The sequence below is a fragment of the Paenibacillus sp. HW567 genome (assembly GCF_000374185.1).
Taxonomy (GTDB): Bacteria; Bacillota; Bacilli; order Paenibacillales; family Paenibacillaceae; genus Paenibacillus_AQ.
The window spans coordinates 67951-125621 of record NZ_KB910518.1 but is presented as its reverse complement, the minus strand read 5'-3'; the positions used below and the strand labels follow the sequence as shown (position 1 = coordinate 125621).

The window sequence follows — 57671 nt, the reverse complement described above, 5'->3', positions numbered from 1 at the left end:
GGCCCGATGTCCGTCAACTGTAATGAATTTTGTCGGGACCGGGCGTACCCCGGAACGCTGATCCCATACTACTGCCGTTGATGCCCCCCCGGCATCCGAAGGTAAGTAAATGACTCTCTCCACATAATGCTTGAAGCTCGAAATCTCTTTTTTCCCGCCATTACTTGTTACCAGGACATTGAAATGTACCGGATCTGCCACTAGCTGAAAATTATTTGTACGCGCTGCTTCCTGCAAGCCCGCTTCCAGGCTGCCACGCTCAATTACGATCTGGACCTCCATATCATTCGTCCAAGCAGACGCCTGGTCTGTAATCTCAGCCAGCGGCAAGCGATATTGTCCATGCTGAGTTTTCAAAGTAATGTCAGCCGCCTTCCCTGCCAGGAGCGGAACGGCATTACCGGGGAGTCTTAGCATCAGTTTATCTGCCGCATCTTCAATTGAAATCGAGAGATTGGCTTCAGCAGAATTGGACAACGAATCGAGAAATTGGCGCAAATTATCCATATTCAGCAAAACGTCGATCGTTTTCGCTCCATTTGCATCCGTTTGAAGTGTCGCCAGCCCCGTTACTTTCTTATCATTAATCCACACTACCGGGGCAATACCCGGAGACGGCTGACTCGAAATGCTTGGAGTAACTGAAGGACTGCTTGGAACAGGAGCAGAACTTGAAGTTGGACTTGGTGTTGAACTCGGAACGGGACTCGGAGTTGGGCTTGGAGCAGAGCTGGCCGCTGACCGGATCACGTTGAGCGTATATGTTTTATTGGAGCCGTCTTGCGCTTTGACACGGGCCTCGAATGTATTCTGACCTGTTGCAAGCTCATACTCCTTGGTTGGCGAATTACTGTCTACCGGGAATCCGTTGACATAGACGGCAGAGTACACATCTGCGGGGGTCAGCAGCATTTTCAGCCCATGCACCGAGTTGCTGACTTCCAGCGAACTGATTATTTTTCCCGGATCAAAATCAAACTTCACCGTCCCGCCGAGTCCGATTAGCTGCCAGCCCATCAGGATCGCATTGCTGCTCAAAGGAACGATGTTCTGGACATCAATCAGGCTGACATTCGCGTTGCCCGCTGTATCTGCCACATAGACCGAATAAACTCCATTCTCCTGTACGGTGAAATGATCCTTAATTTCGGTACCCTGTGTATCAAAATAAGCTATCGAACGGCTTCCCGCCGCCCACTTCACCGAAGCTATGCTGTTGAATTCACCGTACGCAGATGCTGTGACCGTAATATTCACACTGCCAAAGGTCGGAGCGGCCGGATCAGCCTGCAGTCCGATAACAGGCGGCTGGTCATACGTAAAAGTAATACTCACAGTCTGATCCAGTGTTATGCCGCTCGCTTCTTCTTCGGCAGAATAAGTCACTTTCTCAGCCGCTGTATTGCTGACCGTAAATGTGGCAAGCCCCTCCGCATTGGTCCATCCATAAACCACTTTGGACACAGAGCTTCCATAAACGGTCTCCGTGACAGAACTTCCGTCTTGGGCATGTAGCTGCACCCGTTTACCAGCAAGCGGATGATCGTATGCGTCTTTCAGCTTCACATAAATGGTGGCTTGGCTGTTGCCATCACCCCGCACGACCAGATCGCTTGCCGTCATTGTCGAGTGGGATGAACTCACTTCACCTGGTAAAAGCTGAACCATTACCACCCCGGCCAGCGCACTGCCGTTGACAGTAGCACTGATCTTCGCTGTCCCTACCGTTACCGGCGCTGTCAGCGTTGCCGTATAGGTTCCGTTATGGTTGTCCATTACAGCGCTAACCGTACCCAGTGTCGATGTAATCAGCACCACCGCCCCTCCGGTGGTCAGGGCATTGCCCTGCGCATCCTTCAGCTTCACAGTGATTGCCGTCTGACTCGTTCCATCGGCTGTCAGCGAAAAGTCATCCGCTGCGATTGTGCCATTCTCCGCTGACGGCGCTCCGGCCACGAACTGCACCGTGGCCTTGGAGGTCAGTTCAGTGCCACCTACACTGGCACTGACTGTCGCGGTCCCTACCGTTACCGGCGCTGTCAGCGCCGCCGTGTAGGTTCCGTTGTGGTTGTCCGTTACGGTGCTAACCGCACCTAACGTCGAGGTGATTGCCACCGTCGCTCCTCCGGTGGTAATCAAGTTCCCCTGTGCATCCTTCAGCCGCACAGTGACTGCCGTCTGACTCGTTCCGTCAGCCGTCAAAGAGCTATCCCCCACTGCTAGCGTGCTGCTCGCAATGGACGGCGCTCCGGCCACGAACTGCACCGTGGCCATGCTTGTTAGCGCAGTGCCGCCGACTGTGGCAACGACCGTCGCACTCCCTGCCGTTGTCGGCGCCGTCAGCGTCGTCGTATAGGTCCCGTTATTATTATCGGCTATAGAGCTAAGCGTTCCCGAAGTTGTTGTGATCGTCACCGCCGCTCCTCCGGTGGTCAAAGCATTGCCCTGCGCATCCTTCAGCTTCACAGTGACTGTCGTCTGACTCGTTCCGTCAGCCGTCAAAGAGCTGCTGCCCGCGGTTACCGTGCTGCTCGCACTGGACGGCGCTCCGGCCACGAACTGCACCGTGGCCGTGCCTGGCAGCGAAGTGCCGCCGACTGTGGCACTGACTGTCGCATTCCCTACCGTTGTCGGCGCCGTCAGCGTCGCCGTGTAGGTCCCGTTGTTCTTGTCCGTTACGGCACTGACCGTACCTGACGTTGATGTAATCGCCACCGTCGCTCCACCGGTGGTCAAAGCATTGCCGTACGCATCCTTCAGCCGTACGGTTACTGCCGTCTGACTCGTTCCGTCAGCCGTCAGCAAACTGCTGCCCACGGTTACCGTGCTGTTCGCACTGGACGGCGCTCCGGCCACGAACCGCACCGTGGCCGTCCCACCCACCACAGTGCCGCCTAATGCGGCACTTATCGTTGCGGTCCCCGCCGTTGTCGGCGCTGTCAGAGTAGCTGTGTAGGTCCCGTCATGATTATCCGTAACTGAACTAACTGTACCTGACGTTGTCCCGATCACCACCGTTTCCCCTCCGGTGGTCACAGCACTGCCCTGCGCATCCTTCAGCTTCACCGTCACTGTCGTCTGACTCGCTCCGTCCGCTACAAGACTGGATGCGCTGCTTGATATCCCGCTTAATGCCGGGGAAGTGGAATAATCGGCAATCATATACGTCCTGAAAGAAAAGTCATAATTGGACGCCGGAGAGTATCCTCTTGTGTATTGGTCACCTCCGATCATATACCATCCGAAGCCAGGCGAGCCTCCGAATTCCGTTGAAACGACCATTCTATACATCGTGTCCTTCTGCAGATAAGGAGATGCTCCCGAGAAATCAACCGATGTCCAGCCTAAGCTGTAAGAAGCCAATTGCGCTTCAGCAAGCAAGGTCGAAAGGTCGCCTTCCTTATAAATTTTCACCTTCATGGCTCCCGGTGATCCGTAGCTCCCCGCAATGTTCAGATCAATCCTGGTAAGCTCTCCGGCAATCTCCGGAGTAAAGGTCTGATATTTTGGATAATCAGCATTAACCCATGAATTTCCAGACCCATTTGCCTGCTGTTGATCCACTACCTCTGGACCTGCCGCAGACACAACTCCTTCAGAAGCCGGACCTAAAGCAATTATGAATATAAGAAGCATAGCAATCCAGCGCTTGTACCGTTTTATAGCTTGCATTAAATATCCTCCATTCCTGACTTCCCAAGCAATCGAAAGAACGCTTATGTAAGTTGCAGCTTTATCTACCAAATCGGAATTGGGGTACCGATATATGATTTAACTCACGAAAAAAGTGCCTCCCCCAACAATCACCGCCGCAACGAAAAAAATACCAAAATACCATTTTGTAAATTTAAAATTTAATCCGGGTCCGTCCCACCAAATCTTCACATAGATAAGTACTCCAATAATAAGAGTAGTAATAAAAGCATAGAAAGCATTCATCATATTTCTTCACCCAGACCTCCCCAATTGCTTAATTCAGCCTAATTAGTCATGCTCCTAGAATAAAACCATTACTTAAAATTCTCTATACCTAAAAAGAAGTATCTTCTATTACAATAGAATGTAATCGCTAGTCAGCCCAACATCAGAGGTGTCCGAAAATGAGAGATGACCAACCATTTGACAGTGTTACCGGTAATACAAAACTTCAGCAGCGTGACTCTGTATCGCCAGGGCATCCTGCGGGTATGACACTTAGGGAATTTATGAATGCACAAACCTGCATGAACCCGGAGGCGCGTCTCGCACTCGCCAGGTCCATCGTGGCTTGTACCCTGCAGCTTCATCAGCAACAGACCCTTCATCTCGATTTACGGCCGGAGAGAATCGGTGTTCGTTCCAATGGACAAGAGGCCTATTTAATAGATTCAGGTTATGCGGTGCAGCGTTCGGATGACGGTTACGTCCGTCCGGCTGGCTACAGGATATCTGACACAGGCTTGCCTTATTGTTCACCCGAGAATACAGGCAGAATGCTGCGGACGGTGGATGAGCGCAGCGATCTGTATTCTTTAGGTGTTATTTTCTATGAAATTTGGGCCGGACATTTGCCTTTTCTGGCCGAGGGTCCGCTCGAATGGGTGTACATGCATCTGACACAAGTCCCTCCTCCGCTAACCGATGATTATAGGCATCTGCCTGATGGTCTGGAAGCTGTCATCATGAGACTGCTCGACAAAAATCCGGATAACCGCTATCAGAATGCCGGCTTTTTATTGGCAGATTTAGACAAAATCGGACGTTCTCAAGATACCTTTGTTAAAGAACCGGGGGTTCATGGCAGAGAGTATGAAATGTCTATGCTGAGCCAGGCCTTTTATTCCGCTTGCTTCGGGTCAACAGAAATGGTCTACATATCAGGCGAAGCCGGCATCGGTAAAACAAGCCTCATCGACGAGGTTTTTCGCAAGCAGCGGCATGCCCGCAATTTTTTCTATATCACCGGAAAATTCGAGCAAATCTCCAAAGAAAGCCCTTATCATCCGATCATTCAAGCCTTTCGCGGATTAATGCGGCATTTGCTGGGTGAACGCAAGGAGCAGTCGGAGCTGTGGAGAATTAAGCTGCAGGAGACACTTGGGGCGGGCGCCAACGTAATTACTGCGATTATTCCCGAAGCGGAGCTGATCCTTGGCGCCACACCGGCTGCAGAGGAGCTTCCGGCCAATGAATCGAAGAAACGGTTCATCTATGTTTTCCGCAAATTTGTTCAAGCGCTGGCTTCCAAAGAACATCCCCTCGTCCTGTTTATTGATGACCTGCAATGGGCGGATGCTTCGTCGCTGCAATTAATTGATGCGCTGCTATGCGACCCGGAATGCCAGTATCTGCTGTTTGTCTGCACCTATCGCCATAACGATATCGACCTTAGCAGGCTGCCGGGGTACGAGCCGGACGGAAGCGTTACCGACCAAGCCGTGATCCGCCATATTGATCTGTCACCGCTGAGCCTTGAGCAAATGAACCCTATTGTGATGGAGACGCTGAATAGCGGGGCGGATGCTGCACTGTCCTTAACCGAGCTGCTGTATCATCAATCAGGCGGCAACCCCTTTCATTTCAAGCAAATATTGCTGCACCTGCAGGACGACGGCATTCTGCAATACAACCACGGGAATCAAAGCTGGCAATGGAATTTGGGGCAGATCATTGGTCAGGAGCCCAGCTATCCCATCAATGATCTGATGGAGCACAGATTTCAGCGTCTCTCGGGTGCTGCGCAGGAGCTGCTCCAAATTGCCGCTTGTGTGGGCAGCACCTTCCACCCGCATTTGATTGCCTGCGTTGCCAATCGTAAGATCGAAGAGGCCATTACTGAATGGGCCGCGATTGAAGCCGAAGGAATGATTTTGCCATATGAAACAGATAAATTCCGTTTTGCCCACGATCATATCCAGAAGCTGATTTACAGTCAGATGGATGATGAAGCCAAACAGGCCCTTCATATCCGAATAGGCCGAAGCTTGCAGGATGACGGGTACGAAGAGACTTCATTTGATGTCGTCAACCATTTGAATAGAGGCTCACGCCAAATAACCAAAGCAGCGGAGAACCTTGAGCTTGTACAATTAAACCTTGCTGCGGGAAACCGCGCCAAGGCGGCTTCCGCCTACGATGTTGCGCTGGGATATTTCCGAAAAGGGGTAGAGCTTCTGCCGGCAGAGGCTTGGAGCAACGACTTCGAGCTCATCTTCGGGCTGCATGCGGAGCAAGCGGAATGTGAATATTTATGCGGAAATTTCAAGGATTCTGACAGGCAAATCAATTTCCTGCTTGAGCATGCGCGCAATACGGCTGAGCGCAGCAGGGTGCAAATGATCCGGATCATGCAATACATTAATCAGGGCAAATATTTGGAAGGCACTGCACTTGGTCTTGAGAGTCTGCGGGAGCACCAAATAATCATTTCACCCCATCCGGGCAGATTCATACTGTTAATTGAAGCGATGCGAATTGAGGCGCTGCTGGGCAACCGGTATGACAAGCTCGCTAATTTGGAGGAAATGTCCGACAAAGACCGGATTGCCGCAATGAATCTCATTCTGGCGATTATTCCTTCCACCTTCTTCACGGACAAAAAGATCTTTTTCCTGCTGATCTGCAGAGCCATTCAATTATCCCTTAAATATGGAAATAGCCCTGTTTCCGCAGCCGTTTATTCCGCTTATGGCATGCTTCTGGGGAGTGCCTGGGGCAAATTTGATAAAGGTTATGCCATTGGCAAGGTTGGAATGGAGCTTTCCGAGCGGTATAACATCACTTCTGTTAAAAGTAAAAGCTATACCATGTTCGGCGGAGTACTCTGCCAGTTTGCCGGAGATGCCCGCGAAGGGGACATTTATTTGGATAAGGCGCTCCGCTTCGGTCTGGAATCGGGGGACTATGTGTTTGCCAGCTATGCCATTGGTGCGCATATTAATTCGCTCTACACCCGGGCGCCATTAAGTGAGCTTGCAAGAACGATAGCCGAATATATGGTGATCCTTGATACCACAAATGACGAGTTCGTGAAGCAGAACTTCTACCTGTATCAACAATTCATTCTTGCCCTTCAGGGCGGGACGGCAGCGCCGGACTCCTTCAACAGCGCGGGCTTTGACGAAGAGGAATTTCTGAGCCGGATTCAGATGGAGGAGACTTCAGCCACCACCTTTTTTCAATACAATACTTATAAGGCTCAGCTTAGCTATTTGCTCGGCAATCATGACAAAGCCATCCGCTGGGCACGGCAAGCGGAGTCTTACGAAGACTACGCCACGCACCTGCCTCATTTGCCGGAATGCCTTTTATACGAGTCACTTGCGTTGTTGGCCGGTCCTGCACAGTCATGGAAAGAGGCCCCTACTAAAAAACGCCTGCTAAGCAATCTTAAGCGTTTCAAAAAATGGGCGGCATGGAGCCCGGATAAGTACCAGCCCAGATCAGATCTCCTTCAAGCCGAGCTTGCGCGTGCCTCCGGCGATTTCATGAGTGCTGAGGAGCTATACGATAAGGCCATCCGCGGAGCGAGAGAGCAGGACGATGTTCAGGTAACAAGCCTTGCGGGCGAGCTTGCCGCGAGCCATTACTGGAGCCGGAGCAATAAGAAAACAGCTTTATTTTATTTGCAATTGGCCTTCGAGGCATATACTGATTGGGGTGTACAAATGAAGCTGACACAGGTGGAGAAGCTCCTGCAGCAATGGCAGCAGCGTGAGAATGCTGCTCCGGCATCTGAAAGCGCACCAAATCCGACAGGCCGGGCTGCTCTAGAGCATACGGCAGAAGTATCTGTCCATGATAATCCCGGGAATGCAACTGGTGCTTTTGACAACTTCGATCTTGCAGCGATTCTCAAAACAACTCAGGCGATAACCAATCAGATGGACATCGACACCGTGCTTGCGGAAATTATGAATACCATAATGAAATATGCAGGTGCCAGCAAAGGCGCTCTGCTGATGGGCAGCAATGACGGACTCTACATACAGGTATATGCCGATTCGGAAGATCAGGCTGCTCCTGCGCCGATAGAAATGAATGACAGCTCTCTCCTGCCGGAAGGCCTGATCAGATATGTTTTCCGCACACAGGAGGAGGTCCACTATACCGGGGGTGAGGATAGCTGGCTGATTCATAACCCGTATATTGCGAAGCACCGGCCCGGGTCCGCACTGTGCATTCCGGTAACGGTCCACAGTAACATGCTGGGCGTGCTTTATCTCGAAAATAAGCTGGCAAGCGGTGTATTCGCCAAGGAACGCATGGCTGTCCTTCAGGCTATGGCGTCAAATGGAATCCTGATCTGTATGCTGCAGAACTCAGCCGGGCCCTCCGCTCCAGAATCAGGGGTGGCTCAAGAAGCCCCGCCGTTGCAGGATACAATGGAAGAACCCCTTACAGACCGTGAGCTTGAGGTGCTCGCCTTACTCGCAGCAGGATTGTCGAATAAAGAAATCGCCGACCAACTGATTATCGCCATAGGCACAGTAAAGGTGCATGTAAAAAACATCTTCGCCAAACTAAAAGTCAACCGGCGCACCAAAGCCATCGTCCAGGCCAAGGAGCTGAAGCTGCTGGATCAGAGCAAGCGCCATTCTTGACTACAAAATAAAGCATGGCGGTGCCGGGTTCCCCCTCACTGCCATGCTTTTTAACTACATAGAGATAGTTTTTGTTACAACTGCTATTTCTCTTCCGTACCCGCACTTGAAATAAAGAACTCATATTCAAGCGTCTGGTCCGAAGGAATGGTATATTCCTTGTGCACCGGTGCTCCCCAACTGTCGTCGCCGCCTACGCCCATTTGTCTGCCTGCGACGGTCACTACAGTGTAGCGAACCTGCGGAAGCTCGAAGGCATGGCTGGCATGCTCCAGCTCAAACGCTGTATACGGCGACAGATTGCATTCTACAGGCGCAGTTGCCGGCGCTGAAATTTGCAGTCCGATTCCCGCATTGTCGGTAATCTTCACACGGCGTACGCCAGTGCGGTTCCCGGACTCCTGCGGAACAAGATAACGGGACGGCAGCTCCCCCACCTTCCGGCTGAACACACCAAGTCTGGCGCCGAACGCACGGTCGATATAATTCTCTTCCGGTCCCATCGCATACCATTCACTGTGGCTGTAGTCAGCCGGCATTTTAAATGATAAGGCCACAATCGGCAGATCCGGCAGTCCGGCAGCACCGGTATAGCGGGTATGTACCCGGACCGTTCCGTCACCGTAGACGGTATAGGCGGTCTGCACTGCCAGATCAGCATGAATGCTGAACCGGTAATCAAAGGTTACTGTAACAGTCCCTTCTTCTTGTGCCAGGCTCACTTCAACACATTTACGATCCAGGCTGGCGGCATACCAGCAGCCAGCATTGTAGCCGAGATTCGTTCCCTTGTCGTTGTCGGTCGTTGCCCTCCAGAACAGCGGTGCCGGAGGAGCTGCGATCAGCTCACGGCCGTGGTAGTTCAGCGATACCAGTGAACCCGCTTGCTTGGAGAACAGCACAGTGAAGTTTTCGCCGAGGACGCCGATCTGCACATCCCCTTCAACAACCTTCAATTTACCGGCGGCCTGCTCTGCCTCCGCATTTGCCTGCACAACGAAGACAGACTCTCCAAAAGCAATTTCATATCCTTCTTCAGCCCACAGCTCCGCTTCTTTCAGCAGCAATGAGGCTTGTATGCAGTATTCGCCCGGTGTCTCGTCCAAGTTCGGCAGCGCTATCGGCACCAGGATTTCACTTTGCGCCGCTGCGTTGGCCTCTGCAGTCCAAGTGCCGAGCAGCTCACCTTCACAGTACAGGCTGTACTCCAGCGTAAGATGCTCCGTTCCCGCGAACAGGCTCTCATTAATGAGGCGGATGCCTGTCTTGGCCGGCTCCAGCTTGTAATTCTGGTATAGGAATTTGACCTCCTGCAGCTTCGGCGTCCACTCCCGGTCGGCATACACTATGCCGTTGCCGCAGAAGCTGTAATCTGTCGGCCGGTCCCCGAAATCGCCGCCGTAAGCGAAGTACTCCTGTCCAAAGCGGTCTTTGGCAAGGATCGACTGATCAATATAGTCCCAAATGAACCCGCCCTGGTACATAGGGTATTTATTCTCCAGCTCCGTGTATTTATGCATGCCGCCAACGGAATTGCCCATCGCATGCATGTATTCACAGCTAATATAAGGCTTCTCCGGACTATTGTTCAGGTATTCCTCGATATCCGCCGGTTTGGCGTACATGCGGCTCTCCATATCACTTGTTGCATCATACTCGCGGTTGTGGAACACGCCCTCATAATGGACCAGACGGCTGTTGTCCCGGCTGCGGAACCAGTTCGCCGCATCCAGAATGACTTGTCCGGCATACGACTCATTCCCGCAGGACCAGATCAGAATGGAAGGGTGATTCTTATCCCGCTCCACCATAGAGACGGCACGGTCCAGAACGATGTCCCGCCAATCCGGGTCATTGCCCGGAATGTTCCAGGAAGGCTCAACAATGCCCATCTTCTGCCACGAGCCATGAGTTTCCAGGTTCATTTCATCAATTACATAAACGCCGTATTCATCACACAGCTCATACCATAACGTCTGGTTCGGATAATGTGATGTGCGTACAGCATTAATATTGCTTCTCTTCAGTGTCTGGATATCCCACAGCATATCTTCGCGGGTGATGCTCCGGCCTTGGCGGCAGTTGAATTCATGGCGGTTGACGCCTTTGAAGACAATGCGCTTGCCGTTGATGTGCATCAGCTTGTTCTTCAGCTCGAACCGGCGGAAGCCGGTCTTTTGGACCACTGCTTCAACGATATCTCCCTGCGCATCCATAAGCGAAATGCAGAGTGTGTACAGATACGGGTTCTCTGCGCTCCAGGCCACCACATCGGCAACCTCTCCCGAAAGAGTAAGCTTCTGTCCGGTAAAAACGCCCTCACCGCTCAGCCGCACCTCACCGGCGTTATCCTTAAGCTCAAGCCTGGCGCTGACAGCCTCCTGCGGAGTATCAAGCAACTGCATGAGCACACTCAGGCTTCCTCGCGTGTACGTATCATCCAGCTCTGCCCGTACCTCAAGGTCGCGGATATGGTGCTTCGGAACAGTGTACAGATAGACATCGCGGAAGATGCCTGAGAACCGCCAGAAATCCTGATCCTCCAGCCAGCCGCCGGTGCTGCGCTGATATACCTGGGCGGCCAGCTTGTTTTTGCCTGCACGCAGATAGGGAGTCAGATCAAATTCCGACGGGGTGAAGCTGTCCTCGGCATAGCCGACGAATTCGCCGTTAAGCCACACATAAAAAGCCGATTCCACCCCTTGGAAGGAAATAAACAGCGGTCCGTTCTCCAAGTTCGCCGGCAGGCGGAATTCCTTCACATAGCTGCCGACCGGGTTATGCTCCTGCGGGATATGCGGCGGACGGACATCACTGAGGCCATCCCACGGATACATTGTATTGACATATTGCGGCCTGCCGAAGCCCTGGAGCTGGATATGTCCGGGAACCTGGATACTGTCCCAGGCCGAGCAATTATAGCTTTCTGTAAAAAATGATTCTACACGGCTGGCCGGATTCGGCGCATAACTGAATTTCCAGCTCCCGTTCAGGCTGTAGCGCATATCCATCGGTGCTCCGGCCTCTGCTTCAGCCATATTCGAATAATAACGGTGGTCTGAATGGGCCTCCAGCCGGTTCACCTTGAATACGCCCGGATCTTCCAGCCAGCTCAAGCTTGGACTAACTGTCACTTCCAATCCCTCCTAATGTGTTATTTCACGGAACCAACCATGCCGGCAACGAACTGCTTCTGCATCAGGAAGAAGACGAGTGCTGTCGGAAGTGTGGAGATGACCACCGCAGCCATGATAACACCGAAATCCGGCGAGTAGCTGGAGCCGAGGTTCGAGATCAGGAGCGGGATTGTCCGTTTCTCCGGAGTCTGCAGCACGATCAGCGGCCAGAGGTAGTTATTCCAGCTAGACATGAACGTAATGATGGCAGCAGCGGAATAGGTCGTCTTCATGGTTGGAACATAAATGCGGAAGAACAATCCCAGCTCTGACAATCCGTCCATCCGGCCGGCTTCCAGAAGCTCCCTCGGGAACATCTTAGAGCTCTGACGGAAGAAGAAGATCAGAAACGCCGTGGTGAAGGTCGGGAGAATAACCGCAGCCAGTGTGTTCACTCCGATAACCGGAACCGTACCGGTCAGCTTCGAGAACATTTGATACAGCGGAACCATCAGTGCGGCGAAAGGAATCATCATGGACAACAATAACAGATTGAAGACGATATCCTTAGCTTTACTGCGGTAAATTTCGAATCCGTATCCGGCCAATGAGGCAATCAACAGAGCCAGAATAGTTGTCATCAAGGCAATTTTCAATGTATTCCACAGTGCAGGGACCAGGTTGATCGAATCCGTCAGGTTTTTAATATTTTCGAACAGGTGCGTACCGGGGAGCATTCTTCCCTGGGTCACATCCACCGAAAGATTTGTCGCGCTGATAATCATCCACAGAAACGGAAAAATCGACACGATCGCCACAATAGACAAAAACACATAGATTGGGGCACGGCGCAGCGTTCTCATTATTTATCATCACCTGCCAATTTGATTTGAAGGAAGGACAGTACAATAATCATGACCACGATAGAATACGACACTGTAGCCGCATATCCAAAGTCAGGCGTGTACTTGAACGAAAGATTGTAGATATATTGGGAAATGGAGAGCGTCGCGTTGCCTGGACCTCCCTTTGTAATATTCATAATTTCATCGAACAATTGCAGCGTGCCGATGGTCGAGGTAATCGACGTAAAGAGAATGATCGGCTTGAGCAGCGGTACGGTAATCGAGAAAAATTGTCTCGGGCCCGAAGCACCATCAATTTTCGCAGCTTCATAAATGGAGTTGTCGATGTTCTGCAGCGAGGAGAGGAAGAAAATCATATTGTATCCCGTCCAGCGCCAGGTTATTGCAATAATAATGGTGACTTTAGCCCAGAAGGGATCAGAGATCCACTGGATCGGTTCGGATAAAATATGCAGGTTCATTAAAGCCAGATTCACCAGTCCGTCATTGCCGAACAGATATTTGAATACGACGGAATAGGCTACAAGCGAGGTTACGCAAGGCAAGAAAATCGCAGTACGGAAAAATCCCTTAAAGCGCAGCTTGCTGTCATTAAGCAACACGGAAATAATCATCGCAAAGACAATCATGAGCGGCACTTGCACAATCAGGAACAGAAAAGTGTTCTTGACCGCGGTAAAAAAGGTTTTGTCGCTGAAGAGCCGTTTATAATTGCTTAATCCGTCAAAGTGAAGATTTGCTCCCGCGCCCGTTTTGAAGGACAGCAGCAAAGCCTGAATCATCGGATAAAAGTAGAACAGGCAAATCATAAGGACGGCGGCAGCAATAAATAACCACCCCGTAAGCTTTGCGCGGTTGCGCATTGTATGGTTCACAGCTCTCAATCCTTTCTCTATATAGGCGTGAGTCAAAAAAACGGAGAAACTGCCGTCTCCCGCCACGGCGCAACCGGCCGGAACGGGAGGACAGCAGGGAAATCAGAGGTTACCAGAAGCTTACTGGATCTGTGACTCTGCCTGGGACTGGGCGTCGCCAAGTGCTTTATCTACAGACGTGCCGTTCAGGAAGTTCTGCATTTCAACCTTGAGAATATCTTCAATCGCATAGGTGTGCATGCCGTAGTTCACTTTAGGAATTTCAGCAGTCCATTTTGCAAAGTCGGAGATGACCTTTTGTCCGCCGAAGTAGTCGTCTGCAGCAGTGTAAGCTTTGCCTTCAGCAGCCGGTTTGTAAGTCCCGATAACGCCTACGTCAGTCACAAGCTTCTGGTACAGGTCAGTGTCGGAGCCAAGGGTTGCCGCCAGGAACTGAATTGCCGCTTCTTTGCCGTCATTGTTAAGCACATACCATGAGCTGCCGCCCAGGTTGGATGCATGTACGGAGTTTGCCACATTTTTGAGTTTAGGGAAAGGCACCACCGCCCATTTGCCGGACTGGTCAGCTACGGATTTTATCGAAGGTGTAATCCAGTTGCCAGTTGGAACGGAAGCTACATCACCGCTGTTGAAGCCAGCCAGGAATGAGCTCCAGTCGGAGTTAACCTTGACGATATTCGCGTTCATCAGCTCTTTGTAGGTTTCGAAGGCTTCCTTAAGGACTGTATTGTCCTTCAGATCTGGTGTTTTACCGTCGCTCTTCAGGTACCAGGAGCCGGCGGACTGGATCATCATCCGGATCAGCCCCAGATCGTTCGGGTCCTGGGTCAGCATATCTTTGCCGGTCTTGGCTTTAACTGCTTTACCGATTTCAATATACTTCTGCCAGTCGATATCCTGAAGATCGTCAACTTTATAGCCTGCTTCCTGCAGATAATCCGTACGGACATAGAGACCTACAACGCCGGAGTCGAACGGAACACCGTATTGCTTCCCGTTAAAGCTGGTTGTCCCGATCTTATAGTCAGCGAAATCAGCCGGCTTGATCGCATCGCCAAGCTCCTGGAAAGAGTCTGGATACGTTTGCAAGAAGCTTTGTGCACGGTAGTCTTCGATCAGAACGATGTTCGGCAGACCGGAAGCTGTACCCGAGTTGAGACCGGTGTTCAGCTTTTGGATGATATCATCCTGTGCATATTCAACAACGTTGATTTTGGCATCGGGATGTTCTTTCACATAAGCGTCTTTCGCGAGATTCATCGCAGCGATATTGAAATTTTTGTCCCATGCCCAGACTGTAATTTCCTTGGGTGCGCCTGTTTTCCCTTCATTCGCTGTATTTGCCTGGTTATTGGAGTTACTGGAGCAGGCCGTTAGCAGCATAAAACCCGCAAGCAGAAGCGCAGAAGCTTTTTTCTTCATGTTCTATATCCCCCTATCGTATATTTGAAAGTGCTTTCTTTTAAAGAATATCATCCGGGTCCTTAATTTCGTTAGAAATTAATTTAGTTAAAATAGTGATATTATTGTCTTTGTATCCGCTTCCACCAGGAGCAAATTAGTACTTATTTTCTCCTTTCGCACTTTTTTTAGGTCAAATCCGTCCAAATCCAACCTCACCGATCAAGTAGCAGCAGCTATCCCATCCTCAGAAGGAGCCTAATCATCCGAAGCGGCGATACTCTGTATCCCTTTCAGGTATCCGTTTCAGCGAGAAATATAAGGATGTTTTATAGCGTAAAACATATAAATCCTTATATTTGCAAAAAAACCGGCGCCTTTGATGCGGCACCGGTTCACAGCGTGCTTAGCTAGTATGCTGCAAAAACAACCGTTCAATCCATAATTCAGCAGGGAATTTTAATAGAAACCTTCGTCCCCTGGCCCGGTGTGCTGGAAATGGATACGCCATACGGCTCGCCGTATAGCAGTGTCAGCCGGTCATGAACGTTGCGGATGCCGATACCGCTGAACAGTTGTCTGCTGACAGAAGAGGCCGGAATCCGCCCCTTGTTATCCAGATCCATCCCGTCTCCCGTATCGACCACCTCGCAGTGCAGCGTATCGCGGTCCTTCATAATGGTGACATAGATATTGCCCGAGGTTTTAATATTAAATGCGTGGAAGAAGGCATTCTCGATAAAAGGCTGGAGAACCAGCTTCGGCACTTTGGCAGACATACAGTCCGGTGAGACGAAATAATCCACCTTAATGCGGTTGCCGTTGCGGATCTGGTTAATGTACACGTAATGCTTCAGATTGATCAGCTCTTCTTCCACCGTGATCGTCTCATTCACATTGCTGATGGTGTTCTGCAGCAGAGAGATCAGTGCGTGAATCGTCTCAGTCGCCTGCTCCTTGCTCCCTCTCTGCACCAGAATGTTGACCGACGCCAGCGTGTTATACAGGAAGTGGGGATTAATCTGCTGCTGAAGCGCGGCCAGTTCAGCCTTCCGCTGCTCCTTCTGGGTCTCCACCAGTTGACCCACATAGTCATTCAGCTCTTTGAGCATGTAATTATATGCCGTACTTAATTGCCTGGTTTCATAGGTACCCGTCACTGACATATAGTTATGAAAATTCTTTTTCGTGACATTGGACATTTTTTTGACCAGCGTGCGCAAGGATTGGGTCAGCTTCTTGGTCAGGAAATAGATGACAAGCACCGCTACAGCAGCAATTGCCGAGGCGATAAGAAATATCATCCTCTTGTCCAGCAGCGTGCCGATGGTCTCATTTTTATCAATCAGATTCACCAGATAAAAGTTGTAGGACGGCAAATAATCGGCCAGCACGATAACCTCCCGCCCGCCGATCGTCAGCTCCTCATTGGCGAGATTCGACTCGGCGATATGCTTCGCACTCTCCAGCAGGTCAGGGGATAACTGGCCGATCTGCTCAGTACGGTTGCTGGACACAATCCGGCCCTCGGCATCCAGAAACATTACATCGTTGCCCTGACTCGTAAAGCTGGCGTAGTTCTTGCGGAAATCACTTTCCCGGGTGAACATGTACAGTGTGCCGTAGGGGCTGGCAAGGCCGGGAGCGGTCAGCGCCTTGGCAGCAATCAAATAGCGGTTCTGCGAATTGAACGGGCTGGCATCCATGAAGCTGTAAAAGAGCTTTCCGTTATGCTCCAGTGCAGCTTGGGTAATCGGATGATTCTTCAACTCCTCCGAGGAGCCCGACCAATAGGTACTATCGCTGGTATAGCTTCTTCCGTTCACCCCTAGAATAGAGAGACCGATACCAGCTCCCATGCCGGATTGAATGCGGTCCATCTGATCGCGCATACTGTAATACCGTTTGAAATTCGCCAGCGAATTGACATCCTTCTCCGTCATGAAGCTTTTGATTACACCGCTCTGCCCGACATTGATCGCTGTGTTGACTGTTGCGTAATGGGAGTTATCCAGCGCGCTTTTGATCTGGTCGATAATTTTGGAATTCGTAATACTGAAGGTCTGCACGAACAGCTTTTGTGACATTTGCACCGTTACTCCGGTGATCAGCAGCGTTACCAGAATGATGCTGATCACCATGACGACGAATATTTTACTGAACAGGCTCTGATCCCTAAGCTTTCTAAGCCACTTCTCCACTAGTCCCATTTCGGGCGCCTCCCTGCTGCATTATCCTTTCCGGTATTGGCTGGGCGAGATGCCCATCAGCTTACGGAACACTCTGGTGAAATAGCTGTGGTCTGAATAACCCACGAGACTGCTGATATCGGAAATGGACAGACCGGGATTTTCTTTCAGCAGCAGGCATGACTTTTCGATCCGCACCCGGTTTAAATATTCGTTGAAGCCTTCTTTGTTATGTAACGCAAAATAGTTGGACAGATAAGACGGGTTGAAATGAAACTGCTTGGCGACCTCCGTCAGCGTAAGCTGACCGGAATAATGCTCGTCGATATACAGCAGTATCTTCTGCATCGCCGGTGTCCCGCTGCGGTTCTTGGTTACACATTCCGTGGCATCCTGCAAAAACTGCTCCAGCCGCGCCTCGGTTTCACCGATATGCCGGGCCTCATGAATGATGCGGAAATACTCGTACTTGCTGTCATCCAAGGCCCGGGCCTCATAATGGAAATGCAGCAGCATCCCGATGATCTGGAACATGCTGTGGCACAGGAACGATTTGAACTCGAACATTCCCGTATGTCTCCGCCCGGACATCGACGATACATATGAGCTTAAGCGTCCAAAAGCTAAATCAAATTCCTGCCGGTTCAGCTCGGCCGCGAACGCCTCCTGATCAAAAACTGGGCCCGGGCGTTCCTCCTCTCCGCTATCCACCAGCAGACAGCGGTCCGGCAGGAAGAACCGGCGGTCCAGCAGCTTCATCAGATCAACCGTATAAACCGTATGCAGTTCATTCAGCTCCGTAAAGGTCCGGCTGACCGCCACATTCTGGAACATATTCGCCCGTATACCCGCTGTGAATACTTGATCCGCAAGCGTAAGCAGCGCCTCCCGCCTGTCAGCATCCAGATTAAACAGCAGGCGGATATGCCCCTCCAGTGGAGACAGCCGGCGGCAGGTCACCCGGTCTCCATTTTGCAACAGGGAGCGGAAGCTGCTCTCCAGCCATTCTTCCTTGCGGCCACCCCCTGCAGCATCGTCGCCAATGTCCGCAAGCAGCAGCACGTAGCCGGGAAAAGGAAATATCGCCTGCAGCGCTTCCGCTTCATACTCCACCGGAAAGCCGGAGACCAGCTTATCCAGAATGTAGTCGGCGGATTGTGCCTTGTCCCCCCGCCAGTCAAACTGAAGCAGCGGAATACGCTGCGCGGTCTTTTTCAACACAGCCAGCAGAGATGCCGCCTCCAGCTTGGGCTTCAGAATATAGTCGGCCACCCCGCTCTGGAAGGTCGAACGCACATATTCGAATTCACTGAAGCTGCTGAGCACAATCACTTCAATCTCCGGATACATCCCCTTGACGAGCCGGATCAGCTCCTCGCCGTCCATCACGGGCATAACAATATCCGTCAGAACAATATGCGGCCGCTGCAGCTCAATTAACTCCAGAGCCTCCCTGCCGTTCGTAGCCTCCCCCGCAATCTGGAACCCTTCCCCTTCCCAGTCCAGCAGATGAATAATCCCCTGCCGCACCAGCATCTCATCGTCCACCACCAATATTTTACAGAGCGTTGTGTCCATGGATTCTCCTTTGTGGAACAAAATACGCTAAAAAATAAAATGAACCCCGCTTAATTAAGGGGGCTTCATCTCACAGAGTCATATCTTTCTTTCAGAAATGAAACAGCTTTCATAATCTGCTTTAAATTATAGGTATAGCTTGGGGGGCTGTCAATCTGGGATCATTTACCTGTATGAAGCAAAAATGGCCCCGATTGATTTAAAAATCAACGGGACCATTTAGATATTGTTTTTTTGGCTATTCTGAACTCAAAATGCCATCTTTAATGTCACTGGACAGCATTTAAAAACGTATTTGAATTGAAGAATCGTCAGCTTTTAGAAAGTCTTAGACTGCCGCTGTTGTTGTTCAACTAACGTTTCCCATTAGCTTAATGAAGCCCCGCGAGTCTAATCCTTTATTTTCTTTGAATAGTATCTCCGTTTATCCGGTTTCAAATTTCCAGGCACCTGCATTGTATTTGAAAAGATTCTTAGTCTTTTATTTTATCACCACATAGCAAAATCAGCCAATCACGTATGATTTCAAATAATTTTAAATTATCTGTTGTAAAAAAGGCTGCTTACACTCCTTATATATGAAGGCGATAAGGCGCCAAGGCCAAGACGTTAGGGAATAGCGTGCTGAGGTGATTCCCCCAGTATTGCTCTTCAAAAACACAATCAAAAATACGAGTGGTAAAAAATGGCGTTATACGAATATGCTAAAGTTGTAAAGGTTCTTGCAAGTAATAGCGGACGCGGATTCCAGGCTACGATACAGTTGCCAAGTGCAAAGACTATGCCTTCTATTGAATCGTATATTACGGCTTATGTAGGACTAGGGCCGCTTGAAGCAGGTGTTTCTGTTCAGAACAGTCTGGACTTTAAGGATCCTTCCGGTGCTTATAAATGGCATTGGACCGTTGCTTCTGAAACTTCGAGTGAGACCGGTGCCTCCGGCCCTAACCTGCAGTTTAGTGACGGGGAAATCATCAATCTGAAGGTAACTATCGACGAAACTGTAAGCAGCCCTACCTACAAAAAAATGATATTCCAGGTAAATAATCATACAGTCTACACGACTGCTAATAACTACCTGGATCAGAACTTTACTAATGCACGAATCATTTTGGCGACGGACCAGCAGAACTATACTTCCTTGCCGACAAGTCTGCCTGCATGGAATACCTTTCATAATCAATTTAGCATCTCCAATATGAGCTATAAAAACACAGCAAATACTTGGGTAGCTATCAATTCTACAAACACCGCAGGAGGAGCTCCTGAGCTGTTCCACACTCCGCGGGCAAGTCAAGGTTATACGGGTTCAACTCCTGCACCAGCCGACTATACTGTTACTTCCGATTTGGCTAACTCCCGGATCTACGCCTCACTTAAAGCTTAAGTTAGGACACAGCAATATATTTTTACACTATATAGGATTACGATCTAATCGGTTGTTCCTCATCAATCTCTCTAACAAAGTTCTTATTCTGAATCACCTCAGAACTGCTCTTTTGCGATCCCAGCTCCGACATCTGTCCATCAGAATTTGCAAATCCATATTGAATCATATAAGTAAACAGGTTTACATTAAAAAAGACATATCTCTCGGACAACTGGGGCGCTGTCCCATACTGTTTTTCGACTTGATATCCGAACAACTTAGTGATATCTTTTGCTGCAGATTTCTTAGTGGTATCTAGATTGGCTTCCCACATCAGCTTGGCTTGACCGCCTTTAATCTCATAATAATAAACAAGATCTGCTGTTTGGATAAAATAACTGTCCGATTTTCCTTCCGGAAAATAATAGGTTGAATTCAAACCTTCGTCATCTGCTGTCAACATGGGCATTCCCGAATTATTGATAGGAAACTGTAAAGCAGCAATCCTGGATATCGCAAGGTTATTACTTTTGTAATTTTCATTCAGAACTGAATTCGCACGTTCAGAAATAGTGATCTGCTTGTTCGATGGATTTAATTCCACATTGTAATTTAATGACTCCGACACAAACCGAACTGGAACAAGGGTTCTTCCGTTTATTACTGTAACAGGTACATCTAAGCTAACGGATTTATTATTAACTAACGCTACACTTTTACCTGCGGTGAGCAGAACAGTGGAATTTTCTTTTTGCAGTTTGAGCTGTTTGGTCGCAGCATTCCAATTCATCTTGATCCCTTTGAAATTTTGGATGGCTTTCACAGGAATAAGCACCCGTCCTGAGACCACCTGTCCATCATAAGTAGTACTGGAACCGCTTATAGACACTTTATAGGAAGTACTGTTGGCAAATGAAGAGCCCAGCAATGTATACGACAGGGCTACAGTAAGCAGAAAACTGGCTGCTACTTTCTTTTTCATTTATTTATCCTCCTTTTTTGAAACATTCTGGTTATGACTTACTCCAAGTATCCTGAAAATTCAGATATTTATAAAGACGCTGTTCAACCCGAAAAGTTGCAATAGATGGGTTATTTTATAATATATAAATAATTAAAGTATATCATCCTTATTTATTCATTTTTAGTAAAATTCAAGGGTCCTTGCACTGATGACAGCAGCTGTACAGAACATGAAGAAGATGGCGATTCACCTGGATCGCCGGGAAACACGCGGGTAACCCCCTCGTTTTCCCGTTTGCAGGTACAATAAAGTTTTGTTCTCTGCAGCAATTGTACTGCCGTATTTTCACAATAGAGTCTTGGTTTATATAGCATTATCTTGAACAAAAACTGGACGAATAAAAACATATTCCCCATTTATAAACACAACTCCATTGGAACTTCTCTCTTAAAACAAAACTTAATTGTACAGAACAAAACTTTATTGTAATGACACATATATGTGTCATTACAATAAAGTTTTGTTCTCTAACCCGTTGGTACATCAACGTTTTTTTATTTTCTATTTTTTTTAATTACAATAAAGTTTTGTTCTAAGACAAAAAATGACCAAAAATAGTCGTGAGGTTACTTACAATAAAGTTATGTTCTAATCAAACTGCTTCAAATATATTTTACAGCAAAACAAGAGTTAGAAAAACTTTCTCAAAGTATATATTTGATCTAACTATTACCTCCCATACTTTCTCGTGATCAAATACTCTGCACTCTTAAGAATGTCCACTCTTTCTTGTTCACTAAAACTTTTACTCAAAATATGATCTACACTAAGCGTACTGGATGCGAGCTTTTCTTTCATATAAATTGGAGTGAATAATATCTGCATTTCATTGAATGACACTTCCCTATTCTGCAAAAGTGCTTCACATTCAGATTCCCATAAGGGGCCAGGTTCAATCATTTCAATATTCGGAGTTCCGTCCTCTTTATAGTTCCCCATTAGCATGGCCACTTTCTGCAGATCATTACCAGCGGCGAGTAAATCATGCCCGAACGTATGCCTGAGTGAGTGACAAGATAAATGCTTGATTTTTGTTCGATCACGGTATTTTTCGATAATGTGCTGAATACCTCGTTCAGAGGATTTTGAGGACCGCCTTGAAACGAACAGGTAAGGACTGGTCGAATTCATTCATTCAGGTCCCCCTGCAGGGCAGCGCGCAGCTCGGCATTAACCGACAGCTCTCGATCTTTATCCTCTTTACCCCTGATATATGCTGTCCCCTTCCGATCGCTTAACGTTAAATCTGTGAGCTGCAGATCGCAAAGCTCATGGACTCGTAACCCCAATCGAAGAAAACTCAGCACAATCGCATTATCCCGTTTATTCGCCTGGGTCCGGACCCCACGAAGTAAAGTTCTGTTCATTCCATGAAAGCCACTTCGGAATGCGACGAGCTCTAGGGGGATTTTTAATTGGCCCCACTGGATTGTCTGGTATGTATCCCTGTTCGGCAAAAAATCTAAAAATGGCATTTAAGTGGACAAACGTTAATTGATTAGTTGCTGGTGAAGCCGGCTTTCCATTCCTCCCACAGGCAACCAATAGATATCTTTTGAAATCGGCAATATCTTTTTGGATCGCGGATTCTGTCTCAACTGGTAATGGTTTTTTAGGAGACGCCTCAATTCTCTAGTTGCTGTAAAAATTCTTCAAACATGATTGGCTCCTTTTAACCAAAATAGATAACACGACGAAATTTTCTGCCCTTATGAAACGGTGGAATGCGGCTTCTCTATTTCCAATTATATCATTTTCGTCGTGTTATGTATTGAGAAGACGACGAAACGAAAAGAAGCAAAACACATAAATTATTAAATTTTTCTACCTTGGTTGTTACATGATATTCAAAATCTCCCTACTAGGTGAGGAGGAAAGTAAGGGCACTTTTCTTACCTTAACTAAACTAAGTGTTTAGCCTAGAATGCCCGCTAGGTTAAATACAAAACAGGAGGAATATAAATGTCCGTTTTAACAAATGAGTATACCCAGGTTGTTGTATTGTCCAAAGCCCAAGTGACCGAAGCGATTACAGCACAAAATGCTATTATTCAGCATGGTATCAAGGTACCAAGTCAATCTAATCTCGTTGCTGCTATGGCTGCAGTTACTTCAGTCTTGTCTATTCTGCTCTTTAAGAAAACTGTACCAAGTCTTTCATTGGGTGTTGCCTCCCTATTTGCTTCAATGATCCCTAACGAAAGAGCGACTGTCGAAGGCATGGCAAATTCAGGACTGCAATTTCTTGCAAATGTAAACACTACTATAAATAGTAGCGCTAAATATGATCAAATTGAAGTTCGCCTTCCATTTTTAGAATACACTTATGACAATAGTGCCAATAACTGGAGATTTGTTTCCGGCTATGGTGTAATTACTCGTCTTCATACACCTTCGGGTTGGATCAATGCTAATTAAAAATGCCTTGTCTGGTTTTATGAGACTGACCCCTGTAAATAGACTGGGATCAAAACACCTTATAAGAATAAGCAGCCAGTCGTCGGAATTTAATCGGCGACTGGTTTTTAACTTCTTTTGAATTCGAATTAAGTTATAGTAGGTAATGTAGTCTCGAACGGTCTACTCAATGATTGCTGTCGTTATACAGGTTAACCCTTCGAGATCGAACGTTTCAGTCTTTAGCGTGGAATGAAACGATTCAATGGGGGCATTATCAGCAAGCGTTCCCTTGCGGGACAGGCTCATGTAATGCCTTTCCCCTTTATAGCCTCCTGGTACGCAAAGGAAGTGTAGACACTGCTCTGTTTACTTTGGAGGAGCATTTTTTCCTGCTTAGAAAGTTGGTTTAACTTATCCAAATCCAAAGAAGTGTCTTTCTTATCTGCTATACTGTAAGCCACAATTTCTTCGTGCTCTGAAGAGTGTTCCGGACCTTTCTCATAGCTATATTGCTTACCTACAGGCTGCTGTAGACGTTGAATTTTATCTTTTCGATTCCACATCATCCATCCCTTATGTTGAGTCACATTTCGGATGCCTAGTCGCTCCATGGCCTTCCGCACTGGAACTCCGGCTAATCTCATCTCAATGGCTTTCATCTTAATTACTACTGTAGTTAACTCGTATTGCCTACGCAAAAACACCTCCAAGATTATCTCCATATCTTACGACATGGTTTCATCCTCTTGAAGGCGCTTTGTTTTGTCTCACGTTATAGGGGCAGTCCCGACCCGTCATGAAAATGACATGGTTTTTTTAAAATTATCAATTTATTTTCTTTTCCATTATCGTGCTCACTAAATTATTAATATCCTCTTTGTTAATGATAGAATACCAACGATTGATTTTTTTTTCATCGTTAAGATCAATTACAAGCAGTTCATTCCTATCTTCTGAGACATTCAGAATAACTTTTAAGGTTCCCTGAACATCTAACCATATCGAGTCAAACTGATCTGTTGGATTTTGATCACTTTTTATCTTTTCCTTGACTTCCAAGTTAGAAAGTCGATTAATCATATCGCTAAGAATATCATCGTCTGTAAGTTTGATTTCGTTTTTTATGTCATTTCCGGCAAGAAAAGTAAGTGTTGTTATATCCTTTTCAGGTAGAACGGTAACCACATTTCCTAAAGTTGTTTCGGAACTTAACAAAATTCGAAGAGTGCTACCATAACTTTGAAATATGAGAAAAATAAGTATGGCAGCAAATGTAATTCTTAATGTTAAAAGAACCTTTCTACTACGCATAAAAGTATTATACCTCCCCTTGTTTCTGTCAATCCGGTGGCAGGAATAGAGAATAAAGGAAGTTGATCCCAAATCCTGAAATATTCCCTGTGATCGCACTCTGGATATTGAAACCTGACGACTTGCCCCACATTGTCACGATAGTACAGCCCTAACATTTCATCGTTCTGCCTCTCAAGAGGTTGACGCTGCTTCATGCTCCTTGCAGGATCGTTACTTTATAGAATTGATTCCTTCGGTTTGGTTTTAGGTTTGTAATTCATTTAAAAACCTAATTCGGTTATTTTTAAGTTGTCATTTGTAAGCGGACCTGAAGTGCCAGTCCTAATACATCGTATGCGTTATATTTTTGAGTTGCTTGGCCTCAGGTGAATGCAAAACTCGGAAGAACTTACAGCATAGCCCCACTCATTTCACAATGTAGTCCTCCTCTGCAAATATATAGTAAAACCATCATATCACTTTATTCAAAAAAATAAATAATATACCGGCTCAAAATCAAAATTAGCGGTTGAAAATTGAAACGGAGAAAAAGTGTGGATATAAATAGAAAAACACCTGCAAATCCTGTAATGTTGTGAGTCCTACCAAACAACACGAAAAGGATATGACAGATGCCCATCCGGTATATCAACGAACTGCTTGGATTACCAGAGCTACAACTTCATAGCGTTGTCTCGATCCACGAAACAGAAGTACATTTGGAAGCCTCACCGGTAGCCTACAAACAGGCCTGTCCCCTCTGCCACTCCGAAGAAGCGGTAAAGCGAGACGGCCGTAATACGCCGCGTAAGATTCGTCATGTCAGAATTTTTGGTAAAAAGTGCTTTTTGCATATTCCCTCGGTGCGTTTGGCCTGCTCTCGGTGCAATATTGGTTTTGTTTGGTCTTATTCGTGTGTTGGCTCCAAGGAACGCTACAGTCGTGCTTTTCGCTTGCAGACCGTAAATCAGGCGCTGGTCTCCACGGCAGCACATAGTGCCAGAATGCAAGAAGCTCCAGCTAGCACCGTTCAGCGCATGCATCAGGAAGCCCTTCCAGCAGAGAGCGAGCGTTTGCTTCAGCAAGCATGGCATCAAGCGAAAGAGCAGACGGATCTGGTGCTCGGTATCGACGATTTTGCAATTAAAAAGGGACACACGTACAACACCGGGATTCACGATCTTCGAGGCGAAACCATGCTAGACCTGCTTTTGGGGCGAAAGCTGGATGCGCTACGCACGTATGCCGAACAGCATTCTGAATTTTTAAACCTCAATCCCAAGGCTGTCGTCATGGATCTGGCTCAAGCGTATCATACTTGGATCAGTGAGTGTTTTCCAAAGGCGATTCGAATTGCTGACCGCTTCCACGTCCATGGGTATGTCATTGAAAGTGTCCAAGCTGTCCGGAAATCCGTTCAATCTACCCTTTCTCCCCGGGCGAAAGGGATCTTGAAAAGTCATCACCGACTGCTAAATCCGCCGGCAGATTCCTTACCGGAAAAGAGCAGAACTCAGTTAGATCAACTGCTGGCCTTCTCTCCGCTGCTGCGTGAGGTATGGGAATGGAAAGAATCCTTCTCAAGGTGGTATGATTATTCGCCGAGCTTCGATGTAGCACGGCTTGGTTTTATTCGTTGGTGTCAGCAAGGGAAAGGTATCGAGCATGAAGCCGTGCAAAACGATGCGGAACTGGGAAGAGGAAATCGTGAACTACCATCACTGTCGCTGGACGAATGCGACAGTAGAAGGACGGCATAATCGTATTAAAGCGTATCAACGTCGACATTATTTCACGCGTAATCGTCGATGTTACAAAGCTGGGATTTTAATCGAATGCAATCGACAACGCTTATTAGGTTGAACCACAAAACTTACGTTATCCGGACTCAAGTCTGCTTTCGCACTTAAGTAGTAACTATCGTAGATCCAATCTAAGTTAAAAAATAAGCTAGACGGCTTTAAGTCGTCTATTATTAACCCCCAGTCCATTCCCTTCTCTTCAAAAAAGCGACGCTCGATTTCAAGTTTCTGCAATGTAGCAGTTGTAAATTCCATTGTAGGCTTAATAGTACGTATAACATCTCTTAAATCTTCTGGATGCTTCTCTCCAAGAATAGTTATATTAAAATCAGTGGTCATGACGACCGGTTCTCCATTATCATCGCTCGGATGGGGAACATTTAGTTCTTTCGCAATTTCTATCGTTCTCTCTTTAGGTAAAAGAGGATATTGTTCACGAATATCCACGATTCGATCAGAGAATTCTAAAACAAGATAATAGTAGTATTCACCACGTGACATAAAATGATGAATTCTTTCGGATTTCCATCCTAATTCACGTGACCTCACACCATCAGAGGAAAAATCGTACGTTTTAATATAGGGCTGATAATCGGCGAAATGGCCCTGCCCGCGTCCTTCTTTTAGACGTCTTTGTTCAATTTTCCATTGCGACTGCCCTTTTTTAATCATTCAATGTTCCTCCTAAAATACTTACTAGAATTAGTATTTACAAAAATAATTTTTATAGAACAAAAAAAGCGGCACAAAAAGAGTGATGTACCTTTCGTACACCTTGCTCTTCTTGTGCCGCGTGGCTAGAAGCGATACCGTTACTGTCCAAAATGGTTGACGACCGTAACTATTGCCATTTGAAGTTTTAATAAAAACCAGTTACCAACATTAATGTCTCTGAACAACTTTGAACAAGCACCCCGATGTCCCTACTCAACCGTAACGCTTTTCGCCAAATTACGTGGTTTATCAACATCGTGGCCCAGGGCCAGCGAAGCGTAGTATGCCAACAATTGCAGTGTAACTACGGACAATGCAGGAGTCAGCATTGGCAGCGTCTTAGGAATGACGAAAGCCTGGTCGACGGATTTCAGCAGGCCGGTAACATGCTCTTCGTGAGTGATTGCCAGGACATCTGCGCCACGGGCTTTCACTTCTTTGATGTTGCTGACGGTTTTCTCCAGAACAGAATCCTGAGTAGCCAGAGCAATGACCGGAATGCCTTCCTCGATCAGCGCCAAGGTGCCGTGCTTCAATTCACCCGCCGCATAAGCTTCGGAATGAATGTAGGAGATTTCCTTCAGCTTCAGCGAGCCTTCTTGAACTACTGCATAATCTATGCCGCGTCCAATAAAGAACAGGTGCTCGTGCTGGGAGATTTGCTCAGCATATGTTTTAATCGCTTCTTTTTTCTCCAGAATTTGTTCAACCTGCTCCGGCAGTGCTTGCATAGCAGCCAGAATTCTGGTTACCTGCGCTTCAGTCTGTGTTCCGCGCACTTCAGCCAAGTAGAGCGCAAGCAAGGCGAATGCGATCAACTGTGAAGTATAGGCTTTGGTAGATGCTACTGCGATTTCCGGCCCTGCCAGGGTCACCAGCACATCGTTGGCTTCACGGGCAATGGAGCTGCCCACTACGTTCGTGATTGCCAGCACATGTGCTCCGTTTGCTTGACCTTCACGCAGCGCTGCCAGCGTATCCGCAGTTTCACCTGATTGGCTGACTACAATTACCAGTGTTTCTGGTGTTACAATCGGTGACCGGTAACGGTACTCCGAAGCAATATCGTTCTCTACTGGAATACGCACCAGCGACTCAATCAGATTACGTCCAACGAGACCTGCATTATAAGCAGTACCGCAAGCGACGATCTGAATGTTGCGAATGTTCTTGATCTGTTCTACAGTCAGGTTCAGCTCCGGCAAAATAACCTTGTTGCCTTCGGCATTCATCCGGCCGCGCATCGTATCGCGGTAAGCCTTGGGCTGCTCATGGATTTCCTTCAGCATGAAATGCTCATAGCCGCCTTTTTCTGCGGTAACTGCATCCCAATCGACAGTAATCATTTCCCGAGAAATAAAATTGCCTTCAATCGTCATCAGTTCGACAGCATCCCGTGTCAATACAGCCATTTCGCCGTCGTTCAAAATGTATACCTTGCGGGTATATTTCAGCAAAGCTGGAATATCAGACCCGATAAAGTTTTCGCCATCCCCGAGGCCAATAATCAGCGGGCTTGCCTGACGCACAGCCACCAGCTTATCCGGCTCATATTCAGTCAGAACGCCTAGTGCAAATGCCCCGCGCATGAAAGTAATCGCTTTTTGTACAGCCTTCACGATATCTCCTTCATACTCACGGGCGATCAGATGGGAAATAACCTCCGTATCCGTTTCGGAAGTAAAGTGGCATCCTCCGGCAATCAGTTCTTCCTTGAGCTCCAGATAGTTTTCAATAATCCCGTTGTGAACGACCGAGAACTTCTGGCTCTCATCAGTGTGAGGGTGGGAATTCGCATCGGAAGGCTTGCCATGTGTTGCCCAGCGGGTATGACCGATTCCGGCACTGCCTGTCAGCGGTGTATCTTCCAGTCTCGATTCCAGATTCGCCATACGTCCCTGCGCTTTTACAACTTGAAGACCGTCCTTGGTAAATACGGCAATCCCTGCCGAATCGTACCCGCGATACTCCAGCTTCTTCAGACCCTCAATCAAGATCCCCTGCGAATTCTGATTCCCGATATATCCTACAATACCACACATTATATTTTCCTCCGTCCAAGTTATCGTAATGTGGGCGGCATAAGGAAAGAAACGTGCCGTGCGGCATGTTTGTGAGAAAAAGCAAATATTCTGTTGTCATTTCTATTCAACAAGTGGAACCGGCTGTATCATCTATAAAATGATACCATCTGCTTCATATGGTTCATGAAATGCACAGTCTTCTCCTCTGCCGTGGCAGAATGCTCTGTGTTTCTTTCCGTTATTGCGCATACCCATGAATCGTGTATTGCTGTCTGCACCCACAGAAACGTTGTGTGAAAGGTCGCCCTCGCATTTTCCGTTTCCATTTACGGCTCTGGTGCATCACCGGGAGGTCCCCGCCGAACATTTCGAACACCTCCACCTCGTCAGCTTACATCTGCCGTGATCCGTTCAAGCCCTGCCTGATGGGCAACTTAAGGCTGTCCCTTCTCCCCCGCGCAAGATCAAGCTCTGGCGCTTACGGTTGTTAACCTTACTATCCCCGCTTTCCTTCTGGAATGACACTTAATCTATTATATGCACCTTACATCGTTTTGGCAATGACGCAACAGAGAAATGATTTCCAGCTTGTGCAAAAAACTGGTCAAGATCAGCATTCAGCCGGTGAAGCCATGTCAAGCATTTCCTTTCGCCGGCTGAACCAGTTACAACATTAATTGCATTGATTTATACTAATTCACGCTGTACCACATCGACAATTTGCCCTACATAAAGATCCAATTCAGCCTTATCCGGCCCTTCCGCCATTACGCGGATCAGCGGCTCGGTACCTGAAGGACGCACCAGCACACGGCCATTGTCGCCCAGCTTGCTCTCCACTTCCTGAATTGCAGCTTCAATCGCCGGATTGTTCGGGTAATTGCTCTTATCCTGTACACGCACATTTACAAGCACCTGCGGATATTTGGTCATCATTGATTTCAAGCCGCTGAGCTTCTTACCCGATGATTTCATGGTATTTACCAGTTGAATCGCCGTCAGAATGCCGTCACCCGTAGTATTGTAATCCAGGAAAATAACATGGCCCGACTGCTCTCCGCCCAGATTGTATCCGCCGCGGCGCATTTCTTCCATGACGTAACGGTCACCGACTGCAGTTTTTGCTGTATTCAGCGCTAATTTCTCCGTTGCTTTATAGAACCCGATATTACTCATAACCGTGGAAACAATCGTTCCGTCCTTGAGCTTGCCGGCACGGTTCATGGCATCCCCGCAAATACAGAGGATAAAATCGCCGTCAACTTCTTCGCCCTTGTCGTCGATGGCAATCAGCCGGTCGGCATCCCCGTCAAAAGCAAGCCCCAAATCGGCCCCTTGACGCAGCACTTCCTCACGCAGAGCTTCAGGATGTGTGGAACCAAAGCCGTCATTAATGTTCAGTCCATCCGGTTCTGCCCCGATGGCAATCACTTCTGCGCCAAGCTCTCTGAACAGACGCGGTGCCAGTTCATAGGCTGCTCCATGAGCACAGTCGAGTACAACCTTGATTCCTTTAAAGCTCTCGGAAATCGTAGTTTTAAGATATTCAAGGTATAAATATTTTGCATCATTATCTACTGTAACTGTCCCGAGACCGGCTCCTACAGGCCGTGGCAGCTCATCCTTCTCTGCATCCATCAGCTCTTCAATCCGCAGCTCGGTTTCATCCGTAAGCTTGAAGCCGTCTCCGCCAAAGAACTTAATGCCGTTATCCTCCACCGGATTATGTGAGGCGGATATCATTACTCCGGCATCCGCCTTGAGCAATCTTGTAATATATGCCACAGCAGGCGTGCTTACGACACCGAGCCGAATAACCTCAGCACCAATAGACAACATCCCGGCAACAAGCGCCGATTCCAATAGCGGGCCGGAAATACGCGTGTCCATGCCAATAACAACCTTCGGCTTCTCTACATTACCTGCGAGCACATATCCTCCGCACCGGCCGATACTGTAGGCCATCTCTGCTGTTAATTCACGGTTTGCGACTCCGCGCACACCATCTGTTCCGAAATACTTCCCCATTTGTTTTCTCCTTTAGATACGCTGCAATAGCTTATTGAATTATTGTATGATTGATTTTTTATTGCGTGTGCTGATGACATATTTCATTAGACGTGTACTGGTATAAAAAGTTACGTCCCTCCAGTACCGTTGGCGCTATCGCCAGTACCGTTAACATCAGTTGTCCCATTATTCTCCGCAGGAATATCAGTTGGAGCCGGTGTCGTTGTTGCGGTATTTTCGCTGCTTTGCGTGGGAACTGTCACACTGCCCTGGCCTGAAGCGGGTTCGGCGCTGGGTTCCGGGGTTGGTGCAATCACGCTTCCACCCTTATCTATCGCCCCAGAGACCGCCGGCGTCGCCTCAGCCAACAGCTCTACGGTCGCCGTAAGCCGCTGTGAGGCATTGCTCATTGAGATGAATCTTGGCAAGGATACATGCAGAACCACCTCATGACTCCCGGCCCCAAGGCCAACCACATCCGCCACTACACTGATATTATCCCTGTTCAACTGATTGAGCAGGTTCGGGGCCCCAGATACAGTCAGGGTGACAGCTTTACCGGCCGGGCCCGTGATCTGAGCAGTAAGCCCTTTATCTACGCCTTCAAGCTTGATCGGGATACTGTCGATGGTCTTCTCGGCAATCTCCGAAGTCACTACCGACACATTCACCGCTCCCGGTTCGATCTTCTGGGTTCCTTTCGGCGTTGTCAGCTCCAGCTTCATTTGCTTCGTGCCTGCGGAATCAATAGTGCTGAGATCCAGCGTCGCTTCATAGGACGAAAGTGACGCCAGCGTCGCTTCTGTACCATATACAGTTACCGTATCCTGTTCAGGCGTTACCCCAGACAAAGCCAGTGAACCAGGCAACTGGCCCGTAAAGCTGATATCCAGCGGCAGGATTTTGGATGGAAGGGTGATCGGCAGCTCTACAGATACGGAGGATGGTTCAATGACCGCATCCTTAATCTCATTACCGCTGCTGTCATATGCATACAGCTTCAGCTTATTTTCCGTAATGCTGTCACTTTCGCCATTCAACTGAATGACCGCCTGCACCTTGGCAACCTTGCTAAGCTCACTGTCAGCCATTGTAACCTCTGCTGTTCCCGCCGGCTGCACGACAGGGGTTCCCACCAGATAACCCGCAGCCGCCTCACCTTTGGTAATAACCGATATTGGAAAAGCCTTGGTGTTGCGGAGCTCCACATGCACATTCACTTCATTCGGCGTAATCCCTGTCCCTTCCAGAATTACACCACTGGGCAATGAATAATGTAACGGAATTGTGGTATCCCCCGGCTGTACGTTGCTTAAATCAACCCACACTTTATAGGCGTCTGAAAACTTAAAGGTCAGATCCGACTTTTTACCGCGAACCTCCAGCCTTACACTTTCGGCATCCATTGACATTACATACTTTTCCTCATCAAAACCTTTAACGTCTATTTTTATGTTTTCAATAGTTTTGGATTCGGTGTTTACAGTAGTCTGGCTAGTAGGTGCTGTGTCTACATGGACAATCGTCCACAGGATGATGGCTAGGGCAAGAGCTAGAATTTTGTTGAAGTTATTATTCTTCATCCATTTATCCATTGCTCTTCTCCCCCTTCCGTTTCCAGAAAGCGGAACGTTTCTCCTGAAGCATTGAGGTGACACGCAGCTCCTGATACAGCTTGGATATCAAGGATTCCTCCTTAATATCACGCACGATCTGCCCGTTGATCGCCAGCGAAATCTGGCCGGTCTCTTCAGAAACTACAACAGACACTGAATCTGCCACTTCACTGATTCCAATCGCCGCGCGGTGGCGTGTACCCAGCTCCTTGCTGATGAACGGATTCTCCGACAGCGGTAAATAACAGGCAGCGGCAGCAATCTGCCCATCCTGCATAATCAAGGCTCCGTCATGCAGCGGTGTATTGGGGATGAATATATTGATAAGCAGCTCGGAGCTGACCACAGAACGCATAGGAATACCTGACTCCGTATATTCGTTGAGGCCCGTAGCTCTTTCGAAGACAATTAATGCTCCAATCTTCCGCTGTGCCAAATAATTCACGGCTTTAATCACTTCGCCGATCAGCTTGCTGAGCTCCTCGTCATTCTCGGCGGACCGTCCAAAAATTTTACCCCGGCCAAGCTGCTCCAGCCCCCTTCGCAGTTCCGGCTGAAAGATGATAAATATCGCAAAGATACCAAACGTAAAAATTTGGTTCATCAGCCATTTCAGCGTATACAGGTCCAGGAAGGTGCTAACCGCCCAGATTACAACCAGCACCAGAATACCCTTAAGCAGTTGAACCGCCCTGGTGCCGCGTACCATATTGAGCACTTTGTAGATAATGTAGCTGACAATCAGAATGTCGATTATATCTTTAATGGAATCCTTCCATGTCATGTCGGAAAAATAACTCATGCCAAAACCCCCGTCATTTCATATTAGCTGGGTTTATGTAAAAGCTCTGTAAGCTCTGGTTCATATCTAGGTTATAACGTTCCAGCCCAGGTTGCAAGTTTGGGTGGACAGAGATTGAGGCAGTAAGGTTTGCAGACAACAAAAAAGCGCCATCTTTCCGGAAAAAGAGGCGCAATAGTATTTCTGCTAAAAGCAACCAGGTGTTCCTTAACGGTAGGCAACTTCAGAGAACATGTTCGTCACTTTATACCAGATCCAGCTTACCGCTTGGTCTATGCTTTTGACTTGCCCGGAGATATGAGCTGTTGATGCCTGGTACAAAGAACCGTCGATCACAGTCACATTGCCGTTAACTTCGCCGTATACCTGAGTTTTTCCATTCTCCACCGTAAGATCGCCGGATATTGTTTTGCCGGAAGGTACGATAACCGTATCTCCTTTGATGACAACCTGTTCCAGATCGGTTCCTCTGACTACAAGCTGTCTGTCCTGATTCCAAAAAGTAACGGAGCTCATCAGCATCACAAGAACAAATACCGACGCCGCCGTGAGCGCAGGATGCCGTTTAATCCAGGTAACAAACGCGCGCTCCTTCTTGGGTTTCGGTAATGAATTCATAATCCGGTCTACAAGCTCCTCCGAGGCAACAGGATTCTGGTGCATCAGGGAAAACATCAGCATATCGGTCTGTTCCAATTCTTTGAACTTTGCACGGCAATCTGGACAGGATAAAAGATGCTCCTTCAATTCCCTCTGCTGCAGTTCGGGCAAGTCGTCATCCAGGTAGTCATGCATCATAGAGACGGCCAGTTTGCATTCCATAGGAGCCAATCCTTTCATGAGTGCTATTTAATTATTTCAAGGCAAAGGGGCAGGGCGCATAAGACTTGCTTAACCTACATACGTAGCTGCCAAGCAGATGTTTCATAAAAAATAATCTATTTTTACATTTTGGGGCCTAATTTTTTACGCAAAAACTCACGCCCCCGGTGAACGCGGGTCTTAATCGTTGTTACGGGCATATCCAGCACATCACTGATCTCCTGAAGCGACAAATCCTGCAAATAGCGCAAAATCATCACTGACCTGTATTTCACAGGCAAACCATCAATAGCCTCATAGATCAGCCCCTGTGTCTCGGAGAGCAGCAGTTCCGTTTCCGGTGTCACATTATCGCTTGGAATCATGGAATAGCCGTCAATGCCTTCCTGGTCGTTCATCTCGGCATCCAGTGAATATGTTGGCCGCCGCTTGCGAAGTCTGTCGATGCAAAGGTTAGTGCCGATGCGGTAGATCCAAGTTGAGAATTTCTGCTTGTCATCATAACGGTCCAAATTTCGATACACACGCAAAAAAGTCTCCTGAACGATATCCTCCGCTTCGTGGCGGTTGTTCAGCATCCGGTAAGCCAAATGATATATTTTGTCTTTATATAGTTCCACAAGCTCGGCAAATGCTCTTTGGTCGCCTTTCAAGGCGAGCTTTGTCAATCTGCCTTCCAGATTCTCCACCTGTTAACTCCCCCAGACTTGCCGCCCTTGGTATTTCATATCTTGAATGTCCACGGTACAAGCATTTAAATCGTAATTCATGTTTGTTCAAAAATCAAGGGATGGATTGTTACCTTCTATGTATATTGGGGAGATGCTGTGGCATTCGGAAAAAAGTGTCCGCTCATTAGTCGCAGGCTACGAGGAACATTTGGATTTCCGGTCGCTGTTATTGTCAGATTTCCTGATTGGAGACCGCTGCCCGCGGTAGAAATCTGACAATAAAGGCGAACGCTACCGCTCCTCCAATTCCAAATTTCCTCTTCGCCGCTCCATCCGCGGAAGTTCCAATGCCTGTTGCTCGCCCAAAATACATCTCGGCAACAATGGGGGGAGAGCAAAAGGCGGAAGCTGCTTGGTCTTGGCAGCTTCGTTTTACAAGCATAAAACACAAAAGCCCGTCCGTCCTCAAGTTACTGAGGCGGACGGGCTGGAAAAGCGGCTTTGCCGACTTCAACTACAACAACACAATAATTCAGAGACAAAAGATGCTTAGGTCAAAACCAAGACAACAAGATCAAGGTCATAAGCAGCTAGCGTGCATAAGTGACCGGCAAAGGCATCAGCCGGTATTCCGAAGACCAGCGGCAATGCCGTTGATGGTGAGCAGCACCTCACGCAGCAGCTCGGCGTCATCGCCTTCGACCTCGCGAAGGGCTCTAAGCTCGGATAGGAGCTGTACCTGCAGATAACTGAGCGGGTCCACGTAAGGATTCCGCAGGCGGATAGATTCCTGAATGACAGGAACATTATCCAGAATCTCCTGCTGGCCGGTGATTTTAAGAATCAGCTCAGACGTCAGCTTGAATTCAGCTTCGATTTGTCCAAAGATACGCTGACGCGCTTCCTCATTCTTACCCATGCCGGCGTATTCCTTGGCGATAATGAGATCCGCCTTGGCTATCGCCATTTGAAGCGTATCAATCAGCGTGGTGAAGAAAGAGAAATTACCATACATATCCTGCATAATCTGCAGGTTCTCTTCTTTGTCGTCATAGAAGCTCTGTAAGCCTGTTCCTGCGGCATACCAGGCCGGCAGCAGATAACGGCTCTGCGTCCAGGCGAAAACCCAAGGAATCGCACGCAAGTCTTCGAACCGGTCGCTGTTCTTCCGTTTGGAAGGGCGCGAGCCGATATTAAGCTCCCCGACCTCAGGAAGCGGAGTGGATTCCTTGAAGTAGCTTAAGAAATCAGGATCACGGAAGATCAGATCCTGATATTTGTTCAGCGAGACCTCAGAAATATCCGCTATAATTTGCTCCCATTTCTCTTCATTCAGGTCAGCCTCAGGTAATCTTGCATGCATCGCTGCCGTAACCAGAGCGGAGGTTGCCTGCTCGAGACTGCGGTAAGCAATGCCCTGCATCGAATAGCGGGAGGAGATAACTTCCCCTTGCTCTGTAATTTTGATGCCGCCGCCAATTGTCGAAGCCGGTTGGGCAAGAATACTACGGTTTAGCGGCATCCCCCCACGGCCAAGCGCACCGCCGCGGCCATGGAAAAATTTCAGTTTGATGCCAAATTTATCAGCCGTGGCTGTAATTTCTTTTAGAGCAACACGCAATTCCCAGTTCGCAGTGACTACACCGCCGTCCTTGTTGCTATCCGAATACCCCAGCATAATTTCCTGTAAATCATTCATTGCCCTTACCGCATCACGGTAGATCGGCAGGCTAAGCAGCGTATCCATGATTTGTGGTGCATTATGGAGGTCATCAATCGTCTCAAACAACGGCACAGCCTGCAAGGTACATACGACGGTACCATCGTTGTCTTTACGGAATAAGCCTACTTCCTTGGCGAACACCATTACCTCGAGAATGTCGCTTGTTGCTTCAGCCATACTGATCAGATAACTCGTAATACAATGCTTGCCGTACTCCTCTTGTGCCATAAAAATAGTACGGTATACCGAAAGACATTCTTCCGTACTCTCGGTGTATGTCTGGTATGGAGAAGTCAACGGACGCGGATCGTTCAGCAGTTTCTCCAGAAGCACGATTTTCTCGTTCTCCTGCAGTTTGGCATAATCCTGCGTCACGTTCATTTTAGCCAGAATCTCTGTCATCGCATTCTCATGCTCTTGACTGTGCTGGCGGACATCCAGTGTTGCCGTATGAAATCCAAACAACTCTACCTGGCGGATCAGCTTCTTAATGTAAGTATCCGCTACATAATCCGCATAGTGATGCCGCAGACTGCGGTCAATCACATTCAAATCATCTATAAATTCTTCCGGAGAGGAGTAGCGCTCCGCTGAGCCTTTCTTCTCATCGTCCATAACATTCTGCGTCTTGGCAATCATGTAGGCAAGCTTAATCCGGTAAGGCTCATTATCGTTATGCCAGGATTTCGCTTTATCCAGACTGATAACACTCCGGTCGGAATCAATGGATTCCAGCAACTCAGACGTCACTTTAACTATACTTGTACTAAAGCTCAGGTACTGCATCAGCTCACGCATAATCCGCTGATATTCCCGAATAGCCAGCTTGCGCTGCAAACGCAGAGTCTGCATAGTAACAGAAGAAGTCACCGATGGGTTACCGTCACGGTCGCCGCCGATCCATGAACCAAAACGCAGATACGTTGGCACATGCCAGTTCTGGCCCGGATAGTATTTACTCAAACATCGTTCAAGTTCTTGATATACGTCCGGCAACACCTGAAAAATAGTCTCATGGAAATAATACATTCCATTGCGCACTTCATCGAGAACTGTAGGCTTGCGGTCGCGCAGCTCATCCGTCTGCCATAAGGTTATAACCTCATTAAGCAGCTTCTCACGCAACTGTTCACGTTCCCGGAAGGTCAGCGTAGGATTATCCAACCCCATAACATCGTCGGATATCCGCTTATGGATATCGAGAATTGCCCGGCGCATGGCTTCCGTAGGGTGAGCCGTCATGACCAGCTCCAAAGACAGAGCATTCATTATCTCATGAACATCCTCATGCGAGAAATCCCGCTCCCGGAGCTCCTGAATTGCGCTCTCTATGGAACCAGGCTGTACAGTCTCCCCGGCAGATCGTTCATAATCACGTTTGCGGCGAATCCGGTGATTCTGCTCGGCAATGTTCACCAATTGAAAATAAATGGCGAACGCCCGTATCACCTGGTGGCGATTCTCCGGATCCAGTGAATTAATTAGCTCCTTGAATTCATTGTGCAGTTCAGGCAAAAATAATGAGCGCAGCGATTTACTGGACTCACGGATTTTCTCCACGATCTCCAGCAGTTCGTTGCCGCCTTGGTGAACCAAGACCTCGCCCAAAATATTCCCCAGGAACCGTACGTCACGCCGCAGCAGATTATTAGAAATGCTTTTGCTGACGGCAGTCGTAAGTTCGGTCATGCTGCTCCCCCCATCCTCTTCCGGATCAATGCTTTTAACATTGTCTATTTGAAGCTTTCCTCATATCATACAATAAAACTGCCTGGAAATCTCCAACTTTATTGCGCTGTAAAGCGATACAGCAATTTAGATTATACACCAATCCGGCTATTTATACAGTGCTAAAAAAAATATGTATTTCTTCCTATTATAATGCCTGATCCGCGTCGGGTTTATGTAGCAATTATGTAATTATACATTACGCAAATACACAAAAAAAGCCGCCTCCGAAGAGCCGGCTGTCAATTATGTTCACGCGTTATTTTTTGGTAATCCCGGGACGATTGTTGAAGGCCAATTCAAATAACCCTGTTGCGGATAAACCCGCTAGTCCTCCAGACCATAACCTGAGTGTAAGTTCCAGATCGGTAAAAGGATATGCGGCAGCTCCTATAAGCAACCCAATTCCTAGTCCAATGAAAGGTATAGTATTACGTGGAAGATTGATATTATTTTTGATTAGCTGTACGAGAGCAAGGGTAAACACAGCCAGTACAGATGCAAAGGCCATTACGTTATCCAGAATATCGTTCTTGATCATAGAAATCATTCCTTTCCGTTTCGCATTTATCTAAAACAGTTCCCAGTATTCGAAGTACAGATCCTGCGGACGCTCTAGCGGTTGCTGGTTATCTCCACGGTTCGGGTTGTGGAATCAAAACCCACTTTAGCCCTAAGCGCTTCCGCGACAGCCCGCACCGGCACATAGGTTACGCCATTCTCTAATAAGCCATCGGCAATTTTGACTCCGTTTACTTTTACAACTGCAATCACATCACTCTTCACAGCCTGCTCCTCCTTCTTATTCACCAGCTTATATGCTTCCTCTGAGGGCTTTGCGCCGGAGCGCAGACCCGCAAGCGAAAGTCCAAAACTCATCTGAAAATGTGGATAATCCTTGAAGCTGGTCCAGTCCCCGCCCCATTCAAAGCCGAGCAGTTTAGCTTGCTGTACCACTTCCAGCCAATCAGCAATTTGGTCCTTATCACCATCCCGCTTCATGTCCCACGACACGCTTGAGCCATCCGGCAGCAGTAATGCAAAATCAATAGCCAGCCCATAATTGTGATAGCTATATCCGCCTTTGGCGTTGGTAACAATTGCTCCCGGCTTGGTGCGTCCTTGTGCATATAACTCGTCTTGCTCGGCAATTGTCCGCAGCCCCTGAGTAATCAGAATCGGGACTCCGCATGAATAACAGCGTTCGATTAACGCAGTTGCTGCTGTGAGTACTGCAGAATGCAGGCCGATTAGGCGGGGAGCGGATTTATTTTTGATTTGGGATAGACTCAGTATGGCTTGCTCCTCCTTTCTTGTTCTCCGATAGAACAACAAATAGATCGTGACGCTTGGTAAACATAAGCAAGGTTAAAATGAGCAGCCCTGCAGTAGTTCCGGTTTGTGCAATAGCCCAGGCTGCTGTTTTGAGTGAAGCCAACACCGAATCCGCCCCAGACACACTTCCGAACCGAATCCAAATGGCGACAGCCATTTTCACGGTATAAGCACCAAGAAAGAAAAAAGCTGAAAGCATGAACAAACTGACCACCTTCGCACGAAGACGTCTGCGAAAATACAAAAAAAGCGCAGCTATCAGCAGCAGCGCACAAACAAAAGATATGGAATAAGCAAATAAAAGCAAAATATCAATGACGCCCATTGTCGACACCTCGATCATAGATTAGAAATTCGGCAAATCCATTATTTTGGATCTCTTCCTGAATCTCTTTGGATACATTCTTATATCGAAGAATGGAGAACATTACTCTGACTGAAGCTTTAGCTAGTTCCCTCTCTCTATCCCGGTGCAGGGGCGATAGTTGTTTGATCCATCCAGATAACAAGTTATCCTCCCCCGTCTTCTTCATTTAGTTCATGCACACCGCCCGCAGTGTGATCAATTTTCAACCTCTGTAGCACTTCAAGCGTAGGTGCCATAAAATCGGAACGCTCTTTGTCGAGAATATTCTGCAGACGATCTCTGTCTTCTTCAGCACGCTCGAGCAATTCACGCGGCACCAGATTTCCTTTGACAATCGAGCGCAACAGTACAAGAAAAATCATAAGCAGAATCAAGGCCACAATATAGGCCAGCCCATATTTATCAGCCAAAGGCAGGAGCTTCTCCAAGTTTGCAACGTCGTTGTTGTCCATTGCCTCACTCCTTTCTTTCTGGTTTCATAAAGATAGCCCCCGGGGGAATCCGAGGGCTATCTATAGACGCCACAATAGGCGTCATAATTGATTTATTCTTCAGTAAGAAGTTCAAAACCGCTATCAATCAAAATTTCTTTCACACCAGATTTTAAAGTATCCGGAACTTCTGTGAACTTAGTTTTCCCCAAGATTACGCGCTGTGCAAAAAACATAGCCATTATATAATCACCCACTTCCACTCTTGACATCCATCAGTAAACCCGGCGAGGCCATTCTAATAGATCTTCATGGCCATTTCAGCAATAATATCTTCAATAAAATCAGCTCGTTCAGAAAGAGCAGCATTCTGCGCCTTAAGCAGCGTATTCTCTTTTTGAAGCTTTTCAACTTCGGTTAGTTCTGTGAGCTTATTAGACTCCGCTTCCAGGTAGGCTTCCCAGGCTGCTTGCAGTTCGGCTTCTGTTGGTTGGGGAACTTCTAAGTTCCAGACGGCAATGTATGGGCCGTCTCCGTTGTCCCACACTTCAAAATCAAGAATTGGGTCCGCTTTAGGAAATAAAAATATAATGGCTAATGAGATATTCATCTTTTATTCCTCCTCTCTGTCACGCTACCCGGATAATTTCAAGCCGAGTCGTATCCGACCCTGTGCTAATCCACACAGCACTATCAACATAAATTTGAACCTGTACCGTTTGCCCTGGTTGAAGATAGAGTAACGTCTCACCGTTAACGATTTGGTGCGCTAAAGTAGTAGCGTAAACCAAGTCAACAACATAGCCAATACTACCATTAAGCAAAATTCTTATTTGAACTTGCTGGTTTACAGGAACATTAAGTAACATGGCAGATGCACGTACTTTATACCAGCCATCCTGCGGAGAAGTGAATATTCCCGCCGTTCCATTATATCCATTTGAATTATTTGTGGACACGCCCCCGTATTTGATGAAATTCCAAGTGTTTGCAGTAAGCGCATAAGCAGATACAGACATTGTGGACCATGTTATTGGACGGGACGAATGTGTGTTGTCTCCCCACGGACTAATAACTCCTGCCGAAGTTAGTACTTGACCACCATGCTGTGATTCGTAGCCATATGTCGAAGAAACCAATGTTCCAGTTACAGTTATTTTCCCTCCGAAATACGCTCTATACCCTACTGTATTGGCTGAACCTGATAAATCAGAAGTGAAAATTTTCGCTTCTACTTGAGCGTATACAGCTACGCCTCTATTCGATATTATACACTGTCCTAAATACATCATCGCTCCTTCATCAGCATTGAATGCATAAGAAGCTGAGTTTGCCGTAACAAGACACCGGTAGAAGAAAACCTCCTGCGTTGCAACGGCGTTGAATGGTGCCGCATCCGTTCTTGTTCCCGTAAACCCAATAATACGAACATTGATAGAATTGTAAAACACATCGAAACCATTAACCATGTGCGTTGTTGTTGCTGCGGAAGCCCCCTGAATTGTAAGGTTATTCGATCCGCTGAAACCAGCGACATTAACTTTTTCGGGATATGTCCCCGCTGCAACGTTGATAATTACTTGATGGTTAATTATTTGCGGTAATGCCCAAATTGCCTTACCTATTGTCTTAAACGCCCCGCCCGACGTATTCGCCAGCCCCGTATTATTATCATTACCATCTGTCCGCACATAAAAGGTAATATCCCCTGTCGTCTGCTGCGGAGTTGTTGTCAATAGTGGCCGGGCATTTAGCTGCCCTTGTATTCCGCTCGTCACCCCATCCAAATACCCAAACTCCGCGTTGGACACAACCCCCGTACCAATCTTCGATGCGTCAATCGCGGCAGCCGCATTGATGTCAGCATTCACAATAACGCCCGGAGCAATGGCAGTAAGGCCATCCCCTGTACTGGTCACGTCCCCTGTATGATTCGGATGCGAATAATTATTTGCCCCGGACGCTACGCCATCCAGCTTGTATTTATCGCTTGCTGCCATCAGCCCCGCTGTGCTAATAGTTGCTGTTGCTGTGGAAGCTTTAGCGTTCCAAGCAGTGCGTTCAGTTGCTGTAATATGCTTCACAGCATCCGCTGCATGATCCTGCACATTTTTTACGGCAGTATCCAAAATATCCATATTGCCGTTCAAATCCCCGATATCTACAATGTCTGTACCGTCCGGCTTTTTCAAGCCCAAGTTACCTGTAGTCTGCATGTTTCACACTCCTATTCGTATACTCTTAATTCGTTCCAGGTTCTTTCGTGCGCATTGCTCCAAGTGAGCGCCTTTAATGAATCCCACCAGGTATAGCTGTACACAAACTTATAATCCAGATGCGCTGGCTTAATCTCTTCAATAATTTGAATCAGCCCCGCCATATTCGCCGGAATACCCAGCGAGCCTACAAAACGGATTTCAAAACTGTATTCTCCCGGCACCTCCACAACCCGAACATCTCCTCCAGAAAAAGCGGATGCCGTCCGCCGGATCATTTCTGCAGTGGTGGTCCCGCTTCCGCGCAGCTTAGCCTTGATCATCTCTCTGCGGGTAGCATAGGATTTCGTACTGTCCGTAGTTAAAGCCAGTACATTCTCCCAACGCGCGAGTCCCCAGGTTGCCGATTCTACATTTGTTTGCAATGCGGAATCCTCAATTGAATAGGCGAGCCGTCCACATTCCACAGCATCGCTCTCCTGGAGCTGTTCCATTTCAAGCACACCTTGGTAATACTCAGGAAGGTATTCCATCAGGTCCGGCTTACCAAGCTCAGGTGCTTCTTGGCTGGACTGGCTGGAGGAATAACTTAATGTGCCATATATATTCTCACCATAGGCCATAGTCACACCCCTTTTAGCTGATTCCAGCTCAGCGGGCCTTTAGCCATATATTCATGCGTATGGACTGCAGGTGGGTACACCGCCGGCTTGCCATCCACGCCGGACCAGGGTACAGTATCCGCTTCCTGAGCATAATCTACCTTCCCGTTGTTGTTTGTATCGTAAATGCTTTTTAGCATATCGCCGGTGCTATGTGAAGCTACGAGCAATCTGTTAACACTGCCCGTCCCGATGTATAGCTTGCCCGTATCGGTGCAATAGCCCAGTTCGCCGACAGCAAGCGTGCCCAGCGCACTTTCCAGGCCGCGGCGGATTTGAATTAAAGTTTTTAGAGCCATAGTCGTCGCCCCCTAAAATGTGCCGCCATCAATACTCGCTACCATTAGCCGGTTGCCGTTTGAGATGTCGTAGACAATGCTGCTTCCGTCGATATTGGCCGCTACACCGCCTGAATCTACAAAGATCCCTTTACCAGCAGTCACTGCAATCGCATCTGCGGTAACGCCAATCCCGAAGCCTGCACCGATATTCAGCGTCACCGAATCGGCTTGACCACCACCGGTTAGACCATTGCCTGCTGTAATAGTCTGCAATGCTCCCCCTGTACGCACCCAAGCGCTGCCGTTCCAACTGTAAATTTTCTGCTCATCGTCTATATAAGCAGTCCAGCCGACAGCAGGCGCATAGTACACCCACGTGGCAGCTTGGTATTCCGCAATCTGATTGCTTTTACCCGCCCATACTCCTGCTGCTGCTAAGGGAACGATATAGCGGTCGCCTTCCGCTGGACTTACTGGAGGAACGGTGAGATTCTGGTCCTTTACTGAAGCCTGAGGCTCAATGTTATGCTTGGCCAGCTCGATTTCATTCTTAATTTTCTGTGCCGACCATAGGTCGGTAATTGCTGTTCCCGTATCATTGATCACACGGTGCTTCGCCGCATCGTCAATATGGGCTTTTATTTCCGCTGCCGTTTTGACATTTGTACCGTCAGACACTCTGTTGATATGTCCCGCAGTAATATCCGCTTTCAGCACCTTCGCATATGTTGATCCATCGGCAAGGTCATCCACCGTTCCCGTCAGATCACTTAGCTTCTGTGAATTGGTCCGGTGCCAGGTTGAACCGTCGTCGAAGTATAAGTATCCGTTATTGGACCCGCTGGTCACATAATAAAAGCGCCCCACAGATGCCGCCGCCGGACGCGAAGCCTCTGGACCTGACAGCGCATGGCCGACCATAAAATTGGAGGCACCGTCACCAATATAGACTTCCTTTGTATCCGTACAGAAGCCCATCTCACCTGTCTGCAAAACTCCGTAAGCACCAAGCTCTGCAAGCGTGCCGCGTTTAAGCTGAATCGTTTGCCCCATTTTACACCTCTCTTCTAAATGTCCCTCCGTCTATGAGTCCCTCACTCTTATAGCGTTCCAATTCACTTTGAGCGGCAGTAAGCCCCCATTGCAGAACATTAATATCATCCGCCTCCACGGTATCCCCTGGCGTCTCGTAGGTGACATACACCTCGGGCACCTCTGCAAAAACTCTTATGGTCCGCCGCCAGGGCGCGTCATCCGGGAAGGAAACTGAGAAATTTCTCAGCTCTATCCCGCTGTAATGCGGCCCTGAATACACGGCTATGGTCTGGTTGTTAATATTGTCATGCGCAAGCAAGCCACTATAAATTCCATCTGTAAGAATGAGCTTCTCTTCAATAACATAGCTGCCGCCGTTTGCTTTTTTGTTCAGCTTGTCCTTGAATACATCAATCTGCTCGGGGTAACCCATCGCTACACCTCCAGCTCAACATTGCTGAACAATGGCACTTCAGTTTCTGTTAGTATTACATTTCCAACTCCGCCGTTCAGCTTCAATTCGCTATAGTCCACAGTTCCCTCTGTATCCAGCAGCAGCGAGCCAATCACAGATTGGCTGATGTAGGAAGCAGTGAAAGCCTTCTCCTTACGGTACTTTTCCAATAGCACCTTAAAAGCATCAATAACCGATTGCAGCGAATATCCGGGAGCAAGTATAACCTTGGCGCTTACGCTAATGTTTTTTCCTGTTGCCGAGACTACGGTCACCACCGCGCCTACCGGTGCTTGTCCTTCACCTTGTCCCGAAACCGGATCAATATATTGCTGCACCTGAGAGACAAGCAGTTCGGAGGCAGGCTGCTTTTGCGAATCTACGATGACAACCTTCACCGTCTTAGGACCGTTCCACAGCGGGAATACCCGGCTGCCTCCCACCCCATCAACCTGCATCGCCCATTCCATATAATGATATTTATTTCCGCTCGTTGACGGACGTCTCGCCGAGTCGAAATACCGTTGACGCAGCAAGTCATCACTCTCCGCATTTTCACCGGGGATCAACAGTGCCGCAATCTCACCACGCGCCAGATCAGGGATGTAATCAAGGGGCAGCAAAGAGCCGAAATAACGGTTTCCCTCTTCTCCTGCTGCTTCACTTTCCATCCTGTAGGTTCCTGGAGCCAGCTTCTCTACTGCTGTATAATGCAGCAAATCAAGTGAAAAACGACTGCCAAGCGGAATATCCAGCAGCCCATTAGCACTGTTATAGAACCTTCCTTTAAGCTCAGCTTTACTCGCTGCACGCCTTGTAATCCCCGACCAGGCAATGCTGCGTTCCAGGTACTCCCCAGTAGCCGTATCTGCAAAAACTAAATTATTATTTACATCCAGCTCAATATACATCTGCGCCATCTCAGCCGCAGCCGGAGCCAGCGCATCATAGATGATGCTGCCTTCACGCTTGTCCAGCCCTGCCGGAATCCGCTCCAGCATTCGTTCAAGCAATGCTTCATAGGTCTGATCTTCATACACCCTCACTCCACTCCTTTCTCAGCTCGAAATTACCGTAATACGTGACGACAGTGCAATTGAGGATAACATTATCTCCGTTAAAAGAAATCTCCACATCCTCCAAACTACGAATTCGCTCATCCTCGAGCAAAGCTTCACTTACACTCCGCCTTAGCTCCGATCTGGCGAGCAGGCGGTCTCTGCCAAGCACCAGGTTCCACTCAGTTCCGTAATCTGAACTATAGATCAGATGCTCATAACGTTCGGTTTGAAGAACTTTGACTGCTGCCTGCTTGACGGCCTCCAGCGTATCAATAGTGCCTAATATCCGTTTGCGTTCCCAGTCCATTCTATAAGTAAGACTTGGGATTTCTGAGCTCTGGCTAATGGCTTCGCTCTCCAACAATGACGTTATAGGTCCTGCCTTTCCAAGGGCTGGGATCATAAATTCACCAGCCGATCCAGAACAATATAGCTTTGTCCTCCCTGCATGCGGATCAACAGCACACGGTCCCCGGATTCAAGGCCCCGTCGGATCAGATAGCTTTTACCGTCCAATTCAATTCTGCTTTCCATAACTGTTTCTGGGAGGACAAGTGCAGGGCCGGAAAGAATAAACCGTTGATCCACCTGAATCTGCAGAGGCTTTGTAGCCGTCACCGTTCCATAGGAAAAAGCCACCGGATTCGTATTGGATACGGCTCCGAGGCTCGCTTTTTTGATAATATCCAACATAAACCTTTACACCACCTTTATATCTAGGGACATGGTATGCTCCCCACCGGAAATCTTATGGCTGCATTGATCCACCAGAAAAAGCTGCGTGTCGAATTCGTCCAGCAGTACATATATGAAGTTGCCTGCCCTTACCCGCATGTCGCCGATTGCCTGGACAGAGAGACTCAGCTTCTCCCGGTTATGCATTTTCAACAAATTATTGGCTTTTTCCTGAATCTGTGCTGCGTTCGCCTTATCATCAGCCTTCTGGTATAAATGCAACAAGCCCCAGCGTTCCACATTTTCCTTATCCGATACCGGATAGATGTCTCTCTTGCCTGATTGCTCGTTATCTTTGTACAGAAAGATTGTGTTGTACGTCTCCTCATCAATGCTTCGTTTCAATGAATAGTCATATAGATAATGCCCTGCTCCTAAAATCACATTCAGCAGCATATTCTCGCTACTGCGCAGCGTCAGCTTTCCAAAATCATCATAAAAAGCCATCAGTTGTCCCTTATACTGAAGTTCGCTGCCGATAGCCCCCATTATGATATCGAGCAGTTTTTTATCATCTTCAATCAGGGAGGGTATTTTGTACTTAGCGGCATCCAGCACACCTGTCTGCAATCCGTAGTCCTTGGCAATCTTTTGTATCAGTTCGCTTACGGTAACATTCTGGAGCACATAGCTACCGTTCCCCAGTAAATAACGGATCTGATCATACGCAGTCAGCTTAATTTCTTGGTCAATCCCCGTATCTATACTGAATACAAAACCATAAAATACGTTAATTCCATCTTTACTGAACTGTATAATATCCCCGTTGCTGATCCCAAACTTCGGATGCTGGTAAATACCACTGTCAACTAGAGTCAGATCCAGAGTAGAGGGCTTGCCGGAACGCGATGTCTTCCAGGTAATATCCGTTGCGATACCAGAGATATCCCAAATCCTTCCTTCCTTGTTTTTCACAAGCAGCTCCACCATCGTCCCCTCCTATGACAACTTAATGACTCTGCCGACTTTAAGCTTCTTGAGCTCGCTATCGGAAATGCCATTAAGGTTCTGGAGTATCTTATATTTGCTGCTGTCGCCGAGAAACTTCTGGGCAATCTTCCCAAGAGTATCCCCTGCTTTTATGGTATAGGTAGCTGGTGCAGATTTATCACTAGAACGCTTCTGCTGTGCCTTGACTTCTCCCTTTACAACTTTTGCAGCGACAGCCTGATAGAATACATACTTCTTAAGTGCCAGTGTATACTCAATATCCCCGGAAGTTCCCGCGCTGAGCTTCCATGTAAAGCCTTCGATGCTAGTGGCCATATTAATTCCCATTTCACCTGTAAAAATCTTCCCCGCATTCGCTTTTGCCAGCGCGAGCCAATCTGGTTCCATGTTGCTCTGATCTGCGGCACGGTTATCCAGCGACTTCAGCCCGGTAAATACAAATCGTATTGGCCTGCGGCTCACCATCCATTTTTTAATCAGCTCCACATATTCATAAGGCTTCAGCAACTTACTCGCCTCATCTCTCCGGTACACAACAAACGGATAATACTGCGCCGGAAATACACTCTCTATAGTGATTTCCGTCAGCTTGGGATAGGCAATAGTATTAATTTCACCCAGGTCAATGATGGAGTAGCTTTTTCCGTCACCAGACTCCTTAATCTCCAACGTTTCGGGATTGACCGGCAGTCTGATAGCCTCTTGATAGTTGTTGTAGCTAAGAAAAAATCCATACTCTTCCACGTTACGTATACACCCCCTGGGCCGTTGAGACAAACTCCTCATTCAGCTTCTGCCCAATCTTCGTAATAATGGAGTCAATATCTCCAGCATTATTAATATTACCGGTTGTTACCTGAACAGTTGGTGTTAGCTCTACGAAATTCTGGATTGCCTGAATCTCTGCCAGCTCGCGCAGCATTTTCAGATCATCGCTGGAGATGTCTACGGTATCGTTAATAGCGCCAACTTGATTGACCCGGTTAACGGTGTTTAGATTACCATTTTGATTGGCAAGAATACTTGTGGGATTTGAAGGATTTCCATTTCCATTCATTGGATTAGTTAAATCTTTGGCTTTCTCAGTAGCAGATCTCCCCATATTGGAGAAATTTTTCGTGAAATCAACTCCACCTTGTTGATAACTTTTGAAACTGTCACCTACATTTACATAGTCCCACATCTCAGTATTACGTTTGGGTTTATCATCAGGTTTGGGTTCAAGTGTCTTAATTCCTTGGCGGTATTTATCAATCAGATCACTGGCAGCATGAGGTACTTCCGGATCTAGCATATCTATCTTAATTTTCCCGATACCCAATTTTTCAAAGAAGGGAATTTTGCTTAAAGAATCTATCATAGAATTAAACTGTGTAAGGACCCAGTTAATGGCAGTAGCCATCACCTTCATAAACCCTCCGGCAAAATTCTCCGCCCCAAGTGCCATGTTATAGAGTACATCAAGCGCACCGGTCGCTAGACCATACAGGAACTCTTTAACTTTATTAACGGCCGTATTGAAAATATTTACAATTGCATCTCCAACCAGATAAAATATGTTGCGCATCCATATTCCTATGTTTTGCACTATGGCCACCAACACACCAAAGGAACCTGCAATTGCTCCTACAACATCAGATGCAGATACACCAAGCTGCTGTAAAATCAGCACTAAAAGCGCAATAACCCCAATAACAATCAGAATCGGCCAGTTGGCTGCTAACCAGGCAGCGGCGAGCATATAGACTTGAACAATCATCGCTGCTAAGTACACAATAGCAATGGCTTCAAGAATCGGTTTAATGTAAGACCAATTATCTTGAACAACCCCAACCAGCCACAACAATCCATTAACCACCATAGAAATGACATTAGCAATGAATAGAAAGCCGTTAGCCATAGCATCAATAATCGGCATTAATTGGCCTGAGGTCAGTGCCTTATTAAGAGTGTCCATTACCGGACGCAGTGCTCCCAACGCTTTCGCTCCAATTTGACCGAGAGCCGTATCAACATTATCATTGAGCGTATTCCAGTCCACAATATCACTTGGCTTTGCCGCAGATTTTACCGCTTTCTCACCAAAGGATTTGACCCTATTAAAAGGGTTTACCACATTGGCGGTTTTGAGAAATTTCATTATTTTGGAGTCTGCTGGGACTGGTGGCGGCGATGGAGGTGGCGGTCCTTTCACAAGATTTATCTTGGGCTTGGGAGAGGCTTCAACGGTCACTTCCTTATTTTTCGGCTCTGGCTTCTTCTTTTCCTTAAGCCCTTTCCACCAATTTACTTTTTTTGCCTTCTCTTCTTCAGGTGGTACATTTTTATCTGACGGTGAAGTGCTCAAAGCGCTAACAGCTAACTGCTGAGATTGCGAGGCCTGCTGGCTTTGCTCCATTACAAGATCTCTGGACACACTTAGCTTTGGGGGCATCCGTTTAAATCCATCCAGCAAGGTATCATTAATTACTTGCAAAGACTGATTAAGCCTGTCCATAGACCGATTCATTCCATCCGCTGACCGCTTCACCGTACTCTGAACCGCTTTGATGGAGCGATTTACAATATCCAGATTAGCATTCATACGCACACACTGCTTATTTATCGCTTTCCAGATCACAAGCGACTTACGCGACACTAATACCATTTTAGATACATCTATCTCCATTCGTTCACCCCCTTTATCTTCTCTTACCCTTGTTACGCGATTGCTCCCGTTTCTCTTTGTCCACCCGTACCGAGATCATGGCGTATATAGCTGCTCGTTCACGTGTAGAGAACCTCATAAGCTCATGCGGCAATATGTGCAGTTCGTGGAGGGCGTAGTAGGCCAGGTTAGCCTCACCATCACCCTCGTTGATCAGTTTTTTACTTCATCTACCAATTCGTTCATATCAGTGTCGAATCCATTCAGTGCCTGTACACGCTCACCAAGCGCTGCAAACTCACCAGGAAGTAGCATCTTTCGCAGCAGCGCTTCTGCTCCAAGTACCCCATAAGACCGCTGCAGCTCAGAATTCTTCAGATCCGGATATACTACACTCGAGGTCATTAGCTTAGCCATATAATCATTGGGGTCAATTTCTGTTGAATAGGTGCCATTTTTCCCTTTTATTTTCCGTGTAGCCGCTTTCCGGCATTCCTGATTCTCATCCTCGTTCATACTGCGTAGCTTCCAAGCAGCGGCTTTGCCCTCTGTATCTTTAAATCGCTGCGAGACCACAAATTCCTCTGTCGTGTCAGATGCTGCATTTTGTGCAAAAAACAAACTTAATTCGCTCATTGTTTTCCTCCTGATATTTTGATTATTTTAAGCAGACTGAGAAGAGACCCGCCGCTCCCTACACGTCCGGGTCATTCTTGCTCACGTCTATATTTACTTCAGGCACATATTCTTAGAGGCCAGAACCTGCCGGAGCATTAAAGGATTGCATAAGCTCCACATCTTCAAAAGTAAAGCTCACTTCTTCTTCAAGAGCATCCGATTCGGTATCAAGTGAAGCCATAATGACACTGTCCAAATTTACAGATTTGAGCATCATTCGTTGTGCTCCAACACTAGACGAAGGGTCTTCATTCGTGACTACAATGTCAAAATACTGATCTACGCCCGTTTTCATATATTCCAGCATCAGTTGGCGGAAACGGCTGGTCATATAGAAAATTGTCATCGACCCGCTGCCGGACCACCCTGTTGCTTTATGCTGAACCCCCCGGCGCCCGAGTGTTTTCACTTCCGCTTTCTGCTTCTCAACAGTCGCTTCCAGCGTCTTCACATAGAACATTTCTTCCGTTTGACCATTGATAGTTGCAAAAGCACGGCCTTCCTGGCCGGAGAGGGTATCGCTGGCTTTCAAGAATGTCATCTTAGACCACCTTCACTTTCATATATACTTTTTCTACGGAATCAACCGGCTTCACGGCAATATCCAGCACGACACTGTCACTATCAACTCCTGCTGTTACCACAATGTCAGTCTGTGAATTGAAATTATCAATAGCACCGAGGTTCTGCAGATCGTTCATATAAGAAACGCATTGGGACCAGAAAAGCGCACGGCCGTCTACATTATTCGCTACCTTTCCAATGAAATAATTCTCAAAAATTCTTTTCAAATCACCGGAAACCCCGTCCAGTACACGCAATACCCGATTTTTCGAAAAAACCTTGCCTTTATCCGGTGAAAATCCAGTGAAGGTGTTGATATCCTGCTCCACCACAGCACGGCCTCCATTATACGTAAAGAGCATTTCACCACTCGTCAGTGCCGATACCGTCTCGGTATGATTGAAGCGTACATCCGCATCAACGGCATCATCATAAGCCTGATAAGTTAACGATTCGTTTACTGCAGCTCCAGCAGTTGCACCCGCAACCCATGCCACTGCATTCGTTTTATCAATGGTTGTGCCATCGCTGAGCACTACACCGTTCGCCACGCTGATAATTCCTTCATGATCGGCCATTGCATAGTCGGATAGTACCGCCTGTACCTTCTTGCCTTCTGTATCACGCAAACGCTTCACAAATGAGGTATACAGTGCCTTAAGTGAGTTATCCTGTGACAAAAGGCCGACCGTCTGGAAATCCTGCACCTCCAGCAGAGTCAAAAATTCACTGTGCTCCGCACTCGTTACCGTACCGTTAGCACCGCCCGTAAGGGGCATGCCAGCAGTCAGTGTCAAGCCAGCCGAACCATTTTCCTTAAACTCCACATATTCATTGGACGTAAGTTCCAGTGCAGAAGCAATAGTTTGTTTATCCAATTTTGTGCTGCCTAGCAACGTACTTACATCGAACAAAGCGTCGTTATCAATATTTTTCTCAATAGTCACAGAAAGATTATTGCCGCGTTCACCGCCGTATTTTGCTGTCACCTGCAGACCGTTATTGGTCACTGCTGCTTTTACACCTTCATTCAAGCGGTAGAGCAGCAGAGTGCCTGCACGTTTCAGCGCTTCCCGCACCGGAAGCAGTACAGTATCCGTCAGATCATAACCAAGCAGCTTTTTATAATCATCCTGTGGTGTAAGCTTCAGAATCGTTCCTGCTTTCCCCCAAGGTAAGGAAAGAGCGAGAGCTGTAATTCCGCGCTCCCCCATTTTACCTACTGCGCTTCCGTTGGACACGACATTCACGTATACCCCCGGACGCACCTTGTTTTGTGTTGTCCATGTTCCTCCAGCCATTTAGATAACCTCCTTAGTTAGAAAAAGCTCCAGTAATTGCTTTGCTTCATTTAGTGTGTAACTTTGATTCTCCTGCAGCACCACGTCCAGCACATCTTTTTCTTTAGGTGAGAATAATGCCGATTCCCTAATCTGCTTTTTGCCAAAAATACTTGCATTATTGTCAATTGCACTCATTTTAATCGTTCCCCTTCTGTAAAATGCCCCATCATCTTAACCCCAGGTTCAGGCTGTAATTCCTTATGAAGATAGAGCATATAGTCCACTGTAAAAAGCGGTCCTTTTCCTTCTGTTCCAGCCTCCCAAGCCTGTCGCATCACACGAAAAGAAGGTTGTTCTCTCTCTCTCATCGCAAGCGCTTCGCATAATCCGTCAGCCATTCCTTCTGAATCCAGCAAACCACCCTGCTCATATCGGATCCCATAACGATACACAGCCATATATTTGCCTTCCCTTTGCCGGTCATAGGTTGACGAGATCAGTTCCACTCTGAAGTACGCGATCTGCGGTTTATTCCCATCGACATATACAGGTACATCAGGAAAAGATTTTTCAAGTGCAGCAATAATATTCTCCCTTAATTGTTGTACAGTCATGGTTACATTCCTCTCCACAGCCGCAACTGCGGCCGTTCCTTGATGCTATGAATCATTAAATCCATTAACATAATTGTGTACATCCCTCCAGTTTATGTTGAAATAAAAAACGAATATCACCCTCTACAGCGGCAATACTCGTCTTGATCTATGGCATCTGCCAGAAGAAGCTTTCACCGCAAAAAAGAGGAGCTGCCTCTTAACAGGCACGATATCAGCAGAGCATTCATGCTCCTGCGGTGTCCTTCTGCTTCATTTGCCATGTTATAATCATACCCGCTTTATTTCCGCATAGAGCCGATATTAGGTCGAGATTTGGGAGAGCTTATAGATGAACTAGGGATGTTTTAAGCTGGAAAAAGAGGCGCTCTTTTCAATGAACATTCCGCACTTAGTCTTTCCCGGCAAAAAAAGAAAAAGACTGCATCATCCAATCGGACGATACAGCCTTCGTATTACGCTCTATGTTCATGCTTTCTTTCCATTCATAAATTCACTTCCATAACAGGAGCTGGCTCCCCTCTACTCTCCGACCCTTCTTTGTTCAAAGGCGATCCCTTTTTCATTAGCGAACCCAGCGACAACAACCCAAGATCCGTAAGTGCCAGAGCCATCTTGTAAAATGCCTTTGAGCGTATCTTAACGTACGTATCTTTGCTGACCGGCGGATCAAACACATGATTATATACCGTGTAATCATATATTTCATCTCTGCGCATATATCGTTCTTGGACAAGTTGCTGCTCCCGCTTATTAAGCCTGTCCACTACAGAATCCAAAGTAGCGCAGTAGGCCCTTCTTGCAGCAGGAACATCTACGTTATGAGTGGCTATGGCTGCAGTCTGATCGGTAATACTATTAGTCGGTCCGTGAAATCTTTCCGTATAAGAATAAGTAATACCCGCTTCTTTGGCTTCAAAAGTAACTGTCTTAAAAATGCGGTATTTCTCCAATAAGCTCTCTATAGCGACCTGAGTACGGCGGCGGTCCAAGTCGGGCAGTGAGGATAAATTCATTATTATATACACTCCTTTGCATTTGGGTCTGAATTGAGGTAATTATTGCAGAAGTCTCCTGAGAAATGTGGTAAAATTCTTCTTGTTCGTATTCTGTTCGCCTTTTTCAATAATATACCACCTTATCACCAATTCCGTAAAATCCCATTTAAGGTCGTTTACGAGGAGAAAACACCTCTTATCACGCTTTATCTTACCATCACATCACATATTACCTTTTGGCATTATTAATCGTTTTTTGTTTACCTATTGGCAATTATGCCTTATATTATTAACAACAGGTTAATAGGTGATAAGGAGTGGTTAACGATGGCAGGAGATTTCGGGGAATATCTGAAACAGCTTCGGGAGCATAAAGGCCTGACAATCAATCAACTGGCTTCACTTGCGGGTATCAGCGGAGCGCAGATCTCACGAATTGAGAACGGATTAAGAGGGGTGCCTAAGCCAGCCACCTTACGTAAGATCGCTGAGGCAGCGGAAGTATCCTATGAAGAGCTTATGGAGCATGCAGGATACTTGGCCGAGGATTTGTTGAGCAATACCGAAGGCAAGGCTCCAGAGTGGGCTACAGAGAAGGATAAGCGGGATTTCCGCAAAATGCTGGAGGATGACGGGGAACTTATGTTTGATGGAATTCCTTTAAATAAAGAAGACAAGCAGCGGATCAAGGATGTGCTGACCGGCCTTTTCTGGGAAGCCAAGCAGATGAATAAAAGAACTAAACCCAAGCACGAATCAGGCACCGATTAATAGCTAGGCGACATTACAAACACTAACATGCTGCGGGTGAAGAATATGGATGAGATAATCAATAAGTTGATCAAAAAATATAAAACCAACAACCCTTTTGAGCTCTGTGAGGCACTGGGCATTCATATTCGATTCGTAAACCTGGGAGAAAGCACGAAGGGTTTGTATTATCGCAAACTTAGAAGAAGATTCATTGTTATTCATAATGAACTGCCTATAGAGTGGCAGCGTTTTGTGTGTGCACATGAACTCGGCCATGATCGCCTGCATAAAGGAATAAACCGGTTCTTTTTAGAGGAAAATTCCTATTTTTCACCTGGGAAGCTTGAGCGTCAAGCTAATTTATTCGCCATTAAGCTATTATCGTCAGGTAGTTTTCCCGAACAGGATGAATCCTTAATAAGTTATTATCTTCGGATTGGCATCCCATCGGAGGTCATCTTTTTTTCAAAAGATTAAAAGAACATATATTAATTATAACTAAAATGAAATCATCAATTTTTCAACTTAATGTAAAAACAAAAAAACTCTTACCAAAGTAAGAGTTCATTGCCAGCTAAAAGCTGAATTATCGGGATGACACGATTTGAACATGCGACCCCCTGGTCCCAAACCAGGTGCTCTACCAAGCTGAGCTACATCCCGAAACAATATAAGATTATGGAGCGGGTGATGGGAATCGAACCCACGCTATCAGCTTGGAAGGCTGAAGTTCTACCATTGAACTACACCCGCGCAAATATAAAATCGGGATGACACGATTTGAACATGCGACCCCCTGGTCCCAAACCAGGTGCTCTACCAAGCTGAGCTACATCCCGTTATTTTGTAAAATAAATGGCGCGCCCTGAGAGATTCGAACTCCCGACCTTTTGATTCGTAGTCAAACGCTCTATCCAGCTGAGCTAAGGGCGCAAAATTATGGAGCGGACGACGGGAATCGAACCCGCGACCCTCGCCTTGGCAAGGCGATGCTCTACCGCTGAGCCACGTCCGCAAATTAAGTGGTGCGCGTGAAGGGACTTGAACCCCCACGTCGTAAGACGCCAGATCCTAAGTCTGGTGCGTCTGCCATTCCGCCACACGCGCACAATAATAAAAGTGAGCCATGAAGGACTCGAACCTTCGACACCCTGATTAAAAGTCAGGTGCTCTACCAACTGAGCTAATGGCTCGCATTTGGCAGGGGATATAGGATTCGAACCTATGATGACGGAGTCAGAGTCCGTTGCCTTACCGCTTGGCTAATCCCCTTCGATGGATACCTATAAAATTCCCACAATCTCTTCTAACATGAGGACGATTATGGTGGAGGCTGAGGGGTTCGAACCCCCGACCCTCTGCTTGTAAGGCAGATGCTCTCCCAGCTGAGCTAAGCCTCCATATCTAAGGTTGTCCTCTAGGGAAAATGAAAAATCATAAATGGTGACCCGTATGGGATTCGAACCCATGTTACCTCCGTGAAAGGGAGGTGTCTTAACCCCTTGACCAACGGGCCTTAAAAACTTGTGGAGCTCTCAACCGGATTCGAACCGGTGACCTCTTCCTTACCATGGAAGCACTCTACCTACTGAGCTATGAGAGCATGGCTCCCCGAACAGGACTCGAACCTGTGACAACTCGATTAACAGTCGAGTGCTCTACCAACTGAGCTATCAGGGAATAATGCTTGGCGGCGTCCTACTCTCCCAGGACCCTTCGGTCCAAGTACCATCGGCGCTGGAGGGCTTAACGGTCGTGTTCGGGATGGGTACGCGTGGAACCCCTCCGCTATCGCCACCAAACGTGCACTTGTGGAACAAGCGCCGAGCGTAACATTCGGTCGTTCACGGCTGTGCCGATGAATGTGTGCGCGATTGATTGTTCAGGAACTTGATTCCTGAAAACTGAATCCGAAACGAAACCTGCGTTTTAGTTCTTTGGATAAGCCCTCGACCGATTAGTATTGGTCAGCTCCACACGTTACCGTGCTTCCACCTCCAA

General features: G+C 47.5%; 47 protein-coding genes, 12 tRNA genes, 1 rRNA gene and 2 pseudogenes (1 of these 62 running past the window's edge). 6 read left to right on the top strand and 56 right to left on the bottom strand.

The features are described from left to right. A protein-coding gene (locus B212_RS0100735) for an invasin domain 3-containing protein (protein ID WP_019908335.1) crosses the window boundary here: on the bottom strand, window positions 1-3672 show its 5' portion. Its footprint begins 621 nt before the window's first position; only the first 3672 of its 4293 coding nucleotides appear in the window; the start codon lies at window positions 3670-3672; the stop codon falls past the left edge of the window. Window positions 3673-4100: 428 nt separating this feature from the next. On the opposite strand from B212_RS0100735, the gene B212_RS0100725 reads away from it, so the two are divergent. Further along, window positions 4101-8582, top strand: a complete 4482-nt coding sequence (locus tag B212_RS0100725; protein ID WP_019908333.1) for a helix-turn-helix transcriptional regulator — start codon at window positions 4101-4103, stop codon at window positions 8580-8582. 83 nt (window positions 8583-8665) lie between these two features. Here B212_RS0100725 and B212_RS0100720 read toward each other — a convergent pair whose 3' ends face one another. The 6 genes from B212_RS0100720 to B212_RS0100695 form a co-directional block, all read right to left on the bottom strand. Further along, on the bottom strand, window positions 8666-11716 hold the full coding sequence (locus tag B212_RS0100720) for a glycoside hydrolase family 2 TIM barrel-domain containing protein (protein ID WP_019908332.1): 3051 nt from the start codon (window positions 11714-11716) through the stop codon (window positions 8666-8668). Between the two features lie 20 nt (window positions 11717-11736). Then, a complete protein-coding gene (locus tag B212_RS0100715; RefSeq protein WP_019908331.1) occupies window positions 11737-12561 on the bottom strand; it encodes a carbohydrate ABC transporter permease in 825 nt (274 codons plus the stop codon). Further along, the gene (locus B212_RS0100710) at window positions 12561-13427 is read right to left on the bottom strand and encodes a carbohydrate ABC transporter permease (protein WP_036668662.1); all 867 of its coding nucleotides are present in this window, start codon (window positions 13425-13427) and stop codon (window positions 12561-12563) included. The genes B212_RS0100715 and B212_RS0100710 overlap by 1 nt, the downstream gene beginning before the upstream one ends. A gap of 132 nt (window positions 13428-13559) precedes the next feature. Beyond that, on the bottom strand, window positions 13560-14861 hold the full coding sequence (locus B212_RS0100705) for an ABC transporter substrate-binding protein (RefSeq protein ID WP_019908329.1): 1302 nt from the start codon (window positions 14859-14861) through the stop codon (window positions 13560-13562). Window positions 14862-15286: 425 nt separating this feature from the next. Continuing rightward, on the bottom strand, window positions 15287-17050 hold the full coding sequence (locus B212_RS0100700) for a sensor histidine kinase (protein ID WP_019908328.1): 1764 nt from the start codon (window positions 17048-17050) through the stop codon (window positions 15287-15289). A 21-nt stretch (window positions 17051-17071) separates the two neighbouring features. Beyond that, on the bottom strand, window positions 17072-18607 hold the full coding sequence (locus B212_RS0100695) for a response regulator transcription factor (RefSeq protein WP_019908327.1): 1536 nt from the start codon (window positions 18605-18607) through the stop codon (window positions 17072-17074). Between the two features lie 685 nt (window positions 18608-19292). Here B212_RS0100695 and B212_RS0100690 point away from each other — a divergent pair. Then, on the top strand, window positions 19293-19994 hold the full coding sequence (locus tag B212_RS0100690; protein ID WP_156830036.1) for a hypothetical protein: 702 nt from the start codon (window positions 19293-19295) through the stop codon (window positions 19992-19994). A 37-nt stretch (window positions 19995-20031) separates the two neighbouring features. Here the strand turns inward: B212_RS0100690 and B212_RS0100685 are convergent, their stop codons facing one another. The 3 genes from B212_RS0100685 to B212_RS32885 form a co-directional block, all read right to left on the bottom strand. Continuing rightward, window positions 20032-20958 (bottom strand): copper amine oxidase N-terminal domain-containing protein, encoded by a 927-nt coding sequence (locus tag B212_RS0100685; RefSeq protein WP_019908325.1) that lies wholly within the window; start codon window positions 20956-20958, stop codon window positions 20032-20034. 711 nt (window positions 20959-21669) lie between these two features. Continuing rightward, window positions 21670-22131 (bottom strand): tyrosine-type recombinase/integrase, encoded by a 462-nt coding sequence (locus B212_RS32890; RefSeq protein ID WP_019908324.1) that lies wholly within the window; start codon window positions 22129-22131, stop codon window positions 21670-21672. Next, the gene (locus B212_RS32885) at window positions 22128-22367 is read right to left on the bottom strand and encodes a tyrosine-type recombinase/integrase (protein WP_019908323.1); all 240 of its coding nucleotides are present in this window, start codon (window positions 22365-22367) and stop codon (window positions 22128-22130) included. The genes B212_RS32890 and B212_RS32885 overlap by 4 nt, the downstream gene beginning before the upstream one ends. A 595-nt stretch (window positions 22368-22962) precedes the next feature. Here B212_RS32885 and B212_RS0100670 point away from each other — a divergent pair. Next, the gene (locus B212_RS0100670; protein WP_019908321.1) at window positions 22963-23418 is read left to right on the top strand and encodes a hypothetical protein; all 456 of its coding nucleotides are present in this window, start codon (window positions 22963-22965) and stop codon (window positions 23416-23418) included. Between the two features lie 49 nt (window positions 23419-23467). Here the strand turns inward: B212_RS0100670 and B212_RS35855 are convergent. Together B212_RS35855 and B212_RS0100655 are read right to left on the bottom strand one after the other, a co-directional pair. Further along, a pseudogene (locus tag B212_RS35855) lies at window positions 23468-24122 on the bottom strand (IS3 family transposase). Window positions 24123-24225: 103 nt separating this feature from the next. Then, on the bottom strand, window positions 24226-24711 hold the full coding sequence (locus tag B212_RS0100655) for a hypothetical protein (RefSeq protein WP_019908318.1): 486 nt from the start codon (window positions 24709-24711) through the stop codon (window positions 24226-24228). Window positions 24712-25325: 614 nt separating this feature from the next. On the opposite strand from B212_RS0100655, the pseudogene B212_RS30425 reads away from it, so the two are divergent. Beyond that, window positions 25326-26556, top strand: a pseudogene (locus tag B212_RS30425) (ISL3 family transposase). Here B212_RS30425 and B212_RS0100645 read toward each other — a convergent pair. From B212_RS0100645 to B212_RS30410, 31 genes are all read right to left on the bottom strand, one after another. Further along, on the bottom strand, window positions 26505-27167 hold the full coding sequence (locus B212_RS0100645) for a TnsA endonuclease N-terminal domain-containing protein (protein WP_019908315.1): 663 nt from the start codon (window positions 27165-27167) through the stop codon (window positions 26505-26507). The pseudogene B212_RS30425 and the gene B212_RS0100645 overlap by 52 nt on opposite strands. 251 nt (window positions 27168-27418) lie before the next feature. Then, the gene (gene glmS / locus B212_RS0100640) at window positions 27419-29251 is read right to left on the bottom strand and encodes a glutamine--fructose-6-phosphate transaminase (isomerizing) (protein ID WP_019908314.1); all 1833 of its coding nucleotides are present in this window, start codon (window positions 29249-29251) and stop codon (window positions 27419-27421) included. A gap of 669 nt (window positions 29252-29920) precedes the next feature. Further along, window positions 29921-31261 carry a phosphoglucosamine mutase gene (glmM, locus tag B212_RS0100635; protein WP_019908313.1) on the bottom strand — a complete coding sequence of 447 codons (1341 nt, stop codon included), beginning with the start codon at window positions 31259-31261 and terminating at the stop codon, window positions 29921-29923. A gap of 110 nt (window positions 31262-31371) precedes the next feature. Then, on the bottom strand, window positions 31372-32838 hold the full coding sequence (locus B212_RS30420) for a CdaR family protein (RefSeq protein WP_019908312.1): 1467 nt from the start codon (window positions 32836-32838) through the stop codon (window positions 31372-31374). Continuing rightward, a complete protein-coding gene (gene cdaA / locus B212_RS0100625; protein ID WP_019908311.1) occupies window positions 32831-33661 on the bottom strand; it encodes a diadenylate cyclase CdaA in 831 nt (276 codons plus the stop codon). Before cdaA ends, B212_RS30420 begins: the two co-directional genes overlap by 8 nt. Before the next feature lie 207 nt (window positions 33662-33868). Further along, complete coding sequence (locus B212_RS0100620; RefSeq protein ID WP_019908309.1) at window positions 33869-34483, bottom strand: anti-sigma factor family protein; 615 nt, start codon at window positions 34481-34483, stop codon at window positions 33869-33871. Between the two features lie 122 nt (window positions 34484-34605). Then, complete coding sequence (sigW, locus tag B212_RS0100615) at window positions 34606-35172, bottom strand: RNA polymerase sigma factor SigW (RefSeq protein WP_019908307.1); 567 nt, start codon at window positions 35170-35172, stop codon at window positions 34606-34608. Between the two features lie 601 nt (window positions 35173-35773). Then, a complete protein-coding gene (gene ppc, locus B212_RS0100610; RefSeq protein ID WP_019908306.1) occupies window positions 35774-38566 on the bottom strand; it encodes a phosphoenolpyruvate carboxylase in 2793 nt (930 codons plus the stop codon). A gap of 298 nt (window positions 38567-38864) precedes the next feature. Beyond that, a complete protein-coding gene (locus B212_RS0100605) occupies window positions 38865-39146 on the bottom strand; it encodes a holin (protein WP_019908305.1) in 282 nt (93 codons plus the stop codon). A gap of 74 nt (window positions 39147-39220) precedes the next feature. Beyond that, the gene (locus B212_RS0100600; protein WP_028530523.1) at window positions 39221-39901 is read right to left on the bottom strand and encodes a M15 family metallopeptidase; all 681 of its coding nucleotides are present in this window, start codon (window positions 39899-39901) and stop codon (window positions 39221-39223) included. Continuing rightward, window positions 39873-40265, bottom strand: a complete 393-nt coding sequence (locus B212_RS34215) for a hypothetical protein (protein ID WP_019908303.1) — start codon at window positions 40263-40265, stop codon at window positions 39873-39875. The genes B212_RS0100600 and B212_RS34215 overlap by 29 nt, the downstream gene beginning before the upstream one ends. A 185-nt stretch (window positions 40266-40450) precedes the next feature. Beyond that, the gene (locus B212_RS0100590; protein ID WP_019908301.1) at window positions 40451-40759 is read right to left on the bottom strand and encodes a hypothetical protein; all 309 of its coding nucleotides are present in this window, start codon (window positions 40757-40759) and stop codon (window positions 40451-40453) included. Between the two features lie 92 nt (window positions 40760-40851). Then, the gene (locus tag B212_RS34210; RefSeq protein WP_156830035.1) at window positions 40852-41001 is read right to left on the bottom strand and encodes a hypothetical protein; all 150 of its coding nucleotides are present in this window, start codon (window positions 40999-41001) and stop codon (window positions 40852-40854) included. Window positions 41002-41036: 35 nt separating this feature from the next. Then, window positions 41037-41348 (bottom strand): XkdW family protein, encoded by a 312-nt coding sequence (locus B212_RS30415; RefSeq protein ID WP_019908299.1) that lies wholly within the window; start codon window positions 41346-41348, stop codon window positions 41037-41039. Between the two features lie 19 nt (window positions 41349-41367). After that, window positions 41368-42954, bottom strand: coding sequence for a C1q-like domain-containing protein (locus B212_RS0100575; protein WP_019908298.1), 1587 nt, complete (start codon window positions 42952-42954; stop codon window positions 41368-41370). Window positions 42955-42965: 11 nt separating this feature from the next. Further along, window positions 42966-43577: a putative phage tail protein gene (locus tag B212_RS0100570; protein WP_019908297.1), complete on the bottom strand. Its 612-nt coding sequence runs from the start codon at window positions 43575-43577 to the stop codon at window positions 42966-42968. A gap of 2 nt (window positions 43578-43579) precedes the next feature. Then, complete coding sequence (locus tag B212_RS0100565; RefSeq protein WP_019908296.1) at window positions 43580-43915, bottom strand: hypothetical protein; 336 nt, start codon at window positions 43913-43915, stop codon at window positions 43580-43582. A gap of 12 nt (window positions 43916-43927) precedes the next feature. Beyond that, complete coding sequence (locus B212_RS0100560; protein WP_019908295.1) at window positions 43928-44950, bottom strand: DUF2793 domain-containing protein; 1023 nt, start codon at window positions 44948-44950, stop codon at window positions 43928-43930. 1 nt (window position 44951) lies between these two features. Next, window positions 44952-45365 carry a hypothetical protein gene (locus B212_RS0100555; RefSeq protein WP_019908294.1) on the bottom strand — a complete coding sequence of 138 codons (414 nt, stop codon included), beginning with the start codon at window positions 45363-45365 and terminating at the stop codon, window positions 44952-44954. Window positions 45366-45367: 2 nt separating this feature from the next. After that, complete coding sequence (locus tag B212_RS0100550) at window positions 45368-46426, bottom strand: baseplate J/gp47 family protein (protein WP_019908292.1); 1059 nt, start codon at window positions 46424-46426, stop codon at window positions 45368-45370. Beyond that, window positions 46419-46811 (bottom strand): DUF2634 domain-containing protein, encoded by a 393-nt coding sequence (locus B212_RS0100545; protein ID WP_232231453.1) that lies wholly within the window; start codon window positions 46809-46811, stop codon window positions 46419-46421. Before B212_RS0100545 ends, B212_RS0100550 begins: the two co-directional genes overlap by 8 nt. 35 nt (window positions 46812-46846) lie before the next feature. Then, entirely contained in the window at window positions 46847-47140 is a 294-nt protein-coding gene (locus tag B212_RS0100540) for a DUF2577 domain-containing protein (protein ID WP_019908290.1), read from the bottom strand. Between the two features lie 6 nt (window positions 47141-47146). Beyond that, complete coding sequence (locus B212_RS0100535; RefSeq protein ID WP_019908289.1) at window positions 47147-48112, bottom strand: XkdQ/YqbQ family protein; 966 nt, start codon at window positions 48110-48112, stop codon at window positions 47147-47149. Window positions 48113-48121: 9 nt separating this feature from the next. After that, the gene (locus B212_RS0100530; protein ID WP_019908288.1) at window positions 48122-48877 is read right to left on the bottom strand and encodes a LysM peptidoglycan-binding domain-containing protein; all 756 of its coding nucleotides are present in this window, start codon (window positions 48875-48877) and stop codon (window positions 48122-48124) included. 1 nt (window position 48878) lies between these two features. Further along, window positions 48879-50801: a hypothetical protein gene (locus B212_RS0100525; RefSeq protein ID WP_019908287.1), complete on the bottom strand. Its 1923-nt coding sequence runs from the start codon at window positions 50799-50801 to the stop codon at window positions 48879-48881. Window positions 50802-50993: 192 nt separating this feature from the next. Further along, window positions 50994-51416, bottom strand: a complete 423-nt coding sequence (locus tag B212_RS0100520) for a phage tail assembly chaperone (protein ID WP_019908286.1) — start codon at window positions 51414-51416, stop codon at window positions 50994-50996. A gap of 112 nt (window positions 51417-51528) precedes the next feature. Then, complete coding sequence (locus tag B212_RS0100515) at window positions 51529-51999, bottom strand: phage tail tube protein (protein WP_019908284.1); 471 nt, start codon at window positions 51997-51999, stop codon at window positions 51529-51531. A gap of 1 nt (window position 52000) precedes the next feature. Beyond that, complete coding sequence (locus tag B212_RS0100510; protein WP_019908283.1) at window positions 52001-53323, bottom strand: phage tail sheath family protein; 1323 nt, start codon at window positions 53321-53323, stop codon at window positions 52001-52003. Then, complete coding sequence (locus tag B212_RS34885; RefSeq protein WP_019908282.1) at window positions 53324-53500, bottom strand: hypothetical protein; 177 nt, start codon at window positions 53498-53500, stop codon at window positions 53324-53326. Beyond that, window positions 53497-53919, bottom strand: coding sequence for a phage tail terminator family protein (locus B212_RS0100500; RefSeq protein WP_019908280.1), 423 nt, complete (start codon window positions 53917-53919; stop codon window positions 53497-53499). Before B212_RS0100500 ends, B212_RS34885 begins: the two co-directional genes overlap by 4 nt. Window positions 53920-54404: 485 nt before the next feature. Beyond that, window positions 54405-54935, bottom strand: a complete 531-nt coding sequence (locus B212_RS30410) for an ArpU family phage packaging/lysis transcriptional regulator (RefSeq protein ID WP_019908278.1) — start codon at window positions 54933-54935, stop codon at window positions 54405-54407. A gap of 309 nt (window positions 54936-55244) precedes the next feature. Here B212_RS30410 and B212_RS0100490 point away from each other — a divergent pair, with 309 nt between their 5' ends. Both B212_RS0100490 and B212_RS0100485 read left to right on the top strand, forming a co-directional pair. Then, window positions 55245-55688: a transcriptional regulator gene (locus tag B212_RS0100490; RefSeq protein WP_019908276.1), complete on the top strand. Its 444-nt coding sequence runs from the start codon at window positions 55245-55247 to the stop codon at window positions 55686-55688. 45 nt (window positions 55689-55733) lie between these two features. After that, a complete protein-coding gene (locus tag B212_RS0100485) occupies window positions 55734-56147 on the top strand; it encodes an ImmA/IrrE family metallo-endopeptidase (RefSeq protein ID WP_028530522.1) in 414 nt (137 codons plus the stop codon). Between the two features lie 112 nt (window positions 56148-56259). Here the strand turns inward: B212_RS0100485 and B212_RS0100480 are convergent. The 13 genes from B212_RS0100480 to rrf all read right to left on the bottom strand — a co-directional run bounded on the left by B212_RS0100480 (window position 56260) and on the right by rrf (window position 57472). Beyond that, a tRNA-Pro gene (locus tag B212_RS0100480) sits at window positions 56260-56333 on the bottom strand. A gap of 16 nt (window positions 56334-56349) precedes the next feature. Beyond that, window positions 56350-56423, bottom strand: a tRNA-Gly gene (locus B212_RS0100475). A gap of 12 nt (window positions 56424-56435) precedes the next feature. Next, a tRNA-Pro gene (locus B212_RS0100470) sits at window positions 56436-56509 on the bottom strand. Between the two features lie 17 nt (window positions 56510-56526). Then, window positions 56527-56603, bottom strand: a tRNA-Arg gene (locus B212_RS0100465). A 7-nt stretch (window positions 56604-56610) separates the two neighbouring features. After that, window positions 56611-56685, bottom strand: a tRNA-Gly gene (locus B212_RS0100460). 8 nt (window positions 56686-56693) lie between these two features. Continuing rightward, window positions 56694-56777, bottom strand: a tRNA-Leu gene (locus B212_RS0100455). A gap of 13 nt (window positions 56778-56790) precedes the next feature. Then, window positions 56791-56863: transfer RNA gene (locus B212_RS0100450), tRNA-Lys, on the bottom strand. Window positions 56864-56868: 5 nt separating this feature from the next. After that, window positions 56869-56942 (bottom strand) — tRNA-Gln (locus B212_RS0100445). Between the two features lie 52 nt (window positions 56943-56994). Then, window positions 56995-57070 (bottom strand) — tRNA-Val (locus tag B212_RS0100440). A gap of 41 nt (window positions 57071-57111) precedes the next feature. Next, window positions 57112-57186: transfer RNA gene (locus B212_RS0100435), tRNA-Glu, on the bottom strand. Window positions 57187-57197: 11 nt separating this feature from the next. Beyond that, window positions 57198-57273: transfer RNA gene (locus B212_RS0100430), tRNA-Thr, on the bottom strand. 1 nt (window position 57274) lies between these two features. Continuing rightward, a tRNA-Asn gene (locus B212_RS0100425) sits at window positions 57275-57350 on the bottom strand. Between the two features lie 5 nt (window positions 57351-57355). Beyond that, window positions 57356-57472: ribosomal RNA gene (gene rrf, locus B212_RS0100420) — 5S ribosomal RNA — on the bottom strand. Between the last annotated feature and the right edge of the window lie 199 nt (window positions 57473-57671).

Excerpts from the sequence above, each read along its gene's own strand:
- B212_RS0100695 (WP_019908327.1), bottom strand. The coding sequence starts at position 18,607 with ATGGACACAACGCTCTGTAAAATATTGGTGGTGGACGATGAGATGCTG.
- B212_RS34215 (WP_019908303.1), bottom strand. The coding sequence starts at position 40,265 with ATGGGCGTCATTGATATTTTGCTTTTATTTGCTTATTCCATATCTTTT.
- cdaA (WP_019908311.1), bottom strand. The coding sequence starts at position 33,661 with ATGAGTTATTTTTCCGACATGACATGGAAGGATTCCATTAAAGATATA.
- B212_RS0100565 (WP_019908296.1), bottom strand. The coding sequence starts at position 43,915 with ATGGCTCTAAAAACTTTAATTCAAATCCGCCGCGGCCTGGAAAGTGCG.
- glmS (WP_019908314.1), bottom strand. The coding sequence starts at position 29,251 with ATGTGTGGTATTGTAGGATATATCGGGAATCAGAATTCGCAGGGGATC.
- B212_RS0100645 (WP_019908315.1), bottom strand. The coding sequence starts at position 27,167 with ATGATTAAAAAAGGGCAGTCGCAATGGAAAATTGAACAAAGACGTCTA.
- B212_RS0100570 (WP_019908297.1), bottom strand. The coding sequence starts at position 43,577 with ATGGCCTATGGTGAGAATATATATGGCACATTAAGTTATTCCTCCAGC.
- B212_RS0100485 (WP_028530522.1), top strand. The coding sequence starts at position 55,734 with ATGGATGAGATAATCAATAAGTTGATCAAAAAATATAAAACCAACAAC.
- B212_RS0100575 (WP_019908298.1), bottom strand. The coding sequence starts at position 42,954 with ATGCAGACTACAGGTAACTTGGGCTTGAAAAAGCCGGACGGTACAGAC.
- B212_RS0100685 (WP_019908325.1), bottom strand. The coding sequence starts at position 20,958 with ATGAAAAAGAAAGTAGCAGCCAGTTTTCTGCTTACTGTAGCCCTGTCG.
- B212_RS0100535 (WP_019908289.1), bottom strand. The coding sequence starts at position 48,112 with ATGGTGGAGCTGCTTGTGAAAAACAAGGAAGGAAGGATTTGGGATATC.
- B212_RS0100515 (WP_019908284.1), bottom strand. The coding sequence starts at position 51,999 with ATGACATTCTTGAAAGCCAGCGATACCCTCTCCGGCCAGGAAGGCCGT.
- B212_RS0100705 (WP_019908329.1), bottom strand. The coding sequence starts at position 14,861 with ATGAAGAAAAAAGCTTCTGCGCTTCTGCTTGCGGGTTTTATGCTGCTA.
- B212_RS0100555 (WP_019908294.1), bottom strand. The coding sequence starts at position 45,365 with ATGGGTTACCCCGAGCAGATTGATGTATTCAAGGACAAGCTGAACAAA.
- B212_RS0100590 (WP_019908301.1), bottom strand. The coding sequence starts at position 40,759 with ATGGACAACAACGACGTTGCAAACTTGGAGAAGCTCCTGCCTTTGGCT.
- B212_RS0100540 (WP_019908290.1), bottom strand. The coding sequence starts at position 47,140 with ATGTTGGATATTATCAAAAAAGCGAGCCTCGGAGCCGTATCCAATACG.
- B212_RS32885 (WP_019908323.1), bottom strand. The coding sequence starts at position 22,367 with ATGAACAGAACTTTACTTCGTGGGGTCCGGACCCAGGCGAATAAACGG.
- B212_RS0100510 (WP_019908283.1), bottom strand. The coding sequence starts at position 53,323 with ATGGCTGGAGGAACATGGACAACACAAAACAAGGTGCGTCCGGGGGTA.
- B212_RS32890 (WP_019908324.1), bottom strand. The coding sequence starts at position 22,131 with ATGAATTCGACCAGTCCTTACCTGTTCGTTTCAAGGCGGTCCTCAAAA.
- B212_RS0100500 (WP_019908280.1), bottom strand. The coding sequence starts at position 53,919 with ATGACTGTACAACAATTAAGGGAGAATATTATTGCTGCACTTGAAAAA.
- B212_RS0100525 (WP_019908287.1), bottom strand. The coding sequence starts at position 50,801 with ATGGAGATAGATGTATCTAAAATGGTATTAGTGTCGCGTAAGTCGCTT.
- B212_RS30420 (WP_019908312.1), bottom strand. The coding sequence starts at position 32,838 with ATGGATAAATGGATGAAGAATAATAACTTCAACAAAATTCTAGCTCTT.
- B212_RS0100690 (WP_156830036.1), top strand. The coding sequence starts at position 19,293 with ATGGCGTTATACGAATATGCTAAAGTTGTAAAGGTTCTTGCAAGTAAT.
- glmM (WP_019908313.1), bottom strand. The coding sequence starts at position 31,261 with ATGGGGAAGTATTTCGGAACAGATGGTGTGCGCGGAGTCGCAAACCGT.
- B212_RS0100670 (WP_019908321.1), top strand. The coding sequence starts at position 22,963 with ATGTCCGTTTTAACAAATGAGTATACCCAGGTTGTTGTATTGTCCAAA.
- B212_RS0100520 (WP_019908286.1), bottom strand. The coding sequence starts at position 51,416 with ATGAGCGAATTAAGTTTGTTTTTTGCACAAAATGCAGCATCTGACACG.
- B212_RS0100605 (WP_019908305.1), bottom strand. The coding sequence starts at position 39,146 with ATGATCAAGAACGATATTCTGGATAACGTAATGGCCTTTGCATCTGTA.
- B212_RS0100725 (WP_019908333.1), top strand. The coding sequence starts at position 4,101 with ATGAGAGATGACCAACCATTTGACAGTGTTACCGGTAATACAAAACTT.
- B212_RS0100700 (WP_019908328.1), bottom strand. The coding sequence starts at position 17,050 with ATGGGACTAGTGGAGAAGTGGCTTAGAAAGCTTAGGGATCAGAGCCTG.
- ppc (WP_019908306.1), bottom strand. The coding sequence starts at position 38,566 with ATGACCGAACTTACGACTGCCGTCAGCAAAAGCATTTCTAATAATCTG.
- B212_RS0100560 (WP_019908295.1), bottom strand. The coding sequence starts at position 44,950 with ATGGGGCAAACGATTCAGCTTAAACGCGGCACGCTTGCAGAGCTTGGT.
- B212_RS0100715 (WP_019908331.1), bottom strand. The coding sequence starts at position 12,561 with ATGAGAACGCTGCGCCGTGCCCCAATCTATGTGTTTTTGTCTATTGTG.
- B212_RS0100710 (WP_036668662.1), bottom strand. The coding sequence starts at position 13,427 with ATGCGCAACCGCGCAAAGCTTACGGGGTGGTTATTTATTGCTGCCGCC.
- B212_RS34885 (WP_019908282.1), bottom strand. The coding sequence starts at position 53,500 with ATGAGTGCAATTGACAATAATGCAAGTATTTTTGGCAAAAAGCAGATT.
- B212_RS30410 (WP_019908278.1), bottom strand. The coding sequence starts at position 54,935 with ATGAATTTATCCTCACTGCCCGACTTGGACCGCCGCCGTACTCAGGTC.
- B212_RS0100490 (WP_019908276.1), top strand. The coding sequence starts at position 55,245 with ATGGCAGGAGATTTCGGGGAATATCTGAAACAGCTTCGGGAGCATAAA.
- B212_RS0100620 (WP_019908309.1), bottom strand. The coding sequence starts at position 34,483 with ATGGAATGCAAACTGGCCGTCTCTATGATGCATGACTACCTGGATGAC.
- B212_RS30415 (WP_019908299.1), bottom strand. The coding sequence starts at position 41,348 with ATGAATATCTCATTAGCCATTATATTTTTATTTCCTAAAGCGGACCCA.
- B212_RS0100655 (WP_019908318.1), bottom strand. The coding sequence starts at position 24,711 with ATGCGTAGTAGAAAGGTTCTTTTAACATTAAGAATTACATTTGCTGCC.